The sequence below is a fragment of the Clostridium ihumii AP5 genome (assembly GCF_000612845.1).
In the GTDB taxonomy this organism is placed as follows: Bacteria; Bacillota; Clostridia; order Clostridiales; family Clostridiaceae; genus Clostridium_J; species Clostridium_J ihumii.
In genome coordinates this window covers 173015-230685 of record NZ_CCAT010000043.1, presented here as the reverse complement: position 1 = coordinate 230685, position 57671 = coordinate 173015, and the positions used below count along the sequence as shown (strand labels likewise).

Sequence of the window (57671 nt, the reverse complement as noted above, 5' to 3'; positions counted from 1 at the left end):
TTTTCTATTAGTTCTATAATTAGGATTCCACTTATCTTCGCCCCATTCTGTATCACGTGGTAGCTCTCGTTTTTTCTCTAAAATAGGTGTTTTAGTACAAAGTTTTTGTCCTAATCTTAATGCATTAACTTGACAATTTTCAACACATTCGCCACAAGCTACACATTTATCTTTATCAACTTTTGCAACGTAATTTGAACGTACCATATCTGTATTCAAAAACATTTCTGCCGTTCTTAAAGATAAACATGAGCATCCACAACAATTACAGATTGCATGAGTTTTTCCTGAACCATCTGTATTAGGTATTTGATGTACTAATCCATTTTCCTCAGCTTTTTTTATAATTTCAAAAGCTTCTTCTCTAGAAATTTGTCTACCTCTACCTGTACGAATATAATATTCTGCTGCATGACCCATTTGAATACACATATCTTCCTTTAAATGCCCACAGCCTTCTCCCATAGCTTCTCTTGCTGTTCTACATGCACAATCAGAAACAGAAAAAATCTCATTATCATTAAGATATTTAGAAACTTCTTCATAAGATGCTTTTCTTGTTTCTGCTTCAATAGATTTCTCTATAGGAATAACTCTCATAAGTCCCTTTCCAACTGGAAAGTTTCCTGCTGTTTTTGGTCCTCTAATTCTGCCATATGCCTCAAAAGCTTCAGCAATTTGAGGATATTTCTCTACATTTGCTTTATTATTAACCATCATTTCCATTACACCTGGAATCCAAGTTTCAAGCCAATACTTATCTACACCATCAATCTCATTTACAAAGCAAACTCCAGCTACAGCTAAGTCCCATAAAAGTTTTGATGTTTCATCTACAGTTTTTCCACACAATAATGCAACTTCCTCAGCACTTTTAGGCTTTCTTAGCTCTAATTGAATACCTGCTTTTGCCATTTCCTCTGTAACAACAGGTTCTAAAATAATATACTCAGGATCTGTATATTTAATTTCTGATTTTGAGCCACGTTTTGATCTATTTATATGATTAGCAAGCTCTAATACCATTTCTTTTGACATAAATAGCCCCCTATCTAATATTTATAAGATTTAAATTTCATTCCAAATATTAATCTCACCACGCAACCAATTAGCCAACTCATTAATTCCTTCTCCTGTTCTGGCAGATATAGGTATTATTTTAATATTAGGATTTAATTTTTTTGCATACTTTACAACCTTATCTATACTAAAATCAAAATAATCTATTGCATCAATCTTGTTAATTAACAATAAATCTGAAATTGTAAACATTAATGGGTATTTTAAAGGTTTGTCATCACCTTCAGGCACACTTAAAATCATAGCATTTTTAGATGAACCAGTATCAAATTCTGCTGGACACACTAAATTTCCTACATTTTCTAAAATAGCAAAATCAACATCATCAGTGCCTAATTCATCTAACCCTTGTTTTGTCATATCTGCATCTAGATGACACATACCACCAGTGTGTAATTGAATTACTTTTGCTCCTGTTTTAGAAACAGTATTTGCATCTACATCTGAATCAATATCTGCTTCTAGTACACCTATTTTCATTTCATCTTTAAGTTCATTAATTATCCTTAAAACAGTTGTTGTTTTTCCTGAACCTGGTGATGACATTAAATTTAATAAAAAAGTTTTATTTTCTTTTAATTCTTCTCTAAGTAAACTAGCTTGTTTATCATTATCCTCAAAAACACTTTGTTTAATTTCAATAATTTTATAATTATCCATAGGACTAATCCCCTCCAATTTGATAAAAATAGATTTTACTATTAACTTTATATTAATAATCATATATTTTATAAATAGAATTATTCTTATATAATTTTTAACAATATATAAAATATCTCTAATTATCTATTTTTTTATTTATACATTTGAATATACCATATTCTTTTTTGCTACCTCTAATAATTTATCTATTAAAGTGAAGTAATTATAAATTTAAAAATTCTTAGATGTTTTTTATAAAAAAAAGCATGTTTTCACATGCTCTTATATAAACCTAAATATCAAAAGTTAGTCTTTAACAACTTATATTTCTTTAGAATGTAACTCTGCCCATACAGGTATAAATCCAGATTTAATGGCAACTACTTGAGAATATATATTGGATTCTATTGTGCTATAAAATGGGATTTTGCCTCTTTTTAAAATTTCGTTTTTAAGTAAAGAAACTAAGTTTGTACCTATACCTTTTCCACGATATTCTTCTATAACATTAATGCCAATTTGCCACATACCATCACAATCACAACTTGCTCCTGCCATGCCAATAATTTCTCCTTTATTTAAAGCAGCAACGCCTAAAACATCTGGATGCTTGTCATCAAATATAAAAGCTTCATCAAATCTATCATCATTTTTAAATTGAATAATATCCTCTTGTTCATACCATTTAATCTCTGTAATAGGTTTTACATCTTCTAATGGTTTTAATGGTAAGTAGAAATGGTGAACATCCCCTATTTCATGTCCAAATTCTAAAAGCATTTTATCTATGCTTTTAAGAAAAGGAATTAAAAATAGCCAATTAGCATCATAATCTTCTAACCTTTCTTTAAACAAAGGCATAACGTCTTTTTTAGTTGATACAATAGCTCTTCTTCCAAAACAAAGAATATGAAGTATACAATCATCATCATAAAACCTACTTCCTATTTTGTTTTGCTTCTTTACAACAGTATTTTCATTTTTCTCTAAATCTTCAACTTGACAATTAAAATCTAATGACAGTTGTTTTTTTGCAATATTTAAAATTTCATTTTTAGTAAACATAAATCATCCCACCTTACTTATATCTTTTTTAATGTTATATCTAACTTTCCATGTTATATTTATCATATTTGTAAATACATATTTGAAAATTTGACTCCTGAAAAAAAACCCATTTTATCATATAAACTTTCAGCTTTATTTCCAATAGTTACACATAATATTGTTGCTGGTGATATTTTATTTAAATTTGTTAAAGCTCGTTTTATCATATTTGATGCAATTCCTAAATTTCTATATTTAGAATTTACTACAATTTCTCCAATTTCAGAAAAATCATTGTCACAATACCCATTAATCCCTGCGATGCAAGCTGCAATTAACTTATTACTACTTTTTTCAAAAACAAGAGTTGAGCCATTAAGTGTACTATTTGATTTATATATAGAAAGAATATCTTCTGCATCTAATGTAGACTCTTTCAAAGTATGCTTACCTAAAATTTCATAGTCTATTCCATCAGCATAACACTCTAAGAATAATTGCCCTATTTTCTGAACATCACATAGCTTTGGAGTTTTAACAATAAAATCATCACTAAAATTAATATCATTAAAGACTTCCGTTGGACGAATCATTACTTTTCGTTCATAACTTAACTTGTATCCAAGTTTATGAAAATGTTCTACATCTTTCGGAGTAACACCATAAACTATAATATTATTATCATTATCTTTCCATTGTACTAATGTATCAGTAAGAGCACTAATTACTGTAAATCTATCAACAATATAAGGGTTTTCCATAAAAAAACTTCCCATTAAATTGGGGCAAATGTGTACACCACCAATTTTTTTATCATTTTTAAATATCCAAAATAAATTATTATACTTCATCTTGTCCCTTGTTTGTTTTTCCCAACTAAAGCGTAGCTCTAAATCTACATTTGAATATATTGTTTCATGAATTCCAAACTCAAGTTTGTCAGCGGATTTAAGTATAAATCCATTATTTAATTTATATTCTTTTAGACCATCTTGCCATTTATTCACTTTTCCCACATAAACTCCTCCATTTTTTAAAATTACATATTTTATTTTAAATTTAACTTTACAAATATAAATCTTTTATTCAAATTTTATATTTTGTAAATCTTTAAGATATTTATCTTCTATATGATTTTTAGTAAAAATATAAAAGACATTTGGAAGTATTTTATTTTCATGAGGTAAGAGTTTAATATCTTTATAATGCATACATGTAAGCTCGCTATTACATAAATATATATACTTTTCATACTCATCTGTATCCGAATATACTTGTATTTTATAGTTCAAATCATCACTTCCACATAAAAAAGATGATTTAGGATAAATTTCATAATCTCGTGTACCAGGCCTGTATTTATTAATATATCCTCCATGATTTTTTACACTTACCCAACTTTTTTCTAGTTCATTACCTATTTTTAAAAATGAAACATTGGTAAATTTATTAATATTCCTATAAATATCTTCATTATTAATGATTTGAGTAAAGTTTAAAACAATTGGAACACCTGGCAACATTAAAAAATATTGATTTAAATAGATTTCCTTAAAAGATTCAATATTTTTTATGTGGATACTTGTCTTTATTCCACTCCATCTATTTCCTAAAGTATCTAATTTCTCTATAAATTCTATATTTATATCTTCATTTAATAACATTTTGCCATTTTCAATCATATTCTCGGGGATATTAAGTATCCCACCTATCCATGGATTATACCAACTTTTCATTTCTATATTTGGAAAATCTGTATCTAACCATTCTTTACCTTCAAATTCCATTGAAAATATTCCAGGTGAAAACATATTAGAAGCTTTTATTTTTATAACTCCATTATCAATTGAATAGACCTTAATTCCATTAATTTCACTTATATCATGCTTAAATGGTATATTTTTAATATAAAATATAGCTTTTTTACCCTCAAAACTAAATGTTTTAAAATTAGCTTTTATAGATAAAATATCATTGTCAATGAAGTTATCTGCATGAAGCGGAATAGTCATTCTCTGTGTCTTATTTTCAATTTGTACATGAGTTTCATTAAAAGAATTATTTGAAGATTGTATTGTAACTTCTCCCTCATGTAAAATTTCTTTATTTTCTATAATTTTAATATTAAAATTTTCCTTTACAAAAGGATTATAATCATTAATATTTAATTCAAAATCATCTAATACAAATGTGTTTTTTATATGATTACATTTAAGTGCAAATTTTTTAACTTCTTCCCATGTTTTAAAGGTTGAAAAAGCTAAGTATAGAGGCTTAGTAGTTTTAATTTCATTTCCTTTTAATATTCCTAAATCATATTCAATATTCATATGCCACCCATCAAAAGTACATTTAGAATTTTGTGGCCAAATTAAACTTTCTTCTAAGCTTGAAAATATCCAGTTTTCACTAAATTTTTCACTATTATAATAACTAGGATAGTCATCTCTAACTTCATTAGATTTAATAATTTTATTGTCATAGGGAATTATTGCACCTTCTATTCTGTAGTGAAAACTTTTTTCTATACTTATATTTTTTGTAGGTTCATTTGATTTATTTTGAACTTTATAGTAATGCTCAATTAATCCATTTTTATAAAGTTTAAATATAGTTTTTACTATAACATCTTTGTGTACTGTTGAAATATAATCGCCAATAAGAATCATTTTAGAATCCTTGTTATAAAGCTTAACATTTTCAATTGAAGTATTGCTAAATTCATCTGAATAAGGCATTCCTATTCTAGGATATAAAATATAAGAATTCATTTTTTTATTACCAACAAATATATGAACTTTATTAGAACTTTTATCCATAATCAATTTGTAAATATCATTTACAATAACATATTTATCATCTAATTCTCCACCAAATGAATTATCATATCCTTGAAATACTTCACCAATATATTTCTTAAATTTAATACATTCTCCATTTTCTAATGTTGCTTTAATATTAAGTTCTTCATGATATAAACATGGATTTCTCATTATGACTTCTATAGGAATTTGTCTTTTCTCATTTGCTACCATTTCAATTTTGAAATTATTTTGTGAAAATTCTAAATCATCTGCTTGAGGCAGTACAAATTCAAATACAGAATTTTCATTTGTACAATTTTCAATATCAATATATAGATTAAATTTTTCGTCATTACATCTTAATACATTATCATAAAACAAAGAAACCTTTGCTGGAAATTGTGGTGATATACCTAAACTAAATACTGCTTTTTTCCCATTAATTAATACATCGGCTGTAAGTTTTGGATAAATGTTAAAGTTATTAAATTCCTTTTGAATTTCTTCTACATAAAAATCACCTTGAATAATTTCTTTTTTAAAAACATCTATTTTTTCATGAAATGAAAATTTAATATTTTTATTATTTTTTCCTATTACTTCTACTGTTAATGCCTTTCCAGACTTATTTATAATTTCATAAGCTACATTATAAGTTCTATTAAAAATTAAATTTTGTTTAGGTGCTGATAATGTTATTTTATAATCTTCAGTTTCAATAAGTCTAAGGCCTCTGCCTTTTCTTTCAAAATCCATTCTTAATTTCTGATTATTTTTCTCCCAACAATATTCATATATTTCAAAACCATCAATAAACCCTCCATCAGGTTCCATGTCAATGGTTCTTTTCATATCATCATACCAGTTTGCTGTTTTAAAAAATTCATTGACTGCTTCAGTTTGCATTACTGTAGGAATAAAATTCATAAGATGAATCTCATCTTCTCTATTTTCAAAAAAATATCCACATTTTTTATAAAGTGGCATGGCTTTTGTATTACTTGCCCAAGTATTTATATCAATACGTGGATATTTAAGTTCTATAGTTCTTTCTATAGCTTTTTTTACTAATGCTTTACCAATACCCATTCCATGACAATCGTATCGAGCATTTAATAATTTAATATGCAAAGTATCTTCGTCTTCTAAAGATTTTGTAAATGAACAATATCCAACAACTTCATTATTTAATATAGCAAGATAAGTATTTATATTAGCTGAATTTTTATGTTCAGCAATAATGCTTTCCTCAGTTTTATTTCCATTTTCACCATTCCATCCTTCAGTACTTCTTCTCCACATATCTGCAATAGATTTTGCATAGGATTCATTATATTCTACAATTTTAAGCCCTTTCATAATATCACCTCTTATCAATAGATAATTTTACTTAAAAGTAAATCACTATAGGGTTCCAAGTTTAAATTTTAAATAATACATTTATCAAATGATAATTCTAAAGTTGAAAGTTATTCATGTTTTTATATTTGGAACCAATTAAGAACTAAGAAGTAAGAGTGAAAAGTTATGGTAGATATTACTCACTTTGTTCCTAATATCTAAAAATAAAAACACATAAAAACTAGTTTTTATATTATATTTAAATCATTTGCTTAGCAAATTATCATAAAATTTGATTTTAAAAAACTGATACTTCAGTTTTATCCTTCATTGTTAATTGGTAATCGGTAATTGTTAATTTTGTATAGCATTTTCTCAACTGAAGCATGAATAACTTAAATTCTCCTTGGATTCCTATATATACATTAATTTTATTATTTTAAGATACTTTTTTATATTGCCAATATATTTCGGTATTAAATTTAAACAAAAAATATACAGAGTATATAACTAACTCTGTATATTTTAAAATAATTTATAACATTAAATGAATTCATTTGAATTTTATAACACTAATTCAGATTTAAATACTATTACAGCATTTCCTGAAACTTTAACTTCACTAGGTTCATTATCTTTTATTGTCACTTCAATTTCAATAATACCTGTTCTATTTATAGCTTCTCCTTGTTTAGCTTTAAATTTGAATATAGACTTATTATGCTTAACAAGATTATAATGCACAAGATAAGCACCTAATGGTCCATTGGCATTTCCAGTAACAGGATCTTCATTAATTCCTATTGCAGGTGCAAACATTCTACCATGTATTAAAATATCATTTTCTTCAGAATCCATTGTGAAAATATAGTACCCATTACAATTAATAATTTCACTTAGTTTAGAAAGTTTGTTGTAATCTGGCTTTAAATTGTTTAAAATTTCAATACTTTTTATTCCAATCATAACTTTAGAATGCCCTGTTGAAACAATTTGAATTTTACATTTTTCATTCAAGTCAGTATCTTTTATATTAAGAGCTTCTAAAAGTTTTATTTTATTTTCACCTTCAATAATATTTCCAAATTCAATTTTACCTTGAGTCATAACAATTTTATAATCATTGTTTTCATTTATAATATCTACAGGTAAAATTCCAGCACCTGTCTTTTGGTAAATTCTCGATGTACTTAAATTGTTTTCAATGGCACGAGCATAGTGCGCAGCAATAGTAGCATGACCACATATAGGCACTTCATTTTTAGGAGTAAAAAAACGTACATGAACATCATACTCATTACTATTGGAAGAAAAAATAAAAGCTGTTTCAGAATTATTAAGCTCCCTTGCAATATTTTTCATTTCATCATCTTTAAGTCCATCTGCATTTATTATTACTCCCGCTGGATTACCCATAAATTTTTTTTTAGTAAATGAATCAATTTGATATACTGTATATTTCCTTTCCATAAAATCACCTCAATAAAATACTTTTATTAATTCTATTTTTTCACTCTCATATCACTTTTAAGTTTTATCATTTCATAATTACATTCTTCTTTTATTTGCTCAGCTTTATAACGTAATGATAACCATTCAATAACTTCTCTAAATTGTTTTAACGTTATAACATCCGCTTGTAATAGCTTCATAGCTGTATCTTTTATATATTTTACATCTCTACTAGTAATTTCAGATGAATTTCTTTTTAAAATATCTAGGATATCTAAAGTTCCATCTTTCTTAAAATCCTTATCTGTTATTTTTATTTTTAACAAACTTTCCAATTTAGATATTGCTTCCAATGCCTCTTTAGTAAGTTCTTTTTTAGAACATATTTTATTTTTTAAGTCTTGGGCATTTTTTAAATTAATTCTAAAATCTATTTTAGAATTAATTTGATTAAATTTGTTTCTTTTTGAGTTTGAAATTTCTTTATTTATAATATTAATTTTCACAACACATTCATCTCCTAAAAATCATAAGTTTTAAATTTAAATCTTGCATTTTTATTATCGAATTATTATTTACCTTATTAATATATATTTTACAATATTTTCTTTAATATTAAAAATATAGTACTATATTTTTAAAAGTTTACCTTTAAATTAGTTATGCTATAATAAATCTATATTAGGAGGTGTTTTTTATGAAGGTATTAAGTAATACATTCAGCTATAAATCAGTTTGCTCCTTGCAAGGAACACAAAAAAATCAGCTATGATTTGTTTGGAGCCTAAGCTGTTAAATTAGCTGAACATGCATATATTTTAGGTTCTGTAACACATAGCATTTTAATGTTCTTTGCTTTAATACTAAGATATAAGTAGAGGAGTAAGGAAATGAAATATGTAAAAGCACAAGATGTGTTACCAGAAGAAATTGTTAAAATAATACAAGAACATGTAGATGGAAAATATCTTTATGTACCTAGAAAACATGAAAATCATAAATCCTGGGGAGAAAATAACGGTACTAAAAGTATGCTTAAAGTTAGAAATATTGAGATTTATAAAAAATATCTTAATGGTGCAACTATTAAGACGTTAACAAAAGAGTATTATTTATCTGAAAAAAGCATACGTAGAATAATATATGAAGAAAGAAATAGATGCTCATAATCATTACAGTATTATTTATTAGATTGAATACCTGTTTTAAAACATGATATTATTTCATTGTCACATTACAATGAAAGTTTTCAAGCAAAGTTTTCAATTTTAAAATATTAGTTGGACTTAATAATTATGATTATGGACTATATTTAAAATTAAAATAAATGCTGTTACTTTTAAAATTAGTAATAGCATTTATTTTTTATGTTTTACAAATATATTAGAAATGAGGTATTAATATTTATGAATGCTTTTATAAAAAAACATCAATATAATTATATAAAAAAATGCTTATTTGACTTAAATAATGCTTTTATAAATTGTGAAGATACAAATATCATTAATGCGACGAAAGGATATTTGCAAGAAAAAATATTTAATATTTTTAAGGAGTTATCTACTGAACAAAAAGAAGTCCTTGATATTAATGGAATAACTGAGCCTATGTACATTAATATATACATAAACAGTTTAGACAAATATGTATATGGGATGCCACCTGTTACAAAAGCACAAATTAATAAATTATTTAAAAAAGAAAAAAAATTACAATTACCAAATGAAGAGTTACAAAATTCAAAAAATGTATATTTAGGATGGATTGATAACTCTATTAGAAAATTACTTATAGTTTATAATATGAATGGTAAGCTTATAGGTATGGCCTGTAGGCTTCCAAATTCTAAACCCAATACACCTTATGTTTGTGCACTTTGTAATCACATAGGGATTGAAAATGAAGTGGCATTTGTTTCACCTGTATGTAAAGGTTCTAAAAATATAGAAGGTAATTATAGATCTATAGGCTTTCATGTGTGTTTAGACAGTGCTAAATGTAATGAGCGAATTATATCTACAGAAAAACTTGAAAAACTTTTAAAAGATGTTAACAACCTATAATTTAAATAACCATCATAATGATTTAAAATAAAAGCCTCCATTAATTTCTCATAGTATTAATGGAGGCTTTTCTAGTTTTTTAAATAATTTATTTTATGTTTTCAAATTGATTCAAAATAACTTCTAAAGCTTTTTCATAATTCTTTTCCTCATTGTCATCTTCTTCATTCAATCTATATTCTACTATCATTTTTAATCTATTTAATCTATTTATTTTTGAGTTTTCAGAAAGATTTTCAAATTCATCTGGAATTTCACCCTTTGAAAGACTCTCAATGATCATTTCATCCTTTTTATTAGCTAAATCACTTTGAAGCATTTTTAAAACATGAAGAAGATTCTCTTCTATCTTTGGGTTAGCATCATCCTTTAAACTATCTATTTTTTCAGATATATACCCTATCATTTTCTTTTTTTCAGTATTAGTAGTGTTTTTAGGAAGCTCCATCTTAGCTCCTCTAGTAATTCCTTTTATATAAGTAAGTGTTTCTTCGTTTATTGTTGTTTTCATAATTTTCTCCTAAACATTATAAATTTCTTAATATAGCTTATCATAAATATAGAAAAATAATATCATTTTTTAAAATATTTTTCTAGAAAACTTTCCAATTTAATTTTGTTTTCTTATATTTACTAAAATTTTTTCATTAGTATTGTTGTAATCATTGAAAATAGTTATAATATAACCTTTAATTAAAATGAAAAAAACATTATAATTATTAGTAAATATGTTACTTATATAGGAATCCATAGTTGAAAGTTTAAGAATAGTTAACTTGGAACCCTATAAATACTACATTAAGGGGTTTTTTATATGAGAAAAAAAGATATACTTGAATTAAAAAAGAGATTTAAAAAAGACCATTGTACATTCACTAAAATGTGTGGTTGTTATGTTAATAGTGAAAAACATGTTATTTTAAAATTTAGAGAAACCTTTTTAAATTTGGATGATGATGAATACTTTAAATACTTAGAAATTGCTAAGAAAGTACTTTCCGGAACCATTGGAAATAATATTCTTGAACTTAACTTTCCACTTAACGAGGAACTTACGAACGAAAGACAGCTTTCTCTTATGCAATTGAAAAAAAGCCAACTAAAAGATGATACTATTCTTGATGGATTTTATGATTTAATTATAGATAACTTTAATTACACCGGTAATTTTTTGATACTTCTATTCCATGATGCTTATGATGTAATTACTAAAACTTCTGATAATAGAAAAATAGATGAATCGGAAGAAGTTTATGAATATGTTTTATGTGCAATATGCCCAGTTTCACTTTCAGAACCTGGTCTTAGATATTCTGAAAATGAAAATAAAATAAAAGCTAGAATTAGAGATTGGGTTGTTGATCAACCAATTAATGGTTTTGTATTCCCTGCTTTTATTGACCGTAGTTCTGATGTTAATTCTATTATGTATTATACTAAAAATGCAAAAGACACTCATCCTGAATTAATGGAAAATGCTTTGGGATGCTCTTCAAAACAAACAACTACTGTTCAAAAAGAAGCTTTTCAATTAATAATTAAAGATTCCTTTAGTGCTGATGAGAAGAAAGCAGATAAGATTTTTATGGAAGTGCAGGAAAATTTAAATGCTATGGTAGATGAATATAATTCTATATATGAGGACACAGATTGTGAACCTATAACATTAACAAAAAAGGATATACAAAACCTATTGTTGGATAGTGGTGTTCCAGAGGATATTACAACGGAAATTGAAAAATCTTATGTAGAAAATTTTGGTGATGACCTTCCATTAGCAGAAAATTTAATTGATACAAAAGCACTTAAAGCAAATGCTCAAAGACGAAAAGAAAAACATCTTGAAAAACAAGTAGAACTACTTAAAAATGAACTTGATGAAATAAAAAGCGAAGCATCTTTAGACCCTGAAACCGAAAATACTATATTGCAAAAAACACCTAACGATTCAGATGATATAAATGAAGAATCTAACGAAAGTGAGATTTCATCAATAGATGAACCTGAAAATGTTTCATCAGAAAAAGATAATGATGCAAATTTAAATCATAATAATGAAAGTAATTATGACATTATACTTCAAGTAAAACCTGAAAAAGTTCCTCAAATAAAATCTCAAATAATTGATGGGGAAAAGTGTATAGTTATTCCAATGAAAGAAACTGAACAAGCCACAGTTAATGGATTAGATAATTTACTTTAAAATCTATAAATTAAAATCAATCATAACTATGGGGTTCCAAGTTGGAATCAAAAATAATAGTTTTATCAAATAATGCTAATGATATTACAGTTTATTCTATTATCATATTTGGAACCAATTAACAATTAATAATTAACAGTTAGCAATTAACAATGATGTTGAAATAATTTGCGTTGCAAATCATTATAAAAATTGATTAAAAAAACTGAGATTTCAGTTTTACCCTTCATTATTAATTGTTAATTTTGTACTACACTTTAAACTACTTCTTTGAATAATAGTAATGTTATTCAAAGAAGTAGTAATTATTTAATATTACATAGTTATGATTTCAAATTTCAATATTTTTTTAGTTAGTTTCACAATAATCCCAAGAGGGAAAATTATGACTGTGTTGTTTTGAGTTATTATTAAACATTAAATTGTTGTGTTCTGTTTCTTTATAAGGAATCCTGAATGGAGTTTTATAGTGTATATAATTAAATATACTAATACCATCACAGTTATTATCTTTAAGATTTAATTCATATAGCACATATCCTCTTTGAGATTTTGATCCAAAAGGATAATTTACAGCACCAGTGATTTTTTCTGTTTCTCTTTTGCCACCAAACCAATCTTCTTCTATATTAGTTTCATTTTTTAATCTTGGTATAGTTGCAAAATAGTTTTCTTCATTTTTTTCATATAATAGCTTTCCACTTACAATTTCTGTTTTCTCCGAACAACTAATAGTAAAACCATCATGCCAATAGGCCTTTCCATCTAGCCATTGAAAATATTCAAGTGCATACATTGTATTATTTTTCAACTCAATATAAATGTGTGTTGATTTTAAATTCATTCTACCAGGTTTTGTAATATTGTTATATACACCCCACTTATTCTTAACACTCTTTTCTTTACTATCAAACATTAAAATTTCATCAGATACATCTATTTTTACAGCATTTTTTAGCAAATTAACTTCCTCATCTGACATATCTTTAATAATATAATCTGGAAATTTCATATTTATAAGTTTATATCTTATCTCTTCAGCATTTTTTAAAGCAACTTTTTTACTTTCTAATTTAATATGATTAAATGATAAGTTACAAATAATAACTATAAGAAAGCAGAATAGTACATATACAAAAATATATTTATTTGCATTAATATTTGCAGATTTATTTAATTTTTCAATATTACTTAAATCATCTTTTAGTTTATAAAGTGAGTGTAAATTATAAAAACAGAAAAAAAGTATTGGGATAACTACAAAAAAACTACTACCAATTCCTGTTGTAGCACAAATTAAAATAATGATTTCTAAAATAATCATATATAAAATTGGATTTTTACGTTGAATTACATTGGCATTTTTAAAAATATTTTTTAATCCATTTTGAAATATAATAAGAAAGCTTATGTTAAAAACAATTAAAATAATAGTCATTATGATGCTTCTTTGAAATTTAATATTTAATGGTGTACTTATAAATATTAGTTTTAACATATGAATTATTATATTTATTATAGAAAAAATCCATGCAATGTTAAGCGCTTCATTTTCCTTACGTAAATTATAGAATCCAATATATAATAAAATAGCACCTACTGTTGTTAATATATATTGCAGATTTAAAAAATTAAAAGTTATTAAAGTAAACATAAAACCCCATGTAATATTACTTATAGGATTATGCCAAGGGTTTATAGATTTATTATTTAAATTGTCATTTTCCATTTATACCCTCTTTCATTATATTAATATATCTATACAAGTTACTTTATACATCTATCAGATATGTTATACTTTTCTAACTAAAATTATTTTTAATATACATACTTTTAGTTAACCCATAAAGATAACTATCTTGAAAACCCATATTACAATAATAGTAGTCTTTTGCATGACCTTCTAATATCATACCTGCCTTTTCTAACACCCTGCCTGAAGCTTTATTATTTACAGAATGAGAAGCCTCAATTCTATTTATGCCTATTTCAATAAACATATATTTTAAAACTGCTTTTACAGCTTCTGTTGCATATCCATTAGACCAAAAGTTTTTTTCAATGCAATACCCCATAACTGCTTTTTGATCAAAATCATCAACATTTACAATACTAATGGAACCTATCAACCTTTTATTTAATTCTATGCCCCATTGGTATGTATAATCAGATTTATAATCATCAAATACTTCAATAATATATCCACGAGTAAAATCGCTATTTTTATGGACATTCCAACGTTCATATTTGCATACTTCTGGATCGCTCATCCATTTATAAACCATTTCAGCATCTTCCGGAAATATTTTCCTTAATATTAATCTCTCCGTCTTTAACATTTTAGTGCCTTTATGATTTAACATAATCTTACCTCCATATTTTAAATTAAAATAATTATAAGGTTTAATTATAAAACTTCTTTTTAACTATATTTAATTTAAATCAAGTCTATAAGTATAATTCTCATATATAATGTCCGTTCCATTCTTTTTAAAAGTACTCTCTTTTTCAATGTAGAATTTAAGTTTTCTTAATAATGCATTAGATGCTGCATTTTCTTTTGCTACATCAGCTGTAATTTTTCTTCCACCGTTAATATAGCAAAATTTAATTAGTCCATTTATCATTTCTGTACCATAACCTTGCTTCCAATATTTTTTATGAACACTATATCCTAAATCCCAATGTTTATTATCTTCACTTGGAACTGTGCTACATGCTCCAATATACTCTCCTGTTTCTTTTGAAATTGCAATAAAATAGTAGCAACCATCATAAATTTCTATATCCTCTTTCCACTTTAAATAAGTGTCACCAGCTTTATCTCTTGGTGGATCTGAAAGATATTTGCCCATCTCATCATCTAACCACATATCTAAGCAAAATGTTGTATCTTCTTTCTTAGTACTTTTCATAATTAATCTATCTGTTTGAAATTCTTCTATAATCATATAATCTATACCCTCTTTTCCTAATTATTAATATTTTGTTATAAACACTAATTTTATTATCAATAAATTTCTTTATTTATAGCTTTCTTGCTAAATACAAATCTATTGTGTCATATATATTTATTTTGCCACCAACTTCATCAATTGAAGATTTCATATCTCTTTCAAAATTATTCTTTAAATCTATTTGTAATGCACGATGATCTGAATATGTATTTAGTAATTCTATATACTCATCAGATGTAAGCGTTCTTTTTCTATGATATAACTTACATACAACATCTTTAAATCCAAATTTATTTAGCTTGTCAACATATATTTCACAATCTTTTTTTGAAAATTCTTCTATCTTTTTATTAGTAGGTCTATATTTATCATAAATTTTTCTATTTACAATATTACTAATGTCATCTTCTCTATTCGGAAATGGATGGTTCCAAAATAGTGCTATAGTACCGTTCATTTTTAAAATATTCTGTATTTTTGTAAATGCTTCCTCTTCTGGAAGCCAATGAAATGCAGTTGCTGAATATATAAAATCAAGAGATTCACTATCAAATGGATACTTCATAAAATCATCATTAATAACATTAAAATTACTATAATTGCTAAATTTATCCTTTACATGCTCTGCAAGATTATTTCCTAATTCAATTGAAGTAACATTGCACCCAGATTGCAAAATAGGCATAGTTGCCTTTCCAGTGCCAATTCCGATTTCTAAAGCCTTATGTTTAAAATTGATATTTGAATAATTAATTATATCTAAAAACATTTCTTTTGGATAACTGGGCCTGGCTTTATCATAATTATATACGTCCTCATTAAACTTTAATCTCATATCCATAGTCACTTACTCTCCTTACAATGTCTAACATACTCGCTTAAATTTTAATTCTCATCCTATTTAATATACTATTATTGTAAATTTTATCTTAATTTACCATTATTATCAAATTTCTTTTTTAATGCTCGTTCCACAATGAAAATTGAACCTATAAGAACAATGCATTGAACTATGCAAACTATTCCACTAGTAATTCCTACAACATTTATAGCTTTACCTATTACAACTAACATTGCTATAATGGAAAACACTAATGTTATCCATCCACATTTAATCCATAACTTTCCGCAGTAATGATGTGCGAACTCCCAAGTATCTTTATTCTTTTTTGACATAGATGTTCTATATCCAAAAATATCATTAATTTCTTTTGGTGCATTTTTGCTAGAGTATTTTCCAAATCCCAACATAGTAAATGGAATTAATAAATTCATAATCATCATAAATATCCAAAATCCCATATTTAATTCCTCCAATTTATATCTCATGTATTTTTAAAACAAAATATACTGTTATTATATTTTATGAACAATATATTTTGTAAATACTATAAAATATACTTATAAATAATATTTTTAGGAAAATCTTTTAAATTACATGTATTCTTAACTTGTACATTAGTTAGAAGAGTCTTTTAATTAAATTATAGTATTCTTTATTACATAAAAGAGTTTAATATAAAACAAAATACTACAAATTCATTTCTGAGTTTTGCAGCACTTTAATGTAGTGTTTCATCAACTTTTAATTTGAATGCCTAGAACTTTAGTTATACTTAAAAGTTTTAAATTAATCTCTTGCACTAATTTCATTCATTATTAATGATTTTGAAATATACATTGCATCTATTATCTTCTTAAAACGCTTATAATAAGATGTACCCTCCTCAAATTTTAACTGTGCTTTTTCACATTTACTTATAATTGAAGATACTGGTGGTAGCGCTTTTACTAATTCTTCTTTTGTATATTTTTCTATAGTATTTTCATTTGCTATTACTGCTCTTGAAATATACATAGCCTTTATCCTATTTCTAAGAAGTGTATGTTGAGATGTGCCTTCTGCAAACTTGGGTTGCATTTTTTCACACTTACTTATAGTTGAGGATACAACTTTTAGTGCTTCTATCAATTCTTCTTTTGTATATTTATCCATATTATTTCACCTCAAATTTTAGTTTATATAAATTGTATTATAATACAATTGCCTTTAGCTGAAAATATAAGATTTTAAAGCATTTATCTTTTTCTTGCTAAATACAAAAGTATATCACTCTGCTTCGTGAGTTCTTCTAATGCTTTTTAATTTTTCTATATTCTATTACTTCTAATATTCTATTTTTCTAGTTTTTTATTTTCAATAATAAGACTTACAGAAAAAAACATTTGAAATAATATCATCATAATAGCAAGAATAAATGGCTGAAATTTAAGTCCAATTAATAATGAACATATAGGAATTATAATGGATAAAACAAAATATACTTTTGATTTATATAACCAACTATAAGGCATTAGATGTGCTCCAAAAATTATAGCTATAACCATCAACATTTTATCTGGTACTGTCGGATATACCCACATAGCAATAAGCAAGTACAACATTTGATTTACTGAAAACAATATACCTAATTTAGTCAAAGGATTTTTCTTGTTTTGAAAATCTATTTTAATAACTTTTGAAATACCATATGAAATTGGTAATAATGGAGCTGTACAACAAAATGTAAATAAATTCTTAGTTAAAATATTTATTGAAGATAAGTGTATACATAAAATAGCTACCCATATAATAATTGAAGCTATAATAATATGAAGTCCCCTTTTTTGTTTTAATGCACAATCCAACCTTAATTCATCTAAACTCATTTTAATCCTCCATAAATTTATATTATTTGATTTGCTATCTTTTTTAATAATTCTGTTCGTCCATTATATTCTGAAATATTTAACATAGCTAATGTAGATATATTACATATTTCACCTACATCTATTTAAACATTTCATCAGGTTATACATTTAAAATCTACCCTATCCCTATTGTAGATTTAATTATCATAATTTTTTACATTTAAATTCTGTAATTTGATAACTAATATTCATACCATATTACAATAAATATTCATTATTTAAGATTTATTTATGTTCTTGTAAAAAAGGAAAATAATAAGATTTACATTTTTTATATAACTTAAATCCACACTTTTCTGCAATTTTCTGAGAACTTATATTTTCTTCGTCAGTGCTCCAACATGGTGTAATATTATTTAGAATGCAACAATCTATAAATGCTCTAGATACAGATGTTGCAAAACCTTTTCTTTCATTTTCTTCTCCATAAGTTCTAATAACAATATCATGAAATTCTCCACTTACATATCCACTAAAGCAATTGCTAATAATTTTATTTTCTTTTAAAACGCAAAACCAATACCTTTGTCTAAAAAGTTATCAACTGAAATCCAAAAATCACCTAAAATATCATTTACAATTAAATTTTCCAAGTCATTATTAATAATATCCTTATCAATTCTTTTAATTATATATCCTTCTGGTAAATCATTTTCATAATTTTTATATTTATTTTTATCAAAAACATAGTAATAGCGATATTCTTTGTATGGATTTCTATAATTAAAAATAGCATTTAGATTTCTTGTCCACTTATTTTCATCTTGACAAATAGTAATTCCAAAATGAGTGCCACTACAAATTGCTAAACTATCTGGTCCAAGTACATTTGTAATAAAAGTATCTAAAGAACTATTAAAGTCTTCATTATCTGTATCGCCAATAATATAATACATACATCCTATTGCCCAAATAATTGCAACTCTAGGTTTATCTAAATTATCAACATATATTATTCCACGATTATTTTTATCAATAATTGAATTTATAGTAACATTTATATCTTCTTGCCCCTTAATCAAAGATCTTATTTTATGATATTCATTTTTACTAAGTTCACAAATCATTTTATTTATCAAGCTCCTACACTTTTATTTTTGACATTAAATGAAGTTATAAAAAAATAGACTAGAATTTAATTACATAGCTCTTAATTTAGTTCACTTATAGACGTTTACTCTTGGAAATAAAATGGCAAATTTATTAGAGTTTCTTTGAAATTTTTATGAATAACGTTTTAAATAATTACTGATTCCTTTACTAACACTATCCTCATTTAATATTTGAATAATTTCATTTTTCAGCTTGAACCCCTATAATATACTTATCTCTTATTTCCTATAATGCAAATCAAATTCATATATTCACCATTATCTGCTTTAATCATAGCCCTATCTTCAAGTGCAAATTTATTATCTGTATTTAACCAAGCTTGCCATGCATCATCAAAGCAATCCATTTCTTGAATTTTTTTAATTTCAAAACTAGTTGATTTTAATAATAAATTTTTCCACCAATCGCAAGAATTCCATGTTGCAAGTGCCTCTTCTTCCCAGTAAGATTTCATTTTATCTGGAATACGATTATGTATTTCAGACTTCATGCCAGGAATACCAATAGCAATTAATGCATCTTTTTTCAATAATTTTGATAAGTATTTATCAAAATATGTTTCATTACTTCCAAAATAATGATATGCATCTACACTTATGACAGCATCAAAATACTCATCTGCAAAAGGCAATTCCGTTGCATCTGCATGTATTGGTATAATTTGATTTTCTAAACCCATACTTTTAAATCGTTTATAGTTTTCACTTGCTGAAATCCATAAATCTACTGCAAATACTTGCACTCCATATTCTTTTGCTAAAAATATTGATGTTAATCCCTTACCACAACCTAAATCTAATACTCTCATATTGCTTTTTAAGTTAACATTCTCCAGCAATTTTTCCAATATTATCATTGAATTAGGACCCATCATATTTTCTTTTATAAATTCATTGTTGTATTTTTTACTTTTTAAATATTTCATTTTTTTCCTTTCTCAATAGTAGTCTTACAGTATTAAATGTAACTTATAAATAAAACTTTATTATTAGTATCATTCTATATTCACAAAATTAAATTTATTATCCTGATTTTAAATATGTTTATATCAAAGCTTTTTAAAAAATAATGCTGTAACGCACTACTTTTTCTATTATTTTCATTTAATTAAGTAACTATATTTTTTATTATTTGTATAATGGTTTTAGTAACTCATTGTAAACTGAACTACCATCAAATATATTTTTGTATGTGCTTGTCCAATAAGGAATTAATCCAGCCCTATGTGCTACAGCTTGTGATGCAATATTAGTTGATGAAGCACAGTATATTGGCACAATATTTTTACGTAATATTTTGTTCATTAAATGATTTACAAGAACAGTTGCTAATCCATTAGTTCTATAATTTTTTTTAACATCTATGCCTATTTCCCACATGTTATCATATTCATTTGATGCACCTGCAAGTCCTACAATTTCATTATCTTTCATTGCAAAAAATACAATTGTAGTAGCTATACTTCCATCTTTATCAAATTCTAATGAGTTAGAAAATTCTTTAATATCTTTTAATTTTTCTATATCTTTTCCCTCTAAATAAAAATATTTATATTGTGGCAATAAATCATGAATTTTTAAACTTTTTATATCAGGGATATAATAAATAGATTGTCCATATATTAAAGGACATTCAAATAACTCATCTCTTGATTTTTCAGTTAATAATGGTTTTATATTATTTATTATTTCATTTGAAGCTGAAACAATAACAGCTTTTTCAATACTTGTTATCTCTAAAAATGGATTTTGTTGAAATTCATTTAATTTATTAGGTGTTTGAAAAACTACTCCACTTTCTTCAAAAATTTCTATTTTACAATCTAAATATTTACTAAGATTTTCTTTCACTATTTTTCTTATTTCTTCTTTATTCATTTTTATTCTCCTAACTACTCTCAATATTATCTTTAATTCATATAATAGATTTATTGTCTTCTATAGATTTATACTGATATCCTATCAATACTCTTTCAATAGGCGCCCATCCAATATATTTAGGATTACCTAATATAAAATTTTCATTTAAATTTTCAACATCTAAATAATTATCAATTCTAATTACATCCCATGAGTGTATCACTTCTCCATTTCCAAGTGATAATCCACAATGTCCTAAATTCATTAATTCATCATCAATTAAACATTCACAGTTATAAAATATAAATGCTCCTTTTGGAGGTAATCCTATGTTTTCATATACATTATAAAAATCAGCTGATTCTTTTGCAGAATAGCCTCCAACTATTTCAATATCATTACTTTTTTCAATAGCATCTTGAATAAATCCAAGACATTTTAAAGCATATTCCTTTGATCCTAAATAAGATCTTGACCATTTTATTGCATTATTTATTATGATTTCTTCATTAATCATATTGTCACCTCTAACTTATATTAAAAAATCTTTATTTTAATTTATTATTTTTAAAATATTTTGTAATTGAGTTCTATACTTTTAGTGACATTGCTTTTAGTATTTATTAATTTTTCATACTATATATTGTTGTTTGTAGCAAAGCATTTTATAACTAATATTCTTCTGCAAAATATTCTATAAATGCTGGATAAAATCCAACTGATAAAGCTGATCTCATGGATGCAATATTAGCACTCCATGTTGTATAATATGGTATTTTATCTAATTTCAATATTTCATTTGCTAATTGTTGAATAAGTACTTTTGCTAACCCTTGTCCCTTATACTCCCTAACTGTATCTATACCTATTTGCCATAATGGCTCATTGTAATTGTCTGCACCAGCTACAGCTGCTATTTCACCTTCAATAAATGCTGCAATTGCCATTTCATCTTTTTCATAATTTAATGCATTGTAAAACCCAGGATATTTTATATAAAACTCACTCATATCTTCTTTTATTATTTTCTTAAGTAATATATTTTCTGAACAATTTATATTATCTTTCTTACAATATAGGAATCTCAAATGCTCTCCTGCAAGATGAAAATTATATTCTCTTAATTTACATTCAATACTATAAAGATTTTCTCCATCAAGTATTTCCTCTGCTAAAGTATTTTTAAAATTCTCTTTTGCCCAGTTAATTAAATCTCTTCTTCCTATGAAAAGCATTGACCTTCCAAATGAAATCATATGAAAAATTTCTATATCACTTTCTAGAAATACATTTTTCTCATTTTTAAATACATCACTATCTAGTTTTTTACTTTTAATATAATAATCAATTACTTTATCTTCACTATTCATAATTAAAACTCTCTTTTCCAATTACTATGTTAAATTAGAAATATATCTAGAATATATATTATGCAAGTATTTTCTATTTCTAAATATTTCATAACTTGAACCAATTAAAGCAAAACCAAGCTTTTCTACAAGATGAATGGACCTTTGATTTTCAACATAAATATAAGCATATATCTCTTTTATATTCATATAATTTATAGCAAATGTAATGAGTTCTCTCATTGATTCTTGCATATATCCATTTCCCCAAAATTCTTCTTGTAAGTCATATCCAACTTCAACTTTACAATTTTTCTGATTCCAACAATGATATCCACATGTACCCATCTTTACTCCATCTGATTTTCGTATTATAATCCATCTATGTTGTAATCTAGGCTCAGGTTGTATATAAAAATTAATAAGTTCATCTGCATCTTCTATATTAATTAGTGGCTCTGCATCAAATAGATACCTATTTACCATATCATTTGAAAACTGATTAAATATAAATTCTCTATCATCAGTTGATATATTTTTCAAAATTAATCTCTTAGTTTCTATATTTTTAAATAGCATATGTTATGCTCTCCTCTATGAATAAATTTATAATATAATAATTTTTTCTTAAAAATATTTAAAATTTTCTAAAAATTTAATGTGTATATTCTTATTTATCAAATCCAATTTTATTAATTTTACCTTTTGATGCTTTAAATTGAAGATCTATTTCTGCATCGTTTTTTGCAACTAGTTTTATCCTATGTTCTCCTTTTTTAAATGATAATTTGGTTGAAGTGACATTATCATTAGGTGCTTTGGAACTGCTTTCTATAAGTGTTTCTAGAGTCCCATCAGGCTTTATTAAAACTAATTTAGCACTACCTTTGTTTACTGATAATGCATATGAAATTTCAACTTCTGATTCTTCTTCTGAATTAAATGTCCATATAGTATCCATTCCTTCAAAATTAATTTTTCCTTCATACTCTTGATTATTAATTATTTGATTATTATCATTTAAAGTAAAGGAGTTTGTTTCACTAGATATTTTATTTTCATTTGAATAAATTGAATTCATAATATGTAATTCACATCCACTAAATATAACGGCACATAAAATACAAGAACTTATAATTAGTTTTTTCATATTTATTCCCTTCTTCCTTTTTACTTACATATAATGCAATTTTAACAATATTATAGCACATTATAAAATACTGTCTCAAATTTAATTCTAAAATAAAGTTCTTTTATTTAACATTGTAATTAAATTTACATATTTACAAAAATATGTTTTAATTTAAAATTATCTTTTTTATGTAAATACTTTTATTATTAATTTTAATATGTTTTCTAATTATTGACTTTCTTAAGAATTTCTAAGTTTGCATTTCAATATTTTCAAAAATGATACCGAATTATTTTTAAGCTTTTATAACATTAAATAGTAACCTATACTTTAATTATAGGCATCAATTCATGTTTCAGTTGAGAAAGAGCAATTTAAAGTGTTGTGCAAAAATTAATAATAAAGTCTAAAATTAAGTTTTTTAATCAAATTTTACAATAATTTACATAACAAATTATTGTAAAACAATATAAAAACGTAGTTTTTAAGTATTTCTATTTTAAATATTAAGAATGAAATGAGTAATATCAACCATAATTATTCACTTTTTACTCTTAGTTTTTAATTGGTTTCAACCATGATATCAGAATAAACTATAACATGGCTATTATCATTTGATAAAAACATTACTTTAAATTTGAGATTGGAACCCTATAATATAATAAATTTAATATTTAGTTAATTTTTAAAAATATGGAGGAACTTAAAATGTGTAATTTAGGTGTTACGTTTAGAGAAATGACTGATGAAGAATTCAATAAATTTGAGCAATGGGATATTGAGGACTATTCAAAGGCTTTAATAAAATCTGGATTATCTAGTAAGGAAGATGCTATGGAAGCTGCGAAAAAAAGCTTTAATGATCTTCTTCCACAAGGTAAATACACAAAGGATAGTTATGTTTATATTATTTTAAATAATGATTATGAAAGCGTAGGTTTTATATGGTATGAAAAATTAAATGAAGACATTGCTTTTATTTGTGATTTTTTAATTCTTGAACAATTTCGCAGAAAAGGTTATGGAAAACAAGCTTTACTTCTAGTTGAAAAAGACGCAAAGGAAAAAGGTCTTAATAAAATGTTGCTTAATGTTTTCAAATATAATACAGCTGCTTTTTCCTTATATAAAACTATAAATTATAAAATTCGAAAAGAAACAGATCAATGTATAACTATGATAAAGGATATTTAAAATAGAAAAGTTTAAAAATGTCAGTGCGTAATTTATATCTTCAACACTGACATTTTCCAAAATCTCTATTCTTTATTATATTTATCTATTAAAGCTAAAAATTCTTTATTATTTTTAAGAAAGCTTAATTCATTATCACAACTTTTTATAAGTGTGTTTATAAAACTTGAAAGAAACTGTTTATTTATTCCTTTCTCATCATCTTTTCTCTTTATATGTTTATATAAATTAGATTTTTCTATATCCCATTTATTTTGTATCGCAGGTAACATTTTCTTTAGAACTTCAACACAATTTTCTGCATCTTTTTGCTTACTGTATAGCTCAAAATATGCAACATATGAGTTATACTCCCATAAATCATATAAAGTTGAAGTCTTTTCTATAGTACTTGCAAAATACTTAGCATCTTCATTACGATTTTCTTCTAATGCTATTTCCATCATAAATAGTAAACTTGAAAAAATTTCACTTGTAGCTGAAAGTAGTTTGCCTTCAAAAACTTCACATGCTTTATCATACTCTTGTAATTCCTTATAAAGTCGTCCTTGCAAAGTTTTTTTATCATAATTAAAGCTTGGAAGTTTATCTATATATTCTTGTGCTTTATCATATTGTTTTTTTTCAAAATACTTGTTAATAATCATTGGAATAGCTTGATTTCTTACTTCTAAATCCTCACTATTATAAGCTTTTTCAAATAATTTTTCTATTTCAACTTCATAGATTTCTTTATCTTTTACATCATACATAAACATTGCACCACATAATGTTAGTGCAATATTAAAATTTAGTTTATCACAAGTAGGATATTCGTGAACCTTATCCATTGCTTTTTCAAATCCAACTTCAAAACCTTTATCATTAATTAATAAACTTAAGTCATTAATAATACTTCCTATTTCTTTGTCTGATAAATCTTCTTTAAATGAAAGTAATGTATTTAAATCCACTTTTAATAATCTAGCTAATGGAGGTAATAAAGTAATATCTGGATAGGTACTTCCTTTTTCCCATTTATTAACTGCTGGTGTTGAAACTCCAAGATAATCTGCAACTTGTTCTTGAGTTAACCCTAAAGAATTTCGTCTCTTTTTAATAATTTCATTTATTTTCATAGAAAAATACTCCCTTATTACTATTATTGTCAAAAGCTTTTGATGTTATTATTTTATCAATGAAAATATATAAGTACAATTGAATGATAATTAATTTACGATTAAAAAACTTAACTATAGGTTAATTTTTTATTTTTCCATTATATAATTTATTAATTTTACACCATTTCTTTCAACAACTTGCTTTTTCATTACTCTATATCCTCGTTTTTCAAAGAATGGTTTTGCAGTTATAGATGCATGTGTTCTAATATGTTCTACAGAATATTGTTTTTTCAACATATTACAAATAGATGTTGCTATTCCAATCCCCTGATAATCCTTGTGAACATACAGCATATCAAGATACCCACTATCATCAACATTACCAAAACCAACTATCTTATCTTTCTCTTTTGCAACTAATGTATAGCTTTTTAAAAAGGATTTATTCCAACTATTAATATCAACACTTCCTGTAGCCCATACGTTTAATTGCTCCTTATCATAATCTTTTGCATTAATACAATGTACAGTATTATAAAATAACTCTGCAATTTCATTACAATCACTTGTTTTATATTCTCTTATTTCCATCTTGCTCTTCCTTTCAAGTAGTATTTATCTAATTATGTAGTATAATTTTAAAATTTTCTTATTATAATTAATAAAAAAAGCATTAACTGCTTATATAAAATCACAAGCTAATGCTTTCTATTTATACTAATTGTCTGTTTTACACTTTGTTATATTAATATCTCCTGACGTAGTATTAACTTTCAAATCAATAAATGGATCTTTTCCTGTTTTTATATAAGCTTCATTTCCTTTTTTATTTTTATAATCAAAATCAAAATTACTATAAATTTCTCCTGATGAACAATTACCTTCAAATTGGAAATTTATATTCTTATTCATTTTTACATTAACAGTTCCTGATGTAGTTTCAATTTCAGAGTAATTATCTAATTTATTATATATAACATCTACACATCCAGATGTTGATTCTATATTTCCTGATCCAAACAATGATTTTATTGATATGTTTCCTGAAGTTGTCTCAATTTCATGTTTACTACGAATTTCATCTATTTTTATATTTCCTGATGTTGCCTCTATTTTTACATCATTATTAGCTATTAATTTTTCTCCTGATATATTTCCTGATGTTGTTTCACAACTTACATTTTTTAGATTTGAAATTGAATCAAATGTTACATTTCCAGAATTAGCTTCTATAACTAAATCTTCTGAGTACTTTTCAGGTAAATAAACTTCTATAATTTCATATCTATTATTAAGAAAAATTTTATTTTTATAATTTTCTTTTCCTATTAATAGTTCATTATCTTTTTCATTCGCCTTAAATTTTTCTTTTTCTGATAAAGTCTTATTACACTTTTCTACAATCTTAATCTTGCTTTCTTTTGTTGGTATTACCTTAATATTTTCATTTGTAAATCTAATTATTATATTCTTATTTTTATCTATTTCATATTCTTCTTCCTTTTGAGTTTTAAGTTTTAGTAAAGCATTATCGTTAATTATTGAATTTAATGTTCTAGTCTTAGTACTATTATTATCAATTTTTACTGCATAAAATAAAATGAAACTTACAGCAATTATAGCTAAAGATATAAATTTTATAAATGAAAATATTTTTATATCTTTTCTCATTAAAACTCCTCCTAATTTTAATTTATAAATATCTAATTTGTAATTCAATTTCATATATAACATATTTTACCACAATTTTAACTTCTTTATATGCTAAACATATTAATATTTTAAAAATTATACTTATAATACTATAAATGTATCTATTGTATTTATGTAACTCTTGAAATACAAAATAGGAAAACTATATATAGTTCCCCTATTTATATTAATTAGATTATTCTAAATCCCATATATTAGAGTCATTTCTAAAAATCAAACAAGTGGCAACACCTAAAAATCCAAGTATTAAAAAGAACATTGCTGCACCAGAACCTTTTCCACTTCCAAATAGATATGTGAAAATTGAAATTGATGATTGCTTCTCCATAAATGGCTCAAATACAGTATCAACTAGTATACCACCTAAAGTATATCCTAATGGTATTGTGAAAAATTGTAATGCATTTCTTGCTGAGTATACACGACCTTGTATATTTATTGGAACATAATTTCTTAAAAGTACATCCATATTAGCATTCATAATGGGTATGCTAATCCATCCAAGTACTGCCCCAATGCACCAAACAGGAAGACTTTTACCAAAAGCTAAAAAAAAGTTTTCTGTACTCATAGATAATAGTAATGTGTTACATATAACTCGAACTCTACTCTTAGGTGCTGGAATTAGAGTTATAACTATACTCCCTATAAGCATTGCAATTCCAGAAAACATATTTACTATGCCATATGCAGTTTTTCCCCCTCCTTCTACTGAAAGTAGTAGAGCTGGAAGTGTTGCATTAAACATAGATGCAGTAAAATTAATTGCTGAAAGAAATAATATTAAGTCTAAAATTCCTCGATTCTTTCTTAAATATTGAATTCCTATTTTGGCTGCCTGTAAAATAGTTTCTTTTTTATCATCTATAAATGGTACTGAAGGAATTTTTATAAAAAATAACAATGTTAAAAATGCAATTGCAAAAGTTGTTAAATCAAAAAAAATCACTACGTCAATACTTGTCAATGATATTAATGCAGTTGCAATAATTGGTGCTAAAATACTATTCAATGAATTAGAGAATGTACGTATTCCACTTACTTTTTGATAATGTTGTTTTGGTGTTAAAAGACTTACGGCTACATCCGATGCAGGTTGTTGAAATGTGTTCATTAACCCATTTAAAGCATTAAGTATATACAAGTGCCAAATTTCTAAATTTTCCGTTTTTAAAAGAAATAATACAATTATTGTACAAAATGCCGCGAAAGTATCACTTACAAGCATAATACTTTTTTTACTCCACTTATCACTAATAGCACCAGCAAAAATGCTTATAAGCACATAAGGTGCATATGAAGAAACTGTTAATAGTGCTGTTGTTAATGCAGACCCTTTTTCCTCATAAGACCAAACAACTAATGCAAAATTAGTCATTGAACTGCCTAATGTGGAAAACGATTGAGTTAACCACAAAAGCAAAAAATTTTTAAGCTCATTAATTATTATTTTATAATTTTTCATTTTGACTTTGCTCCTTTTTATTTTATTAATTAATAATAAAAGCAAAGTCTCGATGGTCGAATTTTATTAACTTACTCTATGCAAAACGCCCTTTCTAGACTTTGCATAGAGCAAAAACAATGCACAATTTCATTTTTAAACTCTCCATTTTAACATTTATTTCCTAATTAGATAATACCACATATTTAATTTATTTTCTATTATAGTTACTCTTTTACCCAATAACTGCTACAATCATTAGAACGTTCAATAAACCCATATTCAACTAATGCTCTTCTAATTGTTGCATAATCTTCATATACTCGTTTTAAAATTCTATTTATTTCTTTTTCGGAATATTTTTTACCTTTTGAAAAATTCTTAACTATTTCAGTTAAAATTATAATTTTCTTCTTTTCTTTAGATGGAAATGTTTTTATTGCTCCAGTTTCATCAATGTAATTTTTAATAGTAGTTTCTCTTTCTTTATCTGTAATATTATATCTATCATCAATAGTAGTTGCTGTTTTATGTGCATCACATAACATCTCTTTATCTAATACAGTTAGATTTTTCTTTGCATTTGTTGATATTAATTCCATCATTGCTAAAAATAATCTTGCTTGCTTTTCCTTCTCACGTAACTTATAACGATGATTTCTTATTGTAGATTGTGCAACTCCTAATTTTATAGCTATTTCCTTATCACTTAATCCCATTGCCATTAGAAATAGTACTTCCCTTTGTACTTGTGATATACCTATAAATGTTGGGTTCATATTTAATAAATAATTTAATGTAGAACCATGCTTTTCAAGTATATGAATTTCCATAGCTTTTTTACAATCATAAAAATTAGAATTTATTTCATAGACTCTACCCTTTTCAAATTCTTCCTCACAAATTATGCATTTGTAGCAATCTTCTAGTTCAATATATCCTTTTTTTACTTCATCAACATTTGCCTCCCAAAATAATTCTTTATCATTTTCATTCATCTTATTCAACATCCCTTCATACTAATTTATATATTTATTATATGAGCAATTTTAAAATTTGTCTATAAATAAATAGACTTTTAATTATTTTGTTTGTGAATTAGTTTTCAATTTCAATATGCTATACAATAAAAAAACCTTTAAATTTACTTAATAAATTTAAAGGTTTTAAGTATTTACTAATTTTGTATAAGAAATTAATTAATTATCTCTATACACTAACATCTACTAACTGTTTATGCCAATGGCCTTTTTTGTAAAATATAACAGATAAAATAGTTCCAATTGCCCAACCAATTGGCCATGCATACCATATTCCAATAACTCCAAATTCCATTGATAAAACTTTTGCAAGTACAACTCTTAAAATTAAATCAGTAAAAGTTGCAAACATAAATAATTTCATTGCACCAGCGCCTCTTAATACTCCATCTGCAATTAATTTTGTAGATACTACAAAATAAAATGGTGAAACAATTTTTAAAAACTGAATACCAGTATCTATAGCATCTCCAGTACTTTGATTCATAAATATATGCACCATACTTCTTCCAAATATAAAATAAAGTATTACTATTGGTATGGAAATTACATATACCATTATAAGTCCACCACGGAAACCTTTTTTTATACGTTCCTGTTTATTTGCTCCTATATTTTGTGCCACAAAGTTTGACATTCCATTTCCAAGGGTTGAAAAAGATGTAATTACAAGATTATTAAGCTTTATAGATGCTGAATATCCAGCAATAACACTTGCTCCATAACTATTAATAATTCCTTGAATAATTATATTCCCAACTGAAATAAAACTTTGTTGAAGTATACTTGGAATAGCTATAGCTGAAATCTTTTTAAATATTTTTACAGAAAAAATCTTGCTCTTTTTCTCTGTATGTATTGTTGATAATCTTTTAAAAACTGTGACAAGTGCTAAAAGACAACTTACACCTTGACACAAAAATGTAGCCCATGCAACACCTGCAATACCCATATTAAAAGCTTTTACAAATAAGATATCTATAAACACATTTGCTGTAGATGATATTGCTAAAAATATAAATGGTGTTTTAGAATCCCCCATTGCTGAGAATATTCCTGTAGCTATATTATAGAAAAATAAGAATATAAGTCCACCTGTGTATATATTTAAGTAAAGCATTGAATCATCAAATATTTCACTTGGTGTATTAATTAAATGTAATAAAAAAGGACATAATAAAAATCCAAGTATCATTAAAGTTAAACATAAAACTCCACTTGAAATTAATGTAGTATTTACTGCAGTTTTTAATTCTGACCATTTTTTAGCACCAAATAATTGTGATACAATAACTGAACAACCAATATTGCAACCAAATGCAAATGCAATATAAATTAATGTTATTTCATATGAATTTCCTACTGCTGCAAGTGCATTTTCACCAACAAACTTTCCTGCTACAAGGCTATCTGCAATATTATATAACTGTTGAAATATAATACTTCCAAAGAGCGGAAGAGAAAATTTCCATAAAACCACTTCTGGTTTTCCAACGGTTAAATCCTTATTCATTTATAGTTCCCCCTAAAGTTATTTGTAATCCTATACATAATATAAGTATAAAATTTATTCAATATATTGTAAAATGATAATATAATATACTTATTATGAATTTTTTTCATGTCAGGAGGCTCACTATGATAAGTTATGATTATTACAAAGTTTTTTATTATGTTTGTAAATATAAAAATTTTACTAAAGCAGCAAATGTTTTATTAACAAGTCAATCTTCAGTTAGTCACACCATACATAATCTAGAACATCAGCTTGGTTGTAGACTTTTTACACGAAATAATCGTGGCATTGAATTAACACCCGAAGGTGAGCAACTATATGAATATGTAGCTATAGGATGTGAACAATTTCTTAAAGGTGAATCTGAACTTATTAATTCAATCAGTTTAGATGGTGGTATAGTATATTTAGGTACAACAGAAACTGCTCTTCACTGTTTTCTATTTGATGAATTAGATAAGTTTCATCTTAAATACCCAAATGTAAAGTTTAAAATTAATAATTTTTCAACAGATGAAGCTATAGATTCATTAAAAAACGGAGTTGTTGATATGGCTGTTACTGCAACTCCTTTTACTATATATCCTAATATGAATTATACAAACCTAAAAACTATTCAAGATATATTAATTGCAGGAAATACTTTCTGCCATCTTAAAGATAAATGTATTTCTTTAAAAGATTTAATAGATTATCCTATTATAAGTTTTTCTAATGGAACAAAATCAAGAGACTTTATGGAAGATGTATTTAGGCGTAATAAACTTTTATTATCTCCAAGTATTGAATCTGCTACATCAGATTTAATACTTCCAATGGTTAAACATAATTTAGGCCTTGGATTTATTCCAGAAGACATGGCCTTTGAATCAATAAAAAAAGGTGAAGTATTTCAGATTAATCTTAAAGAAATTCTTCCTAATCGATATATCAGTCTAATATACGATACACAACATCCTCATAGTTTAGCTTCAAAGGAATTCCAAAAGTTTCTTTTAAGACATAGTAATATTTAACATATAAACATTTGCTTAAAAATTTTCATTAAAAGTGACCATATCAAAAATGTAAGCACTTTTAATGAAAATTATATTATTAAAACAATTATAATATATACCTCCTTTTCTCATTACAATTTGAAATTCCAACAGTCTTATTGTGATTTTTTCATTCATTGTTCACCGTCAAATGTCAATAAAAAATATATATTAAAATTTAGAATTAAAATTATCAATTGAAAGAAAAAAATTTTCAATTGATAAATGTGTTGTTTAAATTTTCAACTTAGAACCCTATAATACCTCACTTTGCAATGTTAATTCAATATCCTATAAAATTAATATTGCAAAGTAAGCTTTACATTTTGTGCAAAGTATACTATACTTAAATTGTAAAGTTAACTTTACAAAGGAGGATTGCTTTGAAAACTAAAATTCAAGAATTACGAAAGAAAAATAAAATTTCGCAAGAAGAATTAGCACAGGCTGTTGGTGTTACAAGACAAACAATTACATCTATAGAACGTGAAAAATATACAGCTTCCCTTGTTTTAGCATATAAAATTTCTAAATATTTTAAACTTTCTATAGAAGAAGTATTTGATTTTTCAGATGTGGAGGAGATTTAAATGGATAGTTTTAAAAAATCAATTAAACTAAAGATGATATTATTAATAACTTTTAATATAATTGCATGCATTTTTATTGCATTTATAAATTATTATTCAACTAAACTTAACTTATTTGCAAATACAAGTAAAATAGCTAGTGGAAGAATACAAGGTTTTCAAACTGGTTTCTTTGTAGGACTAGAATTACTATTTGTACTTGGTATTATTAGATATAGAAAAGCTTTAAATAGCAATGATGAACTTAAAAAACTTTATATTGAAGAAAATGATGAAAGAAAAAAGCATATTTTAAGCAAAACTTCTTCAAGTAGCTCTACTGTTTCTTTAATTTTAATTGCTTTTCTTACTATAATTTCTGGATTTTTTAATGAAATAGTTTTTTATACCCTTGTTATGGTGTTGTTTCTTTTAAGTTTTATAAAAGTTGGATTTAAACTTTATTATTTGAAGAAATGTTAGGTGAACGACATGAAGAAGAATTTAAAAATTTTTTATATGATATTTATTATTATTTTGTTCATTATGCTTATATTTACTTTATTTGTAGATAAGTATCATGATTTAATGATGCCTATTGTTTTAATGATGATATCTATTAGTAATTTACTGAATATAAAAACTAATAAAGAATGCAATGAAGTTTTGAAAAACACAACTTTAGTTTGGTATATATCGCTAGTTATTGGAATATTTTTGTTTTCATACTGTATATTTGATATTTTTTTTATTTAATGGAGGTTATACTACTATGAAAAGTTCAAACAATTATATAAGGTTTGGTATATTATTTTATGCCATATTTTTACTATCAAACTGTTTTAATATACTTCCTGAATTTATAAAGGGATTTTTAGTAGGATTAGGTTCTTCATTGTTTATTGTTGGAATTTTTTCTAAAAATGATAAATGTAGAAATTATAAAATAGGACTATTTAAAAAATAAAGCTAAAATCATAGCCTTTAGTATAATAATTTTCATACTAGAGGTTATGGTTTTAGCTTTACAATCTTTCTTCTATATAATTAATCATTGTATCTATAACTAATTTATTATTTTTCCATAATTTCATCTACATTTTCAATGGTTTAAAATCCATAAGCAATTATTATAATTTCTACATGACCAAAAATAATAAATGAAGAAATAATCGTCATAATACACATTAAAGCTTTTTGTTATTTATGATTTTAAGTCTTTTCTTGTATACTTACTAAAAGCTATAGTTATCATTAAAAATGTAACAAATATTCCTAGAAATATAAGATTTAAATGTGGCTTACCACCACTTAATATATCAGCAGCATTTGCATAATAAAATGGAGTAAAATATTTTAATATTTCTGTATTAGGAATTATTCTTACAATCATATCTAAAAAATATAGTATTAAAGCAAAACCAATTCCTAATACTACACTTGTGTTTTTTTGAAAAGATGAAATAGCAAATGTAACTGCCCCAATTTCAAATTGCATAATAAGTTGTGTTAAATGATATGAAAAAAACTCTTTATATAAAATATCTTCTCCTATTATTTTAAAAGAGATTAATGAAATTACTATGCAAATAGCATTAAATATTAATATATTACATATAACAGCAATTCCTTTTTGAAGAACTACACTTTTTCTACTACATGGCAATGTAAAAAGAAATTCAGCTGTATGACCTTCTTCTTCTTTAGATAAAACACTTCCAGCAATTATAGCAGCAAATATTGAACCACAAATAGCAAAAACTGTTCCTATCTCTGTGCCATAAAAGCCCATTATTGTTCCAATATTAAGTTTATCAAGACCAAATGCATCTGAAAAACCTCCCATAGAAGAAAATTTATTAGCCATATCTGACATAGAATCTTTAAGCCCTGGAAACATGAGTATGAATGCTAAAATCATAATTGCAACTGACATTGACCAAATCATTAAGGTTTTTAATGACATTTTCATTTCATGTTTTAAAATAATCACTAATTAACACCTCCATCATAAAAATGCATAAATATCTCTTCCAGTGACGGTTCTTCAATTATAATATCCTTTATATTAATACCATTTAATGAATTAATTAGAATTGACATTTCTCCATTATATAAAAAACTTATACTTTCACTACTAACAGTAACATCATATATTTCATCTAATTTTTCAATATTATTTATACCATATATAGTAACTCTTCTTGATTTTGTTTTTGAAAGTGATTCTACAGTATCTACCTTAACAAGTTTTCCTTCTTTTATAATTGCAACTTTATTACAATATCTTTGAATTTCTCCAAGTACATGTGATGATAAAAATATTGTTGATCCCTCTTCATTTCTTTCCTTAATTAAATTAAAAAACTCTTGTTGCATAAGTGGATCAAGTCCAGATGTTGGCTCATCAAATATATATAATTCTGGTTTATGTTGCATTGCACAAATAATACTAACTTTTTTTCTATTTCCTAAAGATAGCTCACTTATCCTTTTCTTTTTATCTACTTTTAGTCTTTTGCATAATATTTCTGCCTCCATACTACAATCCTTTTTGTGGATGTCTGCTGCTAATTTTATAACATCGCAAACTTTCATATTAGGATAAAACATTGCCTCTGAGGGCATATATCCAATTCTTTTTAAAATATCAGTTAAATTGTTTTTATTATTTTTACCAAACACTTCAATTTCTCCACTTGTTGGTGATATAAGTCCTAAGATACTTCTAATAGTTGTTGATTTTCCTGCTCCATTAGGACCCATAAATCCAAATATATCTCCTTTTTCAACAAATAAATTTAAATCAATAACACCTCTTGAACTACCATAACTTTTAGTAAAGTTTTTAATATTAATTACTTTATTCATTATCTTTATCACCTTTCAAATTATTAATATTAACCTTTGATTTATATACATTTAACATAGAATTGAGAGTCTTTGTATCTCTTTTATCTATTACATATCTAAACCCTACTTTCATTCCTTTCTCCATTGATTGGACTAATTTAAACATAGCTTATTTAATATAAATAATCAACTACTTAAAACTAAGACACAAAAGAAGAATAGATTTAATCTATTCTTCTTAACAATAACTTTATTCAAGTATTAAAACTATAAATATGATTCTACCTTTTCTTTTAGGTTTTCTTTAGGTATAAAACCTATTAACCTATCCATTTCCTGTCCATTTTCAAATATTATTACTGTGGGTACTGTATTTACTTTAAATCTTCTTGCTAAAATTTCACTTTCATCTATGTCAACTTTTAAAAAGTCTGTTTTAAATTTCATTTCTTCTCCTAGTGAACTAAACACTGGTGATAGCATTTTACATGGACCACACCAAGTTGCAAAGAAATCAACTACAACTACGCCTTCTTTATTTTCTACTAAGTTTTCAAATTCATTTGTTTTTATTACTTTCGCCATTTTTAGTTTCTCCTTTTTATATCTTATATATAGTGTTGTAATCTAATATTAAAAATATATTTTATCTTTATTTTTATGACAATAATAAATTTTTTCATTAGTTTCTATACTTAAAGAATCATCATATACAATTACTTCATTTATACTCTCATCATTAACTTCACATACAGTGCTTTCTTTAGACTTACCAAAACTTAAATAGCCTATATCTTTTTTAGGTTCATATCTAAAGAATATATGTGCATCCTTAATATTAATTTCTTCATCTTTAATTTTATTTTTTATTATAACTTCTACATATTGATTTTTTACAACTATATCTTGTAGCTTATATGTCAACTTATTATTCATATATTTTACCCTCATTAATACGATTTTTACATCTTATTAAACCTTCCTTTTGTTTATGTTATTACTATATCAAAGTGATTTTTTATTCTCAATTAGGCACTTTTTTGTAACCACTATAAAATAATTAATTAATGTATTATTATAAAATAAGAAAGATATTTTCATTTTTTTATTAATAATACAAATAATATAAGAATTGAAATATAAATTTACGGAGGTCTTAAATATGATAATAAACATAACAGATTCTGCAAAATTAGTATTAAATAAATTATGTAGACAAGATTCAATTAATGAAAAAACATTTAGAGTTTATTTAAAAGAAATAGCTTGTAGTGGAGCTATTTTTTACATTACTTTAGATAAAGCTACTAAAGATGATTTAGTGTTTGATGTTGATGATTTTAAAATAATTATAAGTAAAGAACTTTGCTCTAAATTTACTGTTGTAAATATATATTACAATACTTCAGATAGTTTTGAAGACTTTAAAATTACTACAGACTTAGTTTGGAAAGATGAATATCACTATACTGGTCTATAAAACATAAAATGCTTTTATAAAAATAAGAACTTTAATTTATTATGAAATTAAAGTTCTTATTTTTTAAGTATATATTCGTAAAAAAATTAAAATAGCATATTGTAATATCGCTTTATTTTACTTTCAAGCTCTAATAAATCAACATTTCTACCAATACGTAATGTTTCTTTTCCATTTATATACAATAAAAATATTGGCAACGAAAAAACATTAAATTGAGCAGATAGTTCAATATTCTTTTCACCATCTATCTCTACATTTTCAATTTTAGGATAATATTTTAATATATTTTCAACTTTAGTCTTTATAACATCACATGCACCACAATCTTTACCACTAAAATAGACAACTGTCATGGTGTTATTATTTATTGTATCTAAAACATCTTGTTCATTATTAACATTTTTCATGTCTACCACACCTTCTTCTAAAATTATTACAATCAACTATTCTAATTATACTGTTTTATTACAATTTACATACACTATTAGAATAAATTTATACAAATTATTTTAATGATGTATTATTTTATATTTGTTTATGTAAAAATGTAATTTTACAAAGTTATACTGTTAAAATAAATTTTTATTAAATAATGCACTATAAACAGTTGTAAATCATATATTGTTTGTAGGGTTTCTATATTTAATTAAATTTATTTTACAATTTAAAATTACACTAAAAGTAAAGAAATCCTTTATATTATAAATTAATATAATAAACTAAGGAGGCTATAATATGTCAAGTTATTCAGGTGTTCCAATAATTCACAAAGTAGAAGGGAAAATAAGTGGTTCAGGTGAATTTAAAGGTGATGGATTTTCTGTTAAATATGTATCAACTGGAGTTTATATAGTTGAATTCGAACATCCTTTTTTTTATCAACCACCTGAAATAAAAATGACTATTTCTGACCAAGTTCAAGGTGCAACCACTAAAATAATTTCAAAAAATCTTAATTCATTTAAATATTTTACTATTCAAATGGAACCAACTAAAATGTATTTAAAAGATTTTGATGTTAATTTTTCAGCAGAAGGTATGATAGATTAATAAGGAGGTGTATTTATAAAAATGAAAACATCAGGAGTTATAAGACGTATTGATGATTTAGGTAGCATTATTCTACCAAAGGAGGTTTGTGCAATGTATGGATTAGAAAATGAAGTAAAAACAAGATTTATAGATGGATCTATAGCTGCTGACGGTTCAATTTTAGATGGAACTGGCTTTAAAGTTACTCATGAGGCAACTGGCGTTTATATAGTAAAGTTTGATACTCCTTTCTATTTTTCACCACCAACAATTCAAACTTTAGTAGTAGATAATCCTTTTTTTGAGCCTTATGGATATAAAGCAGAAGTAGTAGGTACTGTAACTACACGTCAATTTAAATTTTTCACTTATGAAATAAAGGACCATGATTTAATTATGAGAGATATACCACTTGAATATTTTTATGTATGGGGATATAAAAAGCCAAATGAATAATTATATTAGAATATTATTGACACTATAAACTTTTTTAGGATTGATTTTAATCCTATCACTCACACCCAAATTTAAGAAGTGAGTGATTTTTTTATATTTATCTGTGAATTATAAAAAGGATAATACACTAACATCATAGTGTATTACCCTTTCATTATAAATTTATGATAAAGCCATTTTTAGATTGCGCTTTTTTGTCTTATATTTTCCAATTGTAATACAAATTATATCGGTTGCAACAAAAACAGCTATAGATATACATAAAAGTTTTGCAGGCATACATGATAATTCTTCAATAATTAACATTAAGTATCTTAAAAGAATCCAATGGACACAATACATTAAATTACAATTTTTACTATACCTAGCCATAGCTTTTTGTATTATTTTAGGAAGATGTTTTGATGCAAAATAGCAAAGGCTTATCCAAAACAATGCAAATGTGCATAGAACAATATTCCCCATTATATCGTGATGATAATATTCTGTTTGATATAATTCACCAAAAGCTCCAAATTTAACATTATTTATATAAGAATAAATCCATAAAGGAATTGAAAGTGGAGCCGTTACCATAAATATATTTTTATAAAATAAATCCTTATTTGTACATCTTATAAGTAATTGTGCAAAGAAATATCCTAGTATGGGAAATGTAATCCAAGATAAAAATGGAAACCAGGCATAAGTATCTGTTCCCCAAATTAATCTAAAAAATCCATTAACAAATCCATTTTCAAAAGAAATTCCTCTTAAGAACATATTTAATGTAGCAAATACACACCAAAGCATAAAAAGTGTTATATTTTTAACATTGAGTTTCTTTATAACAGCAAAAAACATGAAAGCTATTCCTGCAAAAGGTAAAATATCATTACCCCACCATAAGGTCCATCCTGTTTGAATATAGCTCATATCACCACTAACTTTTGCTAATATAGTATATGGAATAAAATCTCTAATGAAATTTAAAATATATCCTAATAAAAATAGCCATATACCTCTCTTAAACAATGTTTTTGCATCACTTTTCTTTGAGTATATTATTCCAGCTCCAAGCAACATCATAAATATTGGAGCAGCTGGTGGACTACCAATAAATTCAATAATTCTATTGTAACTACCTAATTCTACTTTTGGAGCTAAAAAAACTTCATTTGTATGAACAAGTATCATAAATATAATAGCTAATCCCTTAGCTAAATCTAATTCATTTTGACGACCTAAATTAATTTTATCTTTTGTAAAAAGTTTTTCCAAATTTACATACCTTCTATTCTATATTTTTAAATCTTTAACTAATTCCTGTAAGTTATTACTTCTTGTTTTTGTATTTTGAATTTGAGTGAAAATATCTTCAGATTTATCATTGATATTACTTATGTTTTTACTAATACCAGTAACTTCTTCCGCTGTTGTATTAGTAACTAAAACTACATCATCTATTGATTTTCCTATAGATGTAACTGTTTCATTCAATTCATTTGTTGATTCAAAGAAATTATTAAATAATCCTGTCATTGTACCAGAATCATCTACATATTGATTTCCTGTTTCTAAAAACATTTCATAATCTTTAAGAACTTTTGTATCTAAGAAATTAAGAACTTTTTTTGAGTCATCAACTAGTTTCTCAACAGAATCAACAGCCAAAATAGCCTTTTCTTCAATTAATGAACTTACCTTTTTTGACTCTTCTGCAAGTTTCCTTACTTCATCTGCAACAACAGAAAATCCTTTTCCATTTTCTCCTGCTCTAGCTGCTTCGATAGATGCATTTAATGCAAGTAAATTTGTTTGTTCACTAATTTCTACAATCATATCAGTACATTCCATTATTACTTTTATATCATTAGCTTTTTGCATAGATGATCTTAAATTACTTTGAACTTCTGAGTATATTTTATCAACATTTTCCTTAGAATTAGTTACTGTGTTACTTAAATCTCTAGAATTTTTAGTTATACAATCACTTTTATTTACTCCACTAGCTGCATCTTCTTCAATTTCCTTAATAACATTATTAACAATTGATGAGTCTGATTGCATTTGTTCTACTGATGCAGTTGTTTCTTCCATAGCTTCAGAAACATTTTGTGATACTGTTGCTATTTCATTAACTTCCTTAGTCAGATTATAAATATTATCATAAGTTTCTTCGATAGATTGATTAATCATATTACTTTCATCTTTTATGTTTAATACAATATTTTTTATACTTTCCCTAGTATGTTCTATAGCTGATGCTATAAGACCAATCTCATCTTTTTTCTTTAAAAAGTTTTCATTAACTTTTACTGAAAAATCACCTTTTGACATTAATGTAAGGTTATTTTTTAGTTCATTTATAGGCTTTGTTATAAATTTTATAATAAATGCATATGCACCAAGTGCTACTATAAGACAAACTAACCCTAAAATTGCTTGAACTTTAACTAGTATTTTAAATGCTCTAGCTGAAACCTCTTTTTGAGGAATATCTGCCGCCAATGCTCCTAACACTTTTCCATTATCATCTTTAATTGGAACAAAGCATGACATGTATTTTCCCCATTCTTCATTATTCATTACTTTTGTGTAAGATTCTTTTCCATCTAAGGCCTTTTTCATCTCATCTACAACATCATTAGGATCCATAACTAATCCTAAAGTATCAAGTGTACCATCAGCGAAAGAATTAGCAACTACACCATACTCTATACCATTTTCCTGATTTTCATTATATGTATATAAGTACATTAAGTTATTTTCATTTACAATGTCAGTTAATTGCCCTTCAAGTCTAACATAATATTCATCTTCTATACTTTTTGACTTTGTAACTTCCTGTAATTTATTTTTATCAATCATAGTCACTATTGATCTAAGTGTTTTAGTCCCTTCTTCTGCACTCATATTAACAGCTTCTTGGCTTATAACTCCCCATCCACAAATGGATGAAAATATAAACAATACAATAAACAATATAATGATGTTTATAAATGCTTTTTTTCTTATGTCCATATTTACGTCTCCTTTTCTTTAAAATCACTTTCTATTTTCGTGGAAATTTATAAGAACTTTATATATTTATTTGAAAAGTAGTATTTTTATTGGAAATTATGTAATATTAAGTCGTAATTAAATAATTTCATCGTATTAATTGTTAAAAATAAAAGAATTATGTAGTAAATTCATCTTATTTACTACATAATTCTTTCTACACTCTACTCTTCATATAATTTTTCATCTAATATTTTATTTAATTTATTTTCAAGTCTCCATAATTTTTTTTGCTTTTTATTGTAAGCAACCATATTATTCTTATTATTTTTATGCATATCAATTAATCTAATATATTCTTTGTCCGCAATTTTAACTGCATCTTTAATTACTAATAATTCTTCCTTAGTAAACATTGTATATCCTCCTAATACTCTAAAACTTAATATATCAATTTTAAAATTGACTTAATAATTATATCATAAAATCCTACATTTTTTTAATAATTTAAAAGCAAAGCAATATTTATTATATATACACATGTTGTTGTAACTAGAAAATACCACCTATATATTTTCAATAAATTTTATCATTTCTTCTTTATTAATTACTCTAGGAATTTTTAATTGATATTTAGAAGTTCCTTTACTTATCATATATAATTTTATTTTTTCAAAACTTTTTGTAGACAATAAAATAACTTTTGGCTTATTTAGCTTATTATAATCTCTAAATCTCTCATAAGCTTTATTGCTAAGTTTTAATTCGCTATCTAATTTATTTTCTATAATTAACTTTGAACATTTATTAACTTTTAATTCAATATAAAATATATATCGCCCCGGTGTTCTAGAATTATCTGGTCTTGTAGTATAATCAATCATTTCTAAATTAAGTTTTTTCATAGTGTTATTTATAGCCACATTTATGTGTTCTTCTGTAGTTTTTTCTGATACCATATTTAAACATTGATTTTTTCTATAGAGAAATTCTACCTCTGGAGAATTATTATAAAATCCAACAACCTTAACAATATCACCCATTCTATATCTATAAAGACCTGCCTTATTAGTTATAACAATTTCATATTCTTCCCCAATTGATAGTTCACTTAACATATACGTTTTTATATTATCTCTATCCATATCTTTAACTTTTATAAATTCAAAAAAAGCACTATCTGGTATTATTACATAATTGGGTTTAATAAAACAAAGATTTATTCCAATGGTACATTCTGATGCAGCATAGGCACTTGAGTATATAGGTACATTTTCAATATAGTATTTAACTTTATCATCATAAATTTTAAAAGGCCCTCCTGTAACAGTAGTTATTACCATAAGATGATTCCATACTCGTCTTGCTATACCCTTAAATCCTTTACTTCCTTCTATTCTAAGCTTATTTGCCCTTATTTTCATAGGTATCAAATAAGAGTTTAGTTTTTTTCTCACAGCTTCATCTATATTTAAATTTTCATTAACTTTTCCATTACCAATATCATAAATTAATATGTTCCAATTTTCTTCCATAACTCTAAAAAAATCTAATATGCTTGAAATAAATGTTGCACCAATATAGGTTAAATCCTTATTAGCTAATGCAAAAAGTATATGCAAATATAATGCAGTTTCTTTATCTTCAAGTTCTAAAACTTCCATAGGTGTTGTCCATATTAATGGAATAATATTTTTAATAGATTTCATTCCACCTGATGTAGCTGCTCCTATTGGAATTCCATTTTCACTTTTGCTTTTAACTACCATATCACTTAACATTACACCTTTTCCATAATACCACTTACTTTTTAAATTATTAAATATTACCACTTCAGTTAGTGCACCCATATAATTTTTTGCACATTTTCTACTATTTTTTGTCACTGGAATAAATTTTTGATTTCCAGTAGTTCCAGAAGTACGACTAAAATAAGCTATATCATCTTTAGTCAGAATATTTTTTTTACCACAATATATTTTATCTATATAACATTTGAAATCCATATAAGTGTTTAATGGTACATTATTTATAAAATCTTCAACATTATGAATTTTACTGTAATTATATTTCTTTCCATATTCCGTGTTTTTATTATAGTTTATTATTTTATATAATACATTATTATTTACTTCTTGTGCATTAAGTGTATCATTATTAAGCTTATTTAATATATGATTTCCCTTCTTTAAAATAGCATTTATTACTGTCTTATTCATACTTTATCTCACCTTTTAATTAAGTTTATTTTTATAATATTCAATTCTTTTAATACAAGTGACGTATAAAAACAATAATTTTATCCATAAATTGCTATTTAAACTTGACATATATAATAATAAATATTAAATTATATATGTAAACCTTGTTGATTTTCTGAGTTTACTATTGTTAATTTAAAAGGAGTTTTTATATGAAGACTAAAGATTTAATAATTTGCTCATTATTTGCTGCAATAACTGCAATACTTGCTCAAATTTCTATACCATTTCCAGGAGGTGTTCCACTTACAATGCAAACATTAGCAATTTCCTTAACAGGAATACTTTTAGGTGCAAAAAGAAGCTTTATATCCCAATGCATATATATGCTTTTAGGGGCTATAGGTCTTCCAGTATTCGCATCTTTTGCAGGTGGACTACAAATTATTTTAGGACCAACTGGTGGGTTTATATTATCATTCCCATTAATGGCTTTCATAATTGGATTTATATGTGAAAAAACTAATAATAAGTTTATATTATTTTTAGCTATGATTTTAGGTTCTATTGCAAACTATGCTATAGGTACACTCCAATTTTCATTTATAACTAGTTCTACTCTTGGAAAATCTTTTATGTTATGTGTAGTTCCATTTATATTTACAGGAGTGCTAAAATCAATTTTAGCAACTTTGATTGGTGCAAAACTTAGGGAAAATAAATCTATAAGAGGAGTATTAAGCTAATGAAATTAAGACCACATCATTTAATGTGTACCCAAGGATATGGTGGCAAAGGATATGATAAATCATTTGTAGAAAATATGAATTATATTACTAATGTAATAAAAAATGATAAAAATGCAATAATAGAATTAGTATTTTCTACTGATGACATTTGTAAAAGTTGCCCCAATATGAAGGGATTAAATTTATGCAATACTAATAATAAAGTTAAATCTATAGATAATAAAGTTATAAAATATTTTAACTTAGAAGAAAAAAAGTATAATTATCATGAAATAGTAAATTTTATTAAAGAAAATATTACAGAAGAAATCATGGATGATATCTGCTCTCTTTGTGAATGGTATTCTATAAGTAACTGTAAAAATGTAATGTGTAATAAGAATAAAGATAAAAAATAGAACATCTTATGTGTTAGATGTTCTATTTTAATGTAACCATTTATTATTTATGATTTTATCATTGTTAAAAATTCTGCTTTTCCTTGAGGTGTTTTAATGCTTTTTACATCTAATTCTTTAAATCCAAATTTTTTATAAACATGTATTGCTCTAATATTAAAACTTCTAACCATTAATTTAATAGGTTTGTTATTACAATAAATTTTAGCATAATCAAGTATTATAGGCATAATACTTTTACTATGTCCTTTTCCACAGTAATTAGGTTTTAACCCTATTCCAAATGTAAATTCATTTTCTTTTTCAACCAATCTAAAGTAACCAATTAATTTATCATCATTATATAAAGATTTAAACTCTCTATTTCTAGTTGATTCATCAGTAAATCCAAAACCTAATTCTTTAGCAATTTTAAATGTAGGTAAATTATAAATTGAATATTCATTGTCATATCTCCAATTGCAAATCTCCTTTGCATCTTTTTCTGAAAATTCCCTAATCGAAAATTCCATGATACCCCTCCTTTTTACAGGATTAAAATACCATTCATTATATTTTACGTCAACACTATATATGTGTTTAGTTAAATTTATAAGTACGTTATTTCATACTTTCTTAATAAATAAAATTCATAAATTTACAACAAATTAAACGTATTATTATTATACATACCTATATACCAAATATAGGTTGATCTTTTTCTCTTAAATAAATCTCTTCAATTGCTGATAATGAGTATGAATTTGCTACAATTCCTAATAAATTTGCCATATTAATTTTTCTATTAGGATCTAGTGAGTACTTATAGTCTCCATTATTAGATCTTTCAAGTAACATATCATATTTAGTAAATCCAATTTGTGTAAAAACAATTCTTGTAAACATGAAAATATAGGCTGCTTGCAATGCTGGTATATCTGGATTATGAACATTTTTAGCATTGGAATCATATTGTGCATAAACTAAGTCTATACTTTCTAGTGTAGAAATATATGAAAGAATATCTGCATATATAGCTAGTAATCCCATATTTTTTTGAATATTTAATAATTCTAGACTTTTTAAATCAAAATCACTTAAATTAATGTTTTTATTAGAATTATTATGTTGCACATAATCATCTCCCATATTATTTCTATAATATATAATATAAATTTTCCCTTATATTGGTGCAAATTTGTAATATAAGTTATTGTGCTATTAAATTTAGAATGTTAACTTCTTTACTAATATGAATAAATCTAATTATTTTAAGAAAAGCTAATGTAAGATTATTTCTAATTTACTTTAAATATTATATTGGAGGTTTTATAATTGAAAAACTTTTTTAAAAATTTATTAATATTAGCTATTATTATAATTTTTTCCTTCGCACCTATAAATTCATATTGCAAAGATGTTCCTAATTTAATATTAAAAGAAAATTCTTCTAATAATTCTTTGGCCCCACACCATTTTAGAACAACTCTAAACACAAACTTAATAAGTAATAAATCTTTAAATTTATCTGGATTAGATAATTTAAACATCTCTGGTAGTGGACAATTTTCTGAAAATGGACTTTCATTAATTCAATCATCAATAAAAAAAGATGTACCAGTAACTGTAATTGATCTAAGGCAAGAATCTCACGGATTTGTAAATGGTATTGCTGTAAGTTGGGAAAATACTACTAATAACTCTAATATCAATTTAAAAACTATAGATATTTTAGATGATGAAAACGAAAAATTAAATTCTCTAGCTATAAATAAACCTACAACATTTAATAATACTAAAAATACAGTTGTTGTAAATAATGTACAAAATGAAAACACCCTTACTAATTCTAAAAATATTAATTATGTTCGTATTCCTGTCACTGATGGTAAGTTACCTTCCGAAGATATGGTTAATTATTTTATTAATATTATTAAAAATAGTCCTGAAAATACCTGGTTTCATTTTCATTGTAAAGAAGGAATTGGTAGAACTACAACGTTTATGATAATGTATGATATAATGCAAAATTCTAATACTATTTCTTTAAAAGACATAATTGACAGACAAATTTTTTTATCTAATATGACACCTAAAAGTTCCGCATCATTTTATTCTGGCCCTAGATATGAATTTCTAAATAGCTTTTATAATAAATATAAAAACGATGACTATGGGTTATCATGCAGTGTATTTAATACTAACATAGAATATGATTCATATATAAAAAATACAATAATTCCTAAATATTTATATGTAATATCTGAAAATGATATGTCTAAAGCTGAACAAACTATGATTGCTACATTACAAGGGCTTATTTCTAACAAATCTTCAAGTCAAATTTATATTCTTACTTCTAATGAACCTGACTACAAGCTTTGGCTTAAAGATTTAAAAGATAGTTATAGTGTTAAAATTAAATATGTAAAAGACCCCTGGAAATTACTAAATAATTTTAGTTCATATATTGATGGTTACATTCTATATAGCAATTTTAGACTCCCTTCTATTAATAATGCTTGTTCTCTTGCTTCATTAAAAGATTCTATAGCAATAGATGAATCTTTAGAAAATAAAGTTAAAAGTTATGGTATAACTAAATTAACTTATGATTGCAGAAACACTGATAAATATTGGGCATATAAAAACCTTTGGAATTCAGGACTAAATCATTCTACTGTCATTGAATTATCACCCTATCAATCAATACCCTTACGAGATTATGCAATAATGTCAAAATCACTTATATTCTATGAAAATGATATTAATGATACTACTCTAAGAGAATCTATATTTAAAAATATGGATTCAACTGCTCGTTGCCTAGGATGGGGACCTGATGAACATAAAAATGTTAGTATCTCATCTAAATTTGGTGTAGATATGATTGCAGCAGACTGGTCATACAATTTATCTGTATTAAGTTCATATCCAACAAAACAATATTCTAAATTTGATACTAAGACTTCCTTAGATAATAATGATGGTTATCATTATGTAACATTTATTATGTCTGATGGCGATAATCAACAGTGGTTACTTGGAAGCAATTATAGTTCTAAAAATTGGTATGGCTCAAATTACAGAAAAGATTTACCTCTAGGTTGGTCTATAAGTCCTTCAATTTACTATTTAGCACCAACAGTATTTGATAAATATTATAAAGATTTTAATAATCAAAGTTTTTTGGTTCCTCCATCTGGTAATGGATATATGTATCCTAGTAAATTTCCCAATGATAAATTAACAGAGTATACTAGTTCCTTAAATCAGTATATGGAATATACTAATCAAAATTATGTTTTAATTCTTGATGATAAAGCTTTTTATAATAAAGATTTATGGGATAAATATACTTCTAATGAAAATATAGATGGTCTCTTGTATTTAGAATATGATAAAAATAACTCTTATAATGGTGAAATACTTTGGTCAAATAAAAAACCTATAGTATCCTGTAGAGATTTGCTTTGGGAAGGTTTAGAAGACGAAACTCAATTAATTAATAATATTACTGAGCGTGTTAAATTAGGTTACACAGATGTTAAAAATCCCAATTCCTATACATTTGTTTACGTTCATGCGTGGAGTAATACACTAGATAATGTTAACGATGTTATTGAAAAACTTAGAAAAAATCCTAGTGTAAAAGTAGTGTTGCCTAATAAATTTATGCAATTAATAAAAAATAATGTCTCACCTAAAATTTAACACATGAAAATACATATGTTGAAAATTTAATAAAAACTAAAAGACTATTGATAAACTAAAATTCATCAATAGTCCTCTTAAATTTATTATATTTTAATAAAAAATAAATCCATACTAACCAACTATTCCACCATCTACAGAAAGAATAGCTCCACTTATATAGGATGCTAAATCTGATGCTAAGAATAAAAATGCATTTGCAATATCTTCTGGAGTTCCTAATCTATTTAATGGAATATTCTGAGCCATTTTATTTATTATATTAGGATCCAATGCCTTAACCATATCTGTTTCTATTATTCCAGGTGCTATAGCATTAACTCTTATTCCATCTTTTCCAAGTTCCCTTGCTAGTGACTTAGTAAGTCCATTTACTGCAAATTTTGAAGTTGGATATCCACATCCAGATTTTTGTCCATATATACTAACCATAGAACTTGTATTTAATATTACACCTTTTTTATTTTCTTTCATTATTTCAGCCACTACTTTAGAACAATTAAAAACTCCTTGCACATTAATATCCATAATTTTAGCAAAATGATCATCATCATATTCATAAATTGATTTACTATCACTTATACCTGCATTATTTATTAATACATCTATAGTTCCCCATTTTTGTAACACTTTCTTTGTCATGTCTTTAACTTCATTTATGTTTGATAAATCTGGAGAAAAACCAATAACATCAAATTTTATATCTATTTTATTCAACTCATTCAATGCTTTTTGAACAGTTTCTTGTTTAGATCCACACAAAGCTACTTTAGCCCCATGATTTAAAAATAATTTTACTGTTTCAAATCCTATACCTCTTGTGCCACCTGTAACTATAACTACTTTTCCTTCTATACTTTGTGATAAAATATTCATACCTTTTTCTCCTTTCATTTGCAATTTATATATTTATAATATTACATTAAATATATATTTTATACCAATTAACATTTTTTGAATTTTTTAAATTAATTAAAAAGTAAGAGTGAAAAGTGAATAGTTATGGTGAATATTACTCGCTTCGCTTTTAATATTTAAAATAGAAATATATAAAAACTACATTTTTATATTGTTTTCAACTAATTTGCTCTGCAAATTTAATAAAAAATCTTTCTTTAAAATTGGAAATCCAATTTTTACATTCACTTTCCATTTTCCATTTTCAATTAAATTAATTAGAACTCTCAATTGAAACATAAATAACTTAAAGTTTTAACTTGTATTCCTATATTAAAGTATTGATGAGAATAATTTAGATATTCCTTCTTTTAGTTTTACTATTTTAGATCTATTATTATATCTTTCTAATGTTAATTCTTCTGATTTTAATAAATCATTTTCAAATGCACTTTTTTGTTTTCTTGAAATTTCATTTGAATATATAAATGCATTAACTTCAAAATTTAATTCAAAACTTCTAGTATCCATATTAGCCGTTCCAATTGAACATATTTGATCATCAATCACTACTGTTTTTGCATGAAGAAATGCATTTTTGTCATAATGATATACTTTAACTCCTGATTCCAATAAATCGCCAGCATAAAATATATTAGCCCAAAAAACAAAAGGATGATCACCTTTTCCCGGAATCATTATTTTTACATCAACACCTGACAATGCAGCAAGCTTTAAACTATCTGATATACTATTATCTATAATTAAATATGGTGATTGAATATAAATATACTTTTTCGCTTTTTGTATCATTTTTAAATATCCAAATTTTATTTCAAAAGTATCACTAAGATTAGGACCACTAGATACTATTTGTATGGCGTCATTTCCTTCTTCGTTAAAGTCTATTGTTTTCATAAGTGCATTTTCTAAATCAATATTTTCTTTAGTAGCATACTTCCAATCTGCCAAAAAACGTAAATTTAAATCTTTAACTGCATCTCCTTTAAACTTTATATGAGTATCTCTCCAATAACCAAATTTATGACTTTTACCTAAATATTCATCTCCAATATTGAAACCACCAACAAAGCCTATTTTATTATCAATAACAACAATTTTTCTATGATTTCTGAAATTCATATTTAAATTTATAATTTTAAGCCATGATGGGAAAAATTCTCCTATCATTCCACCGGCATCAATAAATTCTTTTAATACTTTTCTATTTAAAGCTCTGCTTCCTACAGAATCATAAAGTAATCTAACAGCTATTCCCTCTCTAGCCTTTTTCTCTAGTAATTTTAATATTTTCATACCAATCTCATCATTTTTAAATATGTAAAATTCAATATTTATACTTTTTTGCGCTAAGCTAAGACTATGTAATAACTCATCAAAAAAATCTTTTGAATCTGTAAATAAATCTATATTATTTTTCTCTTTATATGGTGAATAGCTCATTTTTTCAATGGATTCTATAATATCTTTATTATTTTTATTTATATGTTCCAAATGATTGCTAATTTTATTTTGTTCTAAATAAGTTTTATACGTTTCATATTCCATTTGTTTTATTCCAAACATATTGTTTTTATTAAGTTTCCTACCTATTAGTAAAAATATTACAAATCCCACAAGTGGAGCAATATACAATACTAGTGACCATGCCACAATACTATTGGCAGAACGTTTTTCTTTAAAAACCATATAAAATATAGTTACCAAGTTTACAATATGAATTAATGTTACAATAATCTTTATCATTTGTTGTTCACCTCATTTTTAATTAAATTGAGCTATTCATATTTTTTACATATATTTATTATATTATGTAATATATAGTACAATACTTTATTTAAAATCAGAAGTATTTATTTTTAATTTCATTATTTCAAATTCTTTTCTACTTTAATTGAAACTTTGATAACATATTCATTTTTGTTTCTTATTGAAATTTCATCAATTAATCCTTCTTCATAAGAGTATCCGCATATTTTAAGATTATTCTTATCTATATAATTAAGCATCTTTTCATATAATATTGGGATTTTGTCATAATATCCTTTTAAATATCCAACAACATAAAGACCTTCATCTTTTTTTACTATATTTTTACACATATCTGTCTTATTTGTCTTTGTGAAATAATAGCTATACTCATAAAAAAATTTATTTTTTAGATTCTCTTTATTTAGCATTACTCCTATAGAACACCCAGTATTTAGTTGATTTTTCATACAATATTTAAAATGTTCTATAAATGTTTTTAAATCATATTCAACCTCTATATCATCATAACTATTAATATGATCACTTAATATAAGATACTCCTCCTTTTGCTCTTCCAGAAAAATTTCCTCAGTATATTTAATCCCTTCTTTTACTGATTGAATTTTAGTTTCTAATAATTTTTTTATTCTTTCTAAATTTTGTATTTCCTTTTCAACTTCATATTTCTCTTTTGTAAATAATTCTATAAGTATTTCTGGACTTCTATTATTTATAAAATTTTTAATATCTTTTAAAGACATACCTATTTCTTTCAATTCAGAAATTATATTAAAAACTTCTAATTGATAATGTGAGTAATATCTGTACCCATTATCATCTGTTTTTTCAGGCTTAAATAAATCTATACTGTCATAATGAAAAAGAGTCTTTTTATTTACACCACATAAATTAGCAAATTCTCCAGTTGTAAAATATTTAGTTGTTTTTTTATCCATTTTTTCATCTCCCTATTGACTATCCCTTAACGGGATACTTTATTATAAAAAACATGAGAAAATTTATCAAGATGTAAAAGGTGGTTTTTAAATTGGACAATTCACTTGGAAAAAAAGTTACTTTTCTATCACTTATAAAACACACATTTCCTACAATTATTATGATGGTGTTTTTTTCACTTTATACTATTATAGATGGTGTGTTTGTTTCTAGATTTGTAGGTTCAAATGCATTATCTTCAATAAATATAGTTTTTCCTGTAGTAAATATAATTTTAGGTATTAGTATAATGCTTGCTACTGGCGGAAATGCAATAGTTGCAAAACTTATGGGTGAAGGAAAAGATAAAGATGCTAAAGAAGGCTTTACATTAATTATAATAACAGCTTTAGCTATTGGAATTTTTATAACTATAATTTCTTTAATTTTTATAAAACCTATTATTTATGCATTAGGTGCAACAGAAGTTTTATATAAATATTGCTACTCATACTTATTTATTATGATGATATTTTCACCCATAATTATTCTAAAATGTCTTTTTGATTATTTTTTAATAAGTGCTGGAGCCCCTAAATTAGGACTACTTTGTACAATTTTAGGTGGAATTACTAATATAATACTTGACTATATTTTTATAGTTAAATTTAATATGGGTATTGCTGGTGCTAGTTTAGCTACATGTATAGGTTATGCATTTCCTGCTATTATTGGACTTATATATTTTTTAAACAAAAAAAACATATTACATTTTACCAAAACAAAATTTAATTTAAGATTAATTTTAAAGAGTTGTGGTAATGGTTCTTCTGAAATGGTAACTCAAATTTCTTCTGCTGTTACTACATATTTATATAACATTGTAATGATTAAATTTTTAGGTGAAACTGGTGTTGCAGCAATAACAATTGTTTTATATTCTCAACTTCTATTAATATCTGCTCATATTGGTTTTACATCTGGTGTATCTCCTAGAATAAGTTATAATTATGGAAATGATAATAAAATTGAATTAAAAAAATTAGTTAAATATAGCTATATTTTCATATTAATTTTTTCTATTGTTTCTTTTATATTTTCTAGAGCATTTTCTACTAGCTTAGTAGGTATATTTACAAGCAAATCTAGTGAAGTTTATAACATTACTTTAAATGGATTTAATATATTTGCCTATAGCTTCCTAATTTGTGGAATAAATATATTTGCATCTGGAATGTTTACAGCATTTTCCAACGGCAAAATTTCTGCCATAATTTCATTATTAAGAACGTTTATATTCTTCATTTTAGGAATTATTATTTTACCATTTTTTATGGGTGTAGATGGAGTATGGCTTGTAGTTCCATTTGCTGAAATATTAACATTAATGTTTTCATTATATTATACATATAAATTTAAAAATACATATGGTTATTAAATAATAATTTAACAACATATTATTGTAAAGTAATTGTAAACTATACAACAATATGTTGTTTTATTTTTTATGAGTTTTATAATGAAAATAAATTCAATTTTTTATTTATATATACGGTTTAGGTGGCGAGTAATAATGAAACGGCAGGATTGGTTAAATGAAAAAAGAATTATGGCTGAAAAAAGATATGATTCTATATTTTCTATTGATTATGATAAAAATTGGGGTAACATAGAAAAAATTCATGAAGAAACTTTAGAAAAATTTCTAAAACTAATTATATCAAATGGTAAAATTTTAGATGCTGCTTGTGGAACAGGCAAATATTATCCAATTATTAGTTCTAAAAGCTTTAACGTTTTAGGAATTGATCAATCTCAAAAAATGCTTAAAAATGCTAATTGTAAATTTCCATTAATGAAAACTAAAAAACTAGGTTTACAAGAAATCAGTTTTAATAATGAATTTGATGGAATTATATGTATTGATGCTTTAGAGAATGTATTTCCTGAACATCTTTTATCTGTTTTTCAAAACTTTTATAAAGCATTAAAACCTAATGGATATTTTTATTTTACAATAGAAACATTAAATGATGATGAAATAAATATTGCCTTTGAAAAAGGTATTGAAATGGGTCTTCCTATAGTTAAAGGTGAATATGTTTTAGAAGGTGGATATCATTATTATCCTAGTATTGATGAAATAAAAAATTTGCTTATAAGTGCAAAGTTTAATATATTCTCAGAAAATATATCTGAAGGATATCACCATTTCATAGTGTCAAAATAGAAAACAGGAGTTGTCATTAAACTTTTTATAATTTTTTAATATGACAACTCCTATTTAGTTTTTCTATGCTACTTTATTTTTATTAAAAACTTTTACTATTTCATACCATAATACTGCAATCATTGAAGTTATAATAACAATTCCTATTTGTCTAAAACTCAAAGGTGCTAAACTTAAAATACTTGCTAAAGGTGAGTATAGTATTACGACTAAACCTAAAACTGTTCCTATTACTGTAATCCACATTACTGGATCTTTTTTTAAACTTATAACCGATTTAAACATAAGCATATTATTAGAACTATTAACTTGAACAAGTAATATATTAGAAATCATTATTATAGCAAGTCCCATAGAACGAGCTATATTTGCTTCTGTTGGAAAGTTCTTTAAATGTATATAATATACACCAAAAGATGCAAAGAATAGTACCAATCCTTGAATTAAGCTTTTAATTAAAACTTTTGAAGTTAAAATATTTTCATTTGGATTTCTAGGTTTTCTCATCATTATATCTTTTTCTGCTGGTTGTCTTTCTAAAACAATAGAACATGTTGGATCTATTATTAATTCTAAAAGAACTACATGAACGGGTAATAATAATGATGCAATAGCTTTTATTCCAATAAGTGGAGCCATTAAAGACGATAACGCTATAGGTATGTGTATTACAAATATATATCCAATTGCTTTTCTTATATTATCATAAATCCTTCTACCATCTTCAATGGTATGAACTATAGTAGAAAAATTATCGTCTAGTAAAATTAAATCAGCTGCTTCTTTGGAAACTTCAGAACCTTTTTTGCCCATAGCAATACCTATATCTGCATATTTAAGTGCTGGTGCATCATTAACACCATCTCCAGTCATAGCAACAATTTCACCATTTCCTTTGAATGCTTTTACTATTCTCATTTTATGCTCTGGTACAACTCTTGAAAAAATACTTACAGTTTTAACTTTATTTTTAAGCTCTTCATCATTCATCTTATTAATTTCATCACCTGTAATTATTTCATTGCTATGTGGAATACCTATTTGTTTTGCAATAGAACTTGCAGTAATTCCATTATCACCAGTAATCATAACAATCCTTATACCAGCATCTATACATCTTTTTATATCATCTTTAATTGAATCTCTTGGAGGATCTTGAAGTCCTACTAATCCTAAAAAATTCAATTTACATTCTTCAAGTTCTTTAGGAACATTATCACTATCTACTATAGCAGTTGCTACAGCTATAACTCTTAATCCTTTTAATGACATATCATATATATTTTTTTCTATTTCGCTTTTTTCTTTATCTTCTATATTACAAATTTCTAAAATTTTTTCTGGTGAACCTTTAGCTGCAATAATATATTCTCTATTTTTTGCCCAAACATGTCCCATCATTTTTCTTTCGTTTGTAAATGAGTATTCATATACTAATTCACCACTAAAGAGACTTTCCTTTTTTATATTATTATCTTCACAATATTTAAGCATAGCTTTTTCCATTGCATCATATGGTTCAGTTTCACATGCCATACCCATAGTAGTAATTAAATTTTCTATATTATTATCAAATGACCAAACATCAGTTACTGTCATTTTATTTTTTGTTATAGTTCCTGTTTTGTCTACACAAAGTATTGAAACTGCTCCTAAGGTTTCAACTGATGGCAATCTTCGTACTAATGATTTCTTCTTTGCAAGTCTCCATGCTCCCATGGATAAAAACACTGTTAAAATAACAGGAAATTCTTCAGGTATCATTGCCATTGCAAGTGTTACACCTGATAATATGCTTTCAATAATTCGTTCTTTAAAATTATGATCATATAGATTAATATAGGTTATTACACAAACTAATATAAAAAGCACTACTGCTATTTTTGCACAAATCTTTACTAGCTTTCTTGTTTGTTTTTGCATTGGTGTTGGTAAATTAGGTGCTTCTGATACATCAACTCCTATTTTTCCATATTCAGTTTGAAATCCTATATTTTCTACAAGAATTATTCCACTACCTTGTATTGCTAAAGTTCCTGCATAACAATAGTCCTTTTTCCAATAATCCTTATTTTTGCTATCATCTACAACTTTCCAGACACCTTCTGATTCACCTGTTAAAGAGGATTCATCAACACATAAATCATTAGCTTTTATTACTTTCCCATCTGCTGGGATTTTAATACCTTCCTCTATAATTATTAAGTCACCTGGAACCAAATCAGCACTATTTATAACGTATTGCTTATAGTCTCTAATAACTTTTATTTGTGGTGCTGATAAATCTTTCAATGCTTTTAACGTCTTATCTGTCTTCCATTCTTGAATGACATCGATACTTATAACTCCAATTACAAATATTAACATTATGATGCCATCTCTTGGCTCTCCAAGTAAAAAGTATATAATTGCTGCAATAATTAAAAGTAAAAACATAGGTTCTTTTAGAACCTCCAAAACTTTAAGTAAAAAACTACTTTTCTTCTCTGGAACCAATTGATTTTTACCATACTTCTGTTGTAATTTTTTAACTTCTTCTTCTGTTAGACCTTTTAACTCATTTAAATTTGTTTGTTCTG

61 protein-coding genes and 1 pseudogene (2 of these 62 running past the window's edge) are annotated in these 57671 nt (G+C 25.2%); 17 read left to right on the top strand and 45 right to left on the bottom strand.

Annotation, left to right across the window (positions count from 1 at the left end; genetic code table 11):
- From BN346_RS06940 to BN346_RS06910, 7 genes are all read right to left on the bottom strand, one after another.
- On the bottom strand, window positions 1-1038 hold the start of the coding sequence (locus tag BN346_RS06940; RefSeq protein WP_040327407.1) for an FAD-dependent oxidoreductase. Its footprint begins 1662 nt before the window's first position; only the first 1038 of its 2700 coding nucleotides appear in the window; it begins with the start codon at window positions 1036-1038; the stop codon falls past the left edge of the window.
- A gap of 30 nt (window positions 1039-1068) precedes the next feature.
- Window positions 1069-1740 carry a hydrogenase nickel incorporation protein HypB gene (hypB, locus tag BN346_RS06935; protein ID WP_040327406.1) on the bottom strand — a complete coding sequence of 224 codons (672 nt, stop codon included), beginning with the start codon at window positions 1738-1740 and terminating at the stop codon, window positions 1069-1071.
- 303 nt (window positions 1741-2043) lie between these two features.
- On the bottom strand, window positions 2044-2787 hold the full coding sequence (locus tag BN346_RS06930) for a GNAT family N-acetyltransferase (RefSeq protein ID WP_040327405.1): 744 nt from the start codon (window positions 2785-2787) through the stop codon (window positions 2044-2046).
- Between the two features lie 62 nt (window positions 2788-2849).
- Window positions 2850-3785: a GNAT family N-acetyltransferase gene (locus tag BN346_RS06925; protein WP_040327404.1), complete on the bottom strand. Its 936-nt coding sequence runs from the start codon at window positions 3783-3785 to the stop codon at window positions 2850-2852.
- Window positions 3786-3851: 66 nt separating this feature from the next.
- Entirely contained in the window at window positions 3852-6932 is a 3081-nt protein-coding gene (locus BN346_RS06920) for a GNAT family N-acetyltransferase (protein ID WP_040327403.1), read from the bottom strand.
- 546 nt (window positions 6933-7478) lie between these two features.
- Entirely contained in the window at window positions 7479-8384 is a 906-nt protein-coding gene (locus tag BN346_RS06915; protein ID WP_040327402.1) for a PhzF family isomerase, read from the bottom strand.
- A gap of 32 nt (window positions 8385-8416) precedes the next feature.
- Window positions 8417-8872, bottom strand: a complete 456-nt coding sequence (locus BN346_RS06910) for a hypothetical protein (RefSeq protein WP_040327401.1) — start codon at window positions 8870-8872, stop codon at window positions 8417-8419.
- Window positions 8873-9256: 384 nt separating this feature from the next.
- Between BN346_RS06910 and BN346_RS06905 the strand changes: the two genes are divergently transcribed.
- Both BN346_RS06905 and BN346_RS06900 read left to right on the top strand, forming a co-directional pair.
- On the top strand, window positions 9257-9535 hold the full coding sequence (locus tag BN346_RS06905; RefSeq protein WP_040327400.1) for a CD3324 family protein: 279 nt from the start codon (window positions 9257-9259) through the stop codon (window positions 9533-9535).
- Between the two features lie 237 nt (window positions 9536-9772).
- Window positions 9773-10429 carry a FusB/FusC family EF-G-binding protein gene (locus tag BN346_RS06900; RefSeq protein WP_040327399.1) on the top strand — a complete coding sequence of 219 codons (657 nt, stop codon included), beginning with the start codon at window positions 9773-9775 and terminating at the stop codon, window positions 10427-10429.
- Window positions 10430-10517: 88 nt separating this feature from the next.
- On the opposite strand, the gene BN346_RS06895 is transcribed toward BN346_RS06900, so the two are convergent.
- Entirely contained in the window at window positions 10518-10940 is a 423-nt protein-coding gene (locus tag BN346_RS06895) for a hypothetical protein (protein WP_040327398.1), read from the bottom strand.
- Window positions 10941-11243: 303 nt separating this feature from the next.
- Here BN346_RS06895 and BN346_RS06890 point away from each other — a divergent pair, with 303 nt between their 5' ends.
- Window positions 11244-12632 carry a DUF4317 domain-containing protein gene (locus tag BN346_RS06890; RefSeq protein WP_040327397.1) on the top strand — a complete coding sequence of 463 codons (1389 nt, stop codon included), beginning with the start codon at window positions 11244-11246 and terminating at the stop codon, window positions 12630-12632.
- A 349-nt stretch (window positions 12633-12981) separates the two neighbouring features.
- On the opposite strand, the gene BN346_RS21910 is transcribed toward BN346_RS06890, so the two are convergent.
- From BN346_RS21910 to BN346_RS06820, 14 genes and pseudogenes are all read right to left on the bottom strand, one after another.
- Window positions 12982-14361, bottom strand: coding sequence for a hypothetical protein (locus BN346_RS21910; protein WP_040327396.1), 1380 nt, complete (start codon window positions 14359-14361; stop codon window positions 12982-12984).
- 73 nt (window positions 14362-14434) lie between these two features.
- The gene (locus BN346_RS06880) at window positions 14435-14995 is read right to left on the bottom strand and encodes a GNAT family N-acetyltransferase (protein WP_040327395.1); all 561 of its coding nucleotides are present in this window, start codon (window positions 14993-14995) and stop codon (window positions 14435-14437) included.
- Between the two features lie 69 nt (window positions 14996-15064).
- Entirely contained in the window at window positions 15065-15583 is a 519-nt protein-coding gene (locus BN346_RS06875) for a GNAT family N-acetyltransferase (protein ID WP_040327394.1), read from the bottom strand.
- Window positions 15584-15659: 76 nt separating this feature from the next.
- A complete protein-coding gene (locus tag BN346_RS06870; protein ID WP_051540141.1) occupies window positions 15660-16430 on the bottom strand; it encodes a methyltransferase domain-containing protein in 771 nt (256 codons plus the stop codon).
- A gap of 83 nt (window positions 16431-16513) precedes the next feature.
- Window positions 16514-16891, bottom strand: a complete 378-nt coding sequence (locus tag BN346_RS06865; RefSeq protein ID WP_040327393.1) for an SdpI family protein — start codon at window positions 16889-16891, stop codon at window positions 16514-16516.
- Window positions 16892-17219: 328 nt separating this feature from the next.
- Complete coding sequence (locus BN346_RS06860) at window positions 17220-17585, bottom strand: hypothetical protein (protein ID WP_040327392.1); 366 nt, start codon at window positions 17583-17585, stop codon at window positions 17220-17222.
- Window positions 17586-17764: 179 nt separating this feature from the next.
- Entirely contained in the window at window positions 17765-18298 is a 534-nt protein-coding gene (locus BN346_RS06855) for a DUF7010 family protein (RefSeq protein ID WP_040327391.1), read from the bottom strand.
- Window positions 18299-18565: 267 nt separating this feature from the next.
- A pseudogene (locus BN346_RS06850) lies at window positions 18566-19407 on the bottom strand (GNAT family N-acetyltransferase).
- A gap of 257 nt (window positions 19408-19664) precedes the next feature.
- Window positions 19665-20378, bottom strand: coding sequence for an SAM-dependent methyltransferase (locus tag BN346_RS06845; protein ID WP_040327389.1), 714 nt, complete (start codon window positions 20376-20378; stop codon window positions 19665-19667).
- Window positions 20379-20580: 202 nt separating this feature from the next.
- Complete coding sequence (locus tag BN346_RS06840; protein ID WP_040327388.1) at window positions 20581-21330, bottom strand: GNAT family N-acetyltransferase; 750 nt, start codon at window positions 21328-21330, stop codon at window positions 20581-20583.
- A 37-nt stretch (window positions 21331-21367) separates the two neighbouring features.
- Complete coding sequence (locus tag BN346_RS06835; protein ID WP_051540139.1) at window positions 21368-21829, bottom strand: C40 family peptidase; 462 nt, start codon at window positions 21827-21829, stop codon at window positions 21368-21370.
- A 154-nt stretch (window positions 21830-21983) separates the two neighbouring features.
- Window positions 21984-22682 (bottom strand): GNAT family N-acetyltransferase, encoded by a 699-nt coding sequence (locus BN346_RS20470; RefSeq protein ID WP_051540137.1) that lies wholly within the window; start codon window positions 22680-22682, stop codon window positions 21984-21986.
- Between the two features lie 24 nt (window positions 22683-22706).
- Entirely contained in the window at window positions 22707-23240 is a 534-nt protein-coding gene (locus tag BN346_RS06825; protein WP_040327387.1) for a GNAT family N-acetyltransferase, read from the bottom strand.
- A gap of 91 nt (window positions 23241-23331) precedes the next feature.
- Window positions 23332-23811 (bottom strand): hypothetical protein, encoded by a 480-nt coding sequence (locus BN346_RS06820; protein WP_040327386.1) that lies wholly within the window; start codon window positions 23809-23811, stop codon window positions 23332-23334.
- 690 nt (window positions 23812-24501) lie between these two features.
- Between BN346_RS06820 and BN346_RS06815 the strand changes: the two genes are divergently transcribed.
- On the top strand, window positions 24502-24987 hold the full coding sequence (locus BN346_RS06815) for a GNAT family N-acetyltransferase (protein WP_040327385.1): 486 nt from the start codon (window positions 24502-24504) through the stop codon (window positions 24985-24987).
- Between the two features lie 65 nt (window positions 24988-25052).
- Here the strand turns inward: BN346_RS06815 and BN346_RS06810 are convergent, their stop codons facing one another.
- From BN346_RS06810 to BN346_RS06785, 6 genes are all read right to left on the bottom strand, one after another.
- Window positions 25053-26105 carry a helix-turn-helix domain-containing protein gene (locus tag BN346_RS06810; protein WP_040327384.1) on the bottom strand — a complete coding sequence of 351 codons (1053 nt, stop codon included), beginning with the start codon at window positions 26103-26105 and terminating at the stop codon, window positions 25053-25055.
- A 129-nt stretch (window positions 26106-26234) separates the two neighbouring features.
- Window positions 26235-26681, bottom strand: coding sequence for a GNAT family N-acetyltransferase (locus BN346_RS06805; RefSeq protein ID WP_040327383.1), 447 nt, complete (start codon window positions 26679-26681; stop codon window positions 26235-26237).
- Window positions 26682-26807: 126 nt separating this feature from the next.
- On the bottom strand, window positions 26808-27761 hold the full coding sequence (locus BN346_RS06800) for a DUF4097 family beta strand repeat-containing protein (protein WP_051540135.1): 954 nt from the start codon (window positions 27759-27761) through the stop codon (window positions 26808-26810).
- Between the two features lie 217 nt (window positions 27762-27978).
- Window positions 27979-29268 carry an MFS transporter gene (locus BN346_RS06795; protein ID WP_040327382.1) on the bottom strand — a complete coding sequence of 430 codons (1290 nt, stop codon included), beginning with the start codon at window positions 29266-29268 and terminating at the stop codon, window positions 27979-27981.
- Between the two features lie 206 nt (window positions 29269-29474).
- Window positions 29475-30245, bottom strand: coding sequence for a DUF2087 domain-containing protein (locus BN346_RS06790; protein WP_040327381.1), 771 nt, complete (start codon window positions 30243-30245; stop codon window positions 29475-29477).
- Window positions 30246-30456: 211 nt separating this feature from the next.
- On the bottom strand, window positions 30457-31800 hold the full coding sequence (locus BN346_RS06785) for an MATE family efflux transporter (RefSeq protein WP_040327380.1): 1344 nt from the start codon (window positions 31798-31800) through the stop codon (window positions 30457-30459).
- Between the two features lie 125 nt (window positions 31801-31925).
- Here BN346_RS06785 and BN346_RS06780 point away from each other — a divergent pair, with 125 nt between their 5' ends.
- The 5 genes from BN346_RS06780 to BN346_RS06760 all read left to right on the top strand — a co-directional run bounded on the left by BN346_RS06780 (window position 31926) and on the right by BN346_RS06760 (window position 34376).
- Window positions 31926-32819 (top strand): LysR family transcriptional regulator, encoded by an 894-nt coding sequence (locus BN346_RS06780; protein ID WP_040327379.1) that lies wholly within the window; start codon window positions 31926-31928, stop codon window positions 32817-32819.
- Window positions 32820-33223: 404 nt separating this feature from the next.
- Window positions 33224-33430: a helix-turn-helix transcriptional regulator gene (locus tag BN346_RS06775; protein ID WP_040327378.1), complete on the top strand. Its 207-nt coding sequence runs from the start codon at window positions 33224-33226 to the stop codon at window positions 33428-33430.
- Window positions 33431-33892, top strand: coding sequence for a hypothetical protein (locus tag BN346_RS06770; protein WP_051540131.1), 462 nt, complete (start codon window positions 33431-33433; stop codon window positions 33890-33892).
- Window positions 33893-33901: 9 nt separating this feature from the next.
- Window positions 33902-34165, top strand: a complete 264-nt coding sequence (locus BN346_RS06765) for a hypothetical protein (RefSeq protein WP_040327377.1) — start codon at window positions 33902-33904, stop codon at window positions 34163-34165.
- Window positions 34166-34181: 16 nt separating this feature from the next.
- Window positions 34182-34376, top strand: coding sequence for a hypothetical protein (locus BN346_RS06760; protein WP_040327376.1), 195 nt, complete (start codon window positions 34182-34184; stop codon window positions 34374-34376).
- Window positions 34377-34613: 237 nt separating this feature from the next.
- Here the strand turns inward: BN346_RS06760 and BN346_RS06755 are convergent, their stop codons facing one another.
- The 5 genes from BN346_RS06755 to BN346_RS06740 form a co-directional block, all read right to left on the bottom strand.
- Window positions 34614-35402 carry an ABC transporter permease subunit gene (locus BN346_RS06755; RefSeq protein ID WP_040327375.1) on the bottom strand — a complete coding sequence of 263 codons (789 nt, stop codon included), beginning with the start codon at window positions 35400-35402 and terminating at the stop codon, window positions 34614-34616.
- Window positions 35402-36280, bottom strand: coding sequence for an ABC transporter ATP-binding protein (locus BN346_RS06750; RefSeq protein WP_040327374.1), 879 nt, complete (start codon window positions 36278-36280; stop codon window positions 35402-35404). Before BN346_RS06750 ends, BN346_RS06755 begins: the two co-directional genes overlap by 1 nt.
- The gene (locus BN346_RS22205; RefSeq protein WP_278245505.1) at window positions 36273-36395 is read right to left on the bottom strand and encodes a hypothetical protein; all 123 of its coding nucleotides are present in this window, start codon (window positions 36393-36395) and stop codon (window positions 36273-36275) included. Before BN346_RS22205 ends, BN346_RS06750 begins: the two co-directional genes overlap by 8 nt.
- Before the next feature lie 134 nt (window positions 36396-36529).
- Window positions 36530-36847: a thioredoxin gene (trxA, locus tag BN346_RS06745; RefSeq protein WP_040327373.1), complete on the bottom strand. Its 318-nt coding sequence runs from the start codon at window positions 36845-36847 to the stop codon at window positions 36530-36532.
- A 48-nt stretch (window positions 36848-36895) separates the two neighbouring features.
- A complete protein-coding gene (locus BN346_RS06740) occupies window positions 36896-37198 on the bottom strand; it encodes a hypothetical protein (protein ID WP_040327372.1) in 303 nt (100 codons plus the stop codon).
- Window positions 37199-37424: 226 nt separating this feature from the next.
- Between BN346_RS06740 and BN346_RS06735 the strand changes: the two genes are divergently transcribed.
- Window positions 37425-37742 carry an iron-sulfur cluster biosynthesis family protein gene (locus tag BN346_RS06735; protein ID WP_040327371.1) on the top strand — a complete coding sequence of 106 codons (318 nt, stop codon included), beginning with the start codon at window positions 37425-37427 and terminating at the stop codon, window positions 37740-37742.
- Window positions 37743-37828: 86 nt separating this feature from the next.
- On the opposite strand, the gene BN346_RS06730 is transcribed toward BN346_RS06735, so the two are convergent.
- Entirely contained in the window at window positions 37829-38152 is a 324-nt protein-coding gene (locus BN346_RS06730; protein ID WP_040327370.1) for a thioredoxin family protein, read from the bottom strand.
- A gap of 328 nt (window positions 38153-38480) precedes the next feature.
- Between BN346_RS06730 and BN346_RS06725 the strand changes: the two genes are divergently transcribed.
- The gene (locus tag BN346_RS06725) at window positions 38481-38795 is read left to right on the top strand and encodes a hypothetical protein (RefSeq protein WP_040327369.1); all 315 of its coding nucleotides are present in this window, start codon (window positions 38481-38483) and stop codon (window positions 38793-38795) included.
- Between the two features lie 21 nt (window positions 38796-38816).
- Window positions 38817-39233, top strand: a complete 417-nt coding sequence (locus BN346_RS06720) for a hypothetical protein (RefSeq protein WP_040327368.1) — start codon at window positions 38817-38819, stop codon at window positions 39231-39233.
- A 162-nt stretch (window positions 39234-39395) separates the two neighbouring features.
- Here the strand turns inward: BN346_RS06720 and BN346_RS06715 are convergent, their stop codons facing one another.
- The 4 genes from BN346_RS06715 to BN346_RS06700 all read right to left on the bottom strand — a co-directional run bounded on the left by BN346_RS06715 (window position 39396) and on the right by BN346_RS06700 (window position 44434).
- Entirely contained in the window at window positions 39396-40493 is a 1098-nt protein-coding gene (locus BN346_RS06715; RefSeq protein WP_051540129.1) for an acyltransferase family protein, read from the bottom strand.
- Between the two features lie 18 nt (window positions 40494-40511).
- Window positions 40512-42236 (bottom strand): methyl-accepting chemotaxis protein, encoded by a 1725-nt coding sequence (locus BN346_RS06710; RefSeq protein WP_040327367.1) that lies wholly within the window; start codon window positions 42234-42236, stop codon window positions 40512-40514.
- 203 nt (window positions 42237-42439) lie between these two features.
- Window positions 42440-42631: a hypothetical protein gene (locus BN346_RS06705; protein WP_040327366.1), complete on the bottom strand. Its 192-nt coding sequence runs from the start codon at window positions 42629-42631 to the stop codon at window positions 42440-42442.
- Window positions 42632-42781: 150 nt separating this feature from the next.
- Entirely contained in the window at window positions 42782-44434 is a 1653-nt protein-coding gene (locus BN346_RS06700; RefSeq protein ID WP_040327365.1) for a GH3 auxin-responsive promoter family protein, read from the bottom strand.
- A gap of 194 nt (window positions 44435-44628) precedes the next feature.
- Here BN346_RS06700 and BN346_RS06695 point away from each other — a divergent pair, with 194 nt between their 5' ends.
- Together BN346_RS06695 and BN346_RS06690 are read left to right on the top strand one after the other, a co-directional pair.
- Window positions 44629-45162 carry a biotin transporter BioY gene (locus BN346_RS06695; protein ID WP_040327364.1) on the top strand — a complete coding sequence of 178 codons (534 nt, stop codon included), beginning with the start codon at window positions 44629-44631 and terminating at the stop codon, window positions 45160-45162.
- Window positions 45162-45563 (top strand): DUF1284 domain-containing protein, encoded by a 402-nt coding sequence (locus BN346_RS06690; protein ID WP_040327363.1) that lies wholly within the window; start codon window positions 45162-45164, stop codon window positions 45561-45563. Before BN346_RS06695 ends, BN346_RS06690 begins: the two co-directional genes overlap by 1 nt.
- A gap of 47 nt (window positions 45564-45610) precedes the next feature.
- On the opposite strand, the gene BN346_RS06685 is transcribed toward BN346_RS06690, so the two are convergent.
- Together BN346_RS06685 and BN346_RS06680 are read right to left on the bottom strand one after the other, a co-directional pair.
- On the bottom strand, window positions 45611-46075 hold the full coding sequence (locus BN346_RS06685) for a GNAT family N-acetyltransferase (RefSeq protein ID WP_040327362.1): 465 nt from the start codon (window positions 46073-46075) through the stop codon (window positions 45611-45613).
- A gap of 160 nt (window positions 46076-46235) precedes the next feature.
- A complete protein-coding gene (locus BN346_RS06680; RefSeq protein ID WP_051540127.1) occupies window positions 46236-46676 on the bottom strand; it encodes a hypothetical protein in 441 nt (146 codons plus the stop codon).
- Between the two features lie 201 nt (window positions 46677-46877).
- On the opposite strand from BN346_RS06680, the gene BN346_RS06675 reads away from it, so the two are divergent.
- On the top strand, window positions 46878-49256 hold the full coding sequence (locus BN346_RS06675; RefSeq protein WP_040327360.1) for a GxGYxYP domain-containing protein: 2379 nt from the start codon (window positions 46878-46880) through the stop codon (window positions 49254-49256).
- 114 nt (window positions 49257-49370) lie between these two features.
- Here the strand turns inward: BN346_RS06675 and BN346_RS06670 are convergent, their stop codons facing one another.
- From BN346_RS06670 to BN346_RS06660, 4 genes are all read right to left on the bottom strand, one after another.
- Window positions 49371-50132, bottom strand: a complete 762-nt coding sequence (locus BN346_RS06670) for an SDR family NAD(P)-dependent oxidoreductase (protein WP_040327359.1) — start codon at window positions 50130-50132, stop codon at window positions 49371-49373.
- A gap of 180 nt (window positions 50133-50312) precedes the next feature.
- Complete coding sequence (locus BN346_RS22200) at window positions 50313-50444, bottom strand: hypothetical protein (RefSeq protein WP_278245504.1); 132 nt, start codon at window positions 50442-50444, stop codon at window positions 50313-50315.
- 42 nt (window positions 50445-50486) lie between these two features.
- The gene (cls, locus tag BN346_RS06665; RefSeq protein WP_040327358.1) at window positions 50487-51920 is read right to left on the bottom strand and encodes a cardiolipin synthase; all 1434 of its coding nucleotides are present in this window, start codon (window positions 51918-51920) and stop codon (window positions 50487-50489) included.
- A 122-nt stretch (window positions 51921-52042) separates the two neighbouring features.
- Entirely contained in the window at window positions 52043-52882 is an 840-nt protein-coding gene (locus tag BN346_RS06660; RefSeq protein ID WP_040327357.1) for a MerR family transcriptional regulator, read from the bottom strand.
- Between the two features lie 92 nt (window positions 52883-52974).
- On the opposite strand from BN346_RS06660, the gene BN346_RS06655 reads away from it, so the two are divergent.
- On the top strand, window positions 52975-54300 hold the full coding sequence (locus BN346_RS06655; RefSeq protein ID WP_040327356.1) for an MATE family efflux transporter: 1326 nt from the start codon (window positions 52975-52977) through the stop codon (window positions 54298-54300).
- 135 nt (window positions 54301-54435) lie between these two features.
- Window positions 54436-55092, top strand: a complete 657-nt coding sequence (locus BN346_RS06650; RefSeq protein ID WP_040327355.1) for a class I SAM-dependent DNA methyltransferase — start codon at window positions 54436-54438, stop codon at window positions 55090-55092.
- Window positions 55093-55155: 63 nt separating this feature from the next.
- Here the strand turns inward: BN346_RS06650 and BN346_RS06645 are convergent, their stop codons facing one another.
- Window positions 55156-57671: the 3' portion of a cation-translocating P-type ATPase gene (locus BN346_RS06645; RefSeq protein ID WP_040327354.1), read on the bottom strand. The gene runs 4 nt beyond the window's last position; only the last 2516 of its 2520 coding nucleotides appear in the window; its start codon lies off the right edge, out of view; it ends in the stop codon at window positions 55156-55158.

Coding starts and splice junctions, on each gene's coding strand:
- BN346_RS06920 (WP_040327403.1), bottom strand. CDS start 6,932: ATGAAAGGGCTTAAAATTGTAGAATATAATGAATCCTATGCAAAATCT.
- BN346_RS06685 (WP_040327362.1), bottom strand. CDS start 46,075: ATGGAATTTTCGATTAGGGAATTTTCAGAAAAAGATGCAAAGGAGATT.
- BN346_RS06810 (WP_040327384.1), bottom strand. CDS start 26,105: ATGAAAATAAATGAAATTATTAAAAAGAGACGAAATTCTTTAGGGTTA.
- BN346_RS06770 (WP_051540131.1), top strand. CDS start 33,431: ATGGATAGTTTTAAAAAATCAATTAAACTAAAGATGATATTATTAATA.
- BN346_RS06710 (WP_040327367.1), bottom strand. CDS start 42,236: ATGGACATAAGAAAAAAAGCATTTATAAACATCATTATATTGTTTATT.
- BN346_RS06650 (WP_040327355.1), top strand. CDS start 54,436: ATGAAACGGCAGGATTGGTTAAATGAAAAAAGAATTATGGCTGAAAAA.
- BN346_RS06880 (WP_040327395.1), bottom strand. CDS start 14,995: ATGTTAAATCATAAAGGCACTAAAATGTTAAAGACGGAGAGATTAATA.
- trxA (WP_040327373.1), bottom strand. CDS start 36,847: ATGGCGAAAGTAATAAAAACAAATGAATTTGAAAACTTAGTAGAAAAT.
- BN346_RS06725 (WP_040327369.1), top strand. CDS start 38,481: ATGTCAAGTTATTCAGGTGTTCCAATAATTCACAAAGTAGAAGGGAAA.
- BN346_RS06740 (WP_040327372.1), bottom strand. CDS start 37,198: ATGAATAATAAGTTGACATATAAGCTACAAGATATAGTTGTAAAAAAT.
- BN346_RS06855 (WP_040327391.1), bottom strand. CDS start 18,298: ATGAGTTTAGATGAATTAAGGTTGGATTGTGCATTAAAACAAAAAAGG.
- BN346_RS06800 (WP_051540135.1), bottom strand. CDS start 27,761: ATGAGAAAAGATATAAAAATATTTTCATTTATAAAATTTATATCTTTA.
- BN346_RS06895 (WP_040327398.1), bottom strand. CDS start 10,940: ATGAAAACAACAATAAACGAAGAAACACTTACTTATATAAAAGGAATT.
- BN346_RS21910 (WP_040327396.1), bottom strand. CDS start 14,361: ATGGAAAATGACAATTTAAATAATAAATCTATAAACCCTTGGCATAAT.
- BN346_RS06735 (WP_040327371.1), top strand. CDS start 37,425: ATGATAATAAACATAACAGATTCTGCAAAATTAGTATTAAATAAATTA.
- BN346_RS06760 (WP_040327376.1), top strand. CDS start 34,182: ATGAAAAGTTCAAACAATTATATAAGGTTTGGTATATTATTTTATGCC.
- BN346_RS06820 (WP_040327386.1), bottom strand. CDS start 23,811: ATGAAAAAACTAATTATAAGTTCTTGTATTTTATGTGCCGTTATATTT.
- BN346_RS06915 (WP_040327402.1), bottom strand. CDS start 8,384: ATGGAAAGGAAATATACAGTATATCAAATTGATTCATTTACTAAAAAA.
- BN346_RS06875 (WP_040327394.1), bottom strand. CDS start 15,583: ATGATTATAGAAGAATTTCAAACAGATAGATTAATTATGAAAAGTACT.
- hypB (WP_040327406.1), bottom strand. CDS start 1,740: ATGGATAATTATAAAATTATTGAAATTAAACAAAGTGTTTTTGAGGAT.
- BN346_RS06845 (WP_040327389.1), bottom strand. CDS start 20,378: ATGAAATATTTAAAAAGTAAAAAATACAACAATGAATTTATAAAAGAA.
- BN346_RS06825 (WP_040327387.1), bottom strand. CDS start 23,240: ATGCTATTTAAAAATATAGAAACTAAGAGATTAATTTTGAAAAATATA.
- BN346_RS06660 (WP_040327357.1), bottom strand. CDS start 52,882: ATGGATAAAAAAACAACTAAATATTTTACAACTGGAGAATTTGCTAAT.
- BN346_RS06890 (WP_040327397.1), top strand. CDS start 11,244: ATGAGAAAAAAAGATATACTTGAATTAAAAAAGAGATTTAAAAAAGAC.
- BN346_RS06730 (WP_040327370.1), bottom strand. CDS start 38,152: ATGAAAAATGTTAATAATGAACAAGATGTTTTAGATACAATAAATAAT.
- cls (WP_040327358.1), bottom strand. CDS start 51,920: ATGATAAAGATTATTGTAACATTAATTCATATTGTAAACTTGGTAACT.
- BN346_RS06720 (WP_040327368.1), top strand. CDS start 38,817: ATGAAAACATCAGGAGTTATAAGACGTATTGATGATTTAGGTAGCATT.
- BN346_RS06815 (WP_040327385.1), top strand. CDS start 24,502: ATGTGTAATTTAGGTGTTACGTTTAGAGAAATGACTGATGAAGAATTC.
- BN346_RS22205 (WP_278245505.1), bottom strand. CDS start 36,395: ATGAAAGTAGGGTTTAGATATGTAATAGATAAAAGAGATACAAAGACT.
- BN346_RS06790 (WP_040327381.1), bottom strand. CDS start 30,245: ATGAATGAAAATGATAAAGAATTATTTTGGGAGGCAAATGTTGATGAA.
- BN346_RS06905 (WP_040327400.1), top strand. CDS start 9,257: ATGAAATATGTAAAAGCACAAGATGTGTTACCAGAAGAAATTGTTAAA.
- BN346_RS06780 (WP_040327379.1), top strand. CDS start 31,926: ATGATAAGTTATGATTATTACAAAGTTTTTTATTATGTTTGTAAATAT.
- BN346_RS06785 (WP_040327380.1), bottom strand. CDS start 31,800: ATGAATAAGGATTTAACCGTTGGAAAACCAGAAGTGGTTTTATGGAAA.
- BN346_RS06695 (WP_040327364.1), top strand. CDS start 44,629: ATGAAGACTAAAGATTTAATAATTTGCTCATTATTTGCTGCAATAACT.
- BN346_RS06705 (WP_040327366.1), bottom strand. CDS start 42,631: ATGTTTACTAAGGAAGAATTATTAGTAATTAAAGATGCAGTTAAAATT.
- BN346_RS06750 (WP_040327374.1), bottom strand. CDS start 36,280: ATGAATAAAGTAATTAATATTAAAAACTTTACTAAAAGTTATGGTAGT.
- BN346_RS06900 (WP_040327399.1), top strand. CDS start 9,773: ATGAATGCTTTTATAAAAAAACATCAATATAATTATATAAAAAAATGC.
- BN346_RS06700 (WP_040327365.1), bottom strand. CDS start 44,434: ATGAATAAGACAGTAATAAATGCTATTTTAAAGAAGGGAAATCATATA.
- BN346_RS06805 (WP_040327383.1), bottom strand. CDS start 26,681: ATGGAAATAAGAGAATATAAAACAAGTGATTGTAATGAAATTGCAGAG.
- BN346_RS06860 (WP_040327392.1), bottom strand. CDS start 17,585: ATGGATAAATATACAAAAGAAGAATTGATAGAAGCACTAAAAGTTGTA.
- BN346_RS06865 (WP_040327393.1), bottom strand. CDS start 16,891: ATGGGATTTTGGATATTTATGATGATTATGAATTTATTAATTCCATTT.
- BN346_RS06670 (WP_040327359.1), bottom strand. CDS start 50,132: ATGAATATTTTATCACAAAGTATAGAAGGAAAAGTAGTTATAGTTACA.
- BN346_RS06840 (WP_040327388.1), bottom strand. CDS start 21,330: ATGAATAAAGAAGAAATAAGAAAAATAGTGAAAGAAAATCTTAGTAAA.
- BN346_RS06870 (WP_051540141.1), bottom strand. CDS start 16,430: ATGGATATGAGATTAAAGTTTAATGAGGACGTATATAATTATGATAAA.
- BN346_RS06835 (WP_051540139.1), bottom strand. CDS start 21,829: ATGATTAATGAAGAAATCATAATAAATAATGCAATAAAATGGTCAAGA.
- BN346_RS06795 (WP_040327382.1), bottom strand. CDS start 29,268: ATGAAAAATTATAAAATAATAATTAATGAGCTTAAAAATTTTTTGCTT.
- BN346_RS06930 (WP_040327405.1), bottom strand. CDS start 2,787: ATGTTTACTAAAAATGAAATTTTAAATATTGCAAAAAAACAACTGTCA.
- BN346_RS06765 (WP_040327377.1), top strand. CDS start 33,902: ATGAAGAAGAATTTAAAAATTTTTTATATGATATTTATTATTATTTTG.
- BN346_RS06690 (WP_040327363.1), top strand. CDS start 45,162: ATGAAATTAAGACCACATCATTTAATGTGTACCCAAGGATATGGTGGC.
- BN346_RS20470 (WP_051540137.1), bottom strand. CDS start 22,682: ATGAATAGTGAAGATAAAGTAATTGATTATTATATTAAAAGTAAAAAA.